Genomic DNA, 56,556 nt, shown 5'->3' on the forward strand with positions numbered 1-56,556 from the left:
GCCGTAAGCGCACCCCCGTAGAGCGTGACTTGGCGCCAGGCTCTTGTTTTACGATCGCGTCCACCATCTTCATAGTGGACGCGATCTTCATGCCGCCATCTCAACTCGGCAAGAGGGTGGTCGTCGGACTATTACCACTTGCCGCTTCACCACCAGCCATCAGCTGCAAGTAGTCCACGATGATCAGTCCCAGCTTTCCTCCGCACTCGCGCGCTTTGCGGCGAGCTCGCGCACGCAGCTCATTGGCTGACAAAGCGCCTGTCTCATCGATGAACATCTGGGCTTTGATGAGCCGTTCAGTCGTCTCGCTCAGACGGGACCATTCGTCATCGCTCAGCGTGCCTGCCCGCAGATTCGACTGGTCTATCCGAGCAGAAGACCCGATCATGCGAAGCGCGAGCTGACCACCCCCCATCTCCATCGAAAACACGGCCACGGGCAACCCGAGGTTGACTGCGACGTGTTCACCAATGTTGAGCGCCAAGGCGGTCTTCCCCATGGAAGGGCGCGCAGCCAAGACGATGAGGTCCCCGTCCTGCAAACCTGACGTTTGTTTGTCGAGGTCGGCAAGACCAGTGCTGAGCCCCGTCAACGCCACGCCCCCCTTGTCCGCGTTGGCCATGATTCCATCAATGGCCTCAGCGATCAGGCTGTCCAGAGGGCTCCAGATCTTGGCATGCCGAGACCCTTGCTCAGCAATCTTCAGAGCCTTCGATTCGAACTCATCGAGGATCTGAGTGACAGAGCGACCATCTGGCTGCAGGGCACTTGCGATCGCTTCATCGCTGACAGCAATCATCTTGCGCAGCACCGATCGCTCTCTCACGATCTCCGCGTAGCGCCGTATGTTCGCAGCACTGGGCACACTCTGGGCCAATGAGTTGAGATAGCCTAGCCCTCCGCACTCGTCCCCTGTTCCAGACGACTTCAAGCGCTCGTACACGGTGATCACATCGGCAGGCTTCGTCGCATTGATCAACTCTGCCAACGCCCCGTAGATCAGCCGGTGCTCATGTCGGTAGAAGTCGTGCTCCAGCAGCAAATCGGCGGCATGGTCCCAAGCGGTGTTGTCGAGCAGCAAACCACCAAGCACACTCTGTTCAGCCTCGATCGAATGAGGCGGCACACGCAGAGCACTCAACTGTGCATCGTCTTGTTCTATGTGTCTCTGGGGCACAGCTTTCATGTCTGACCTCGTTTACTGAGGTCCTATTTTGGTATTACTAAATAAATTCGTCAAGCACATTGATGAGTTGCTGCAGTGAAGCATCCTTGGGGGCGCCGAACTTATCCACAGAAACTGTGGATAAGCGCTGCGATCACATCGAACTCCCCGCAGGAAGCGCCACCCAGAACTCGGCATGCTCCACAAATGAGCAACAGGCCGATCACTTCGCAGCTTGAGCCAACGGGCTCACGAGCTCCACATCTTTCGCGCCGCTGGCGTCCACCAGTGTGCGAGAGGTAAACGAGGCGACGCGTACCAGAACATCACGCACGACCTCTTCCATAGGCGTGCCTTTGATAGTGGACATGCCGCCCAATGCGCCAATGCCGGCAAAGCCTGCTGCGCCCCAGCTCGTGCTCGACGTTTCGTTATTGCCAGTGAACGTCCGGGCCTGCAAAACCTTTGCGCGATTGACGTCGATCACTTTGATGTCGAGCCCGAGATCCGCCGTCTTCGTCGTCGTCGAGATCGCCCCAAGGATCGGGATATAGCCGCCAGCGAACTGCTTCTTCTCTGTCACCATGTTGATGGACGTGATGGCCCCGCTGATCATGAAGTCAGCCTGCTGAACCTCCACCTTCTTGCCGACAAGTGCAAGCTCCTTGTTGAGCTCATCCAGTGCCTCGCGCTCCTGGATCTCAAAGCACCCCGTTTCCTTGAGAACAGTCGTCAGCATGGCCGACATGCCCTCGCCTACGCCAGGAAAACTCACCGAAGAATTGCCGGAGGCCAAGGCCGCCAGCGCCATAAGGCCGCCGGCGCCGGAGTCCTTGCCTGTAGCCTGACACGAGGCCGACTTGCAGGCCAGTTGTCCCACCATCACGGAGGCGATGGGCTTGGAGCACCGCGGCAAATCGTAGTCTTTCTCTGCTGTTTCGGTCTTGTCAGCACTGGCGGCGCCAGCAGCAAACATCAAGGCCAAAGCCCAAAGTGTGCTTGTCTTCATCTTCAATCCCCAAGTTGGTTCATTTGAACTTCACGCCATCGACGTTGGCCTGCAGACGCAGCGTGGTCTGAGTGACCACCCCCGTCAACCATTCGCTTGCAGTGGCCACGAAAGGCATGCCGTGCTCGCGAGGGCCAAAGTCTTTGATGGGAAGGTTCCATCGCTTCGCAACGACGGAATCCAGCGTTCCCAGCTCGTCCACGACGCCAATTTCCTTCGCTGTCGGACCAGGCCACACCCCACCATTTCCGTAGTCTATGCCGGGCTTGAGCTTGCTCCCGCGCTTCGCACGCATCTCTTCGTTGAAGCGCTTTCCCATGCCCACCACGAGCTCCCGCGCCTCGGCATCGGCCTTGTCCGACATCGGGATATAGGGATTGAGCATGCTCTTGAGCTCACCCGACGCGTACACGCGGCGGCTGACGTCGTACTTGGCCAGGACCTGGTGCACGTCCCAGCCCTCCATCACGGCACCGATCGAACCGACGATGCTGTAGCGTCCGGCGTAGATGGTGTCCGCATGCATGGCCACCAGATAGGCGGCAGAGGTGCCCAGCGTGTTGATAACCGCGACGAAGGGCTTGGGATTATTCTTGCGCAGATCGGCAACTACATCATTTATTCGCTCGGACTCGATGGGCGCTCCGCCAGGGCTATCGATGCTCAACACCACAGCCTTGACGTTCTCCGATTCGAATGCACGCCGCAGAGCGGGAAGCACTCGATCAGCGGAGGCCGGAGCCCCTGCCTCGATTGGCCCATCAAGATGCACCACGCCCACGACCGGACCAGACGAGAAGCTCCAACCTAAAAAAGGGTTGGGCATGAACAACAAGGCCGGTGCCGTCACCATGAGCACGTACAGGGATGTGCGAATGATGCTTGCTCGCCGCTCACTCTTGCGGTCGGCAAGCAGCGCCTGCACGAGGCCTGGAACAGCGTCTTGGTCATTTGCATGGATCTGCGTTTCGCTTGTTGGCTTTCGCCACATGCGGTTCAAGAAAGACATGAGAGGTTCTCCGTTGTTGCTCAGCCATGAGCTGGCTGTGTGCTGTGGAGCTCTTCTGTCACCACCTTTTTCTTCGGATCCTGGATGGTCGCCAACGCACCGTCCACCTTCAAAGCTCATGCTGTCACCGCCACTCGCAGAGCCTCGACAACATCGTCCTCGATCTCTTCCTTGGAGTTCAGCAACGCCATCACCTGTTCGTCCAGCGTTCCAGCGATGATCGGGATCATGACAAAGACATCGCTGGTGTTCCCGCTGCGATATGCGCGATCCTCCGACTGCCGCTTTAGCGCATTGGTCCACGGCAGGCTCATGAGGAACACGTAGTTGGCACGTGTCAGCGTTAGGCCGACGCCAGCGGCCTTTGATGTGCCGATGAGCACCTGGACGTCACGGTCGTTCTGCAGCGCATCCACGGCCTTCATGCGCTGCTTGGGGCTGTGTGCACCAATGATCGAAACCGCCTTGATCCCGACATCCGCCAGGGCCTTCACCAACATGTCCACCGTCTCGGTGAACTCAACGAAGATCAAGGCCTTCTGGTCGTATGGCAGGGCCTGGATGGACTCGACGATAAAGTCGACCTTGAGATGCTCAAGGTGCTCCCGAAGCTTCATCAGCTTGGGCATCGTTTGCATCGTGGCGTCCTTGAGGATCCTCTCGTAGGAGGCCAACCCTCCAGCCAGGTTCACATACCGGACTTGCTCGATCTTCTTGCCAAGATCGGTCAGCACGTCCTTGCCACGTCGAAGCATCCAGTCGCGGATCTGGTCGGCCAGTTCACCGCGATTTGCAGAGCTGCCTGCGTACCGTTTGCGGAACTCCTTCAAGCCGAGCTCGCCGAGCGGGTGCCCAGACAAGCGCAAAAGGGTATGCATCTCGACTTCACGGTTGAGGATGGGCGTGCCCGTCAGCAGAAAGCGCCTCTTGATCCGCTCGGCAAGCAGGAAGGCATTGCGTGTGCGCCCGGCCTGGTACTCCTTGAGGTTGTGTGCCTCGTCCACCAGCATGCATGCCAGAGGCAGGTCCGTGGCCTTCACAAGGCCCGCCAGGCGCTCATAGTTCGCGACAATCCACCGTGCCTTGGCGCACTCCTCCAAGGAGTGTTCACCGATGAAGGCAACCTGCTCATCTGGGAATACCGCGTTGATCTCGCGCTGCCAGTTGATGCACAAGCTGGCAGGGCACACCACCAACACAATCTCATCTCCGGCAACAAGCCTGGCTGCAACGGCCGCTTGCCGAGACTTGCCGAGCCCCATGTCGTCACCCAGCAGCGCAGCTGACCGCTCAGCCAGGAAACGAACCCCCTCAACTTGGTAACTACGCAGGCTGCACTTCTTTGCCAAGTAGCGCAGTGCAACATCGTCCACCTGTAGCTTTGCCATGGGCGTACCGATGGCCGACAAGAAGCCATTGCCGACCAGTTCGCCGGGCTCCCGCGCCCCGCCTCCACCAAAGGGAGGTGGGGCTCCTGGGACAGTGATTGGAACCTCTGACTTTGACCTGGCGACCAACTGCTCCAGTCGCATGTGGTGCTCGTGGACGAATACAAATTCTTCGCGAATGCCAGCCACTCTCTCAAGGACCTGCAGGATCTCCTGCTTCGTTCTGGCGACCTCCCATGCGTTCGCATACTTGTGAAACTTCCCCCCCAGCTCCCGCATGGCCTGAGCTGCCAGAGCATCAAACTCGAAGGTGCACGCAAAACGCCCGTCCTCCAGGGGGATCAACTGGGCGTCCAAAAGCTCAGTGAAGAAGTCTGGCTGCTTGTTCAGCCAAGCCACTGCGCCCTTGTCACGCAGATCGTCGAGCGAGAAGCTCAGGTCGACAGGCGCGTTCTCTCGCACCTGCTCCATGGCCTCCCTGGCCTGGGCGACTGGGACCACCCACATCCGCCGAAAGCGGCTCCAGGCAAAGCCCGCTTTCTTCATGACGGTGTTCACGCCCTCGGCATACTGGAGGTTGAAGCCCAGGCGCAGGCCATCGCACACCGCTCTGACCACCAACGATGGCCTGAACGGCGTGACCGGCGTGAAGGGTGGTGCGGCCGAGCCAGGCTCAGCCGCAACCTGTAGATCGCTCATGTGCAGCGATCAATCGTGGGCCACGGTCGGAAACCGAACCTCGATGTCGACACGACGCAGCTGCGCGGTAGCTGCGTCCAGCTTCTCCGGAGCGACCCAGCACTTGTCACAGGCCTGTGCTCGAATCTTGTCCGGCTTGATGCCCAGCCGCTTCAGCTGAACGGCCACAGAGTCCGCACGCGCCTGCGCAAGACGAGCATTCATTGCCGGCTGCCCCGTTGGATCAGCGCGACCGATCAATCTGATGCTGGCGGCATCGCGCAATCGAGGGACGAGGGCTCGTAGCTCGGCCAAGCCATCAAGCCCGAGTTGCGATCTCGCGTAAGCGAAATGCACCGATGCCTCAATGAGTTCCGGCTGCACCAGCACCTGCTTCGCGGCTTCCCGAACCTCGGGTGTTCCTGCCACAGCCAATGTCGATCCGCTCATTTTTCCTGATGGAGCACCAGACGCTGCCCCAGCCTCGGCCACTGCCTCGACACGCGCCACATGGCGCGTGAAGGGCTCAGCCAGCAGCCGCGCGGGCTGAGGTCGAGCAATAGGAAGTTCCTGATGCAAACCGGGCTCAACGAAGTAGCTGTACCGCGGCGAGCTGAAGCTACCGTCATGAGAGGAGGCACAGCCAGCAACCACGGCAGCCGCTGCCACAGCCATAGGAACCGCGAAGGGCTTCAAACCGCTGCGCCCCAGGCCAAGCGAGCACTGCTGGCTCAAGGAAGGCAAGGCATAGCAAACCTGACCTTGCCATAGCCAGCTTCGGACGTTGCCTGTGGCCAGCAGCCCCAGCAACGCCCGCACCACTCGCCGCAGATGCACCGCATCTTCCAACTCACCACCTTGAGGATGACGAGCTCGGAGGTAGGACACGGATTGCTGCAGGACCTCGGCCGCACCGACCAGTGGGCCATGACGGCGAAGGCAGCTCAAGATGGCATGGATGTAGGCAGCATCACGCTCCATGCTCCAGCGCTTGATGGTGTTCATGTCGATACTCGATGAAGGTGAAGATCGGCCACCGCCTGACGGCGGTGGCACCACGCTCAGGCCGCCTGCTGATCAGAGGTCGAGGCTTCACGCTTCTGTCGAAACTCGATGCGGTCGATGCGATAGGGCACCAGGCCCACAGCCGCAGCGTTGATCTGCACTTGGTAATGGTTCTGTCCGTCCTTCTGCCAAGTCTGGATCGTTTGCGTGCCGATGATGATCAAACGGCAACCTGCCTTGAAATGACGAGCGATTTCTTCGCCCAGTTTTTCGTTCCACACCGAGACCTGCACCGGCTCGGACTTTTGCTCGTCCTGCACCAGTTGATCGTTGTCATCCCGCTTGTACACATCGGCCATGACCCGAAACTCGGTAACTGTGGTGTCCTCACCGCGAACCTTGACGATCCGACGTTCGGGATTGGTCAGCATGTTGCCAATAACGGTAGATTCGATACCCATTTTCTGCTCCAGTTTGTTTTCCTCATTGGAGCCTTGTCAAGAACACATCTGGGTCAGCCTCATTGAGCCGCCTCTTTTGAATTAACCACTACAGAATCAGATTCTTATTGCCCAATTTTCTTACTCAGAAACTTGCTGCCACCAGGATGCTCACCGCCAACCAAAACCTTTCGTTCGAGCTCGACAACATCGATCGCCTTACTCTCCAGCTTCAGCCAATCCTCAAGCACAAGAGGCTCGAATCCCCCAGCCTCTCTAACCTTTTTCTGCAAATCCACATAAGCCTGCACCAGAACTGGCTCATATTGAGCAAGCAGGGAATCTATGTAATCGAAATGGGAAGCAGGAAAGCCTGAATACCCAACAATCACCCACCCTGAAATCAACCCAGAAATCAGCCCGACGACTGCACCAGAAAGAAACGTATCAAGCACCTTCAAGTAAAGCAAGGCCCCTCCGACAATTGCCCCACCGAAGACAAAGCCAATCATGGCGGCAACCATTCTCGGTGATGGCAGACCTCTTTTGAGGTTGCCAACCGCAACCTCCAATTCGAATAGCTGCCCACGTTTCATTGCCAGCGTATCGCCCCCCATTTTGCGGCAAGCCTTCACGCCACTGGCATATCCCTCATCGCTCATCCACTTCTCTCTAATCATTGGACCACCATATTAGTTGATTTCGATAACGGTCAATTCAAAGCAGATCCAAAGCCTGCTCCAACCTCTTTGCCGTCTTTATTTCATACCTAACAGATTGCTCCCGGGCATTTAGAACTGCGGCACGGATGTTCGCCTCACGATACCACTGCGCAGATGCCGGCGCCAGGTACGCAAGCAGCGGCACGATTTTCTCCCATCGCGAATGTGCGCCACCAGTCATGCGCCAGCGCAAACTTTTGGCCCCACGCTTGGTGATGCTGTAGATGTCGAGCGACCACGGCGACTCATCCGAAATCAAGTCCTTGCTCTCTTGCCGCAGCAACTCCATCTCACTGTGCACATCCACGAGCCTCTTTTCCGCAGACGACAACCACTGGCGCACGGCATGCGCCTTACCCTTTAAGGGCCCTTTATAAGAATCCATTGTTTGACAAGTTTGCTGTTGCATTTGTTGATGACTTTGAACTTCATGCTGATTAGGAGATAGCTGCCGCAGGTCATGCCGCCCATCACTGCTGCCGCAGGTCCCTTTCATCCCACACGGCCCTTTCAGCCCACACTGCCGCACTTCAAAAGTGCTGGCCCGGCCCGGGCCACCCCTCTCTGGCATCACATCTGTCCGAATTTCTTTGGATGTGACCACATTCCAGGTGTCTGCAAAGCTGGCCCGGCCCGGGCCAGCCTGTGCGACAGGCGCATGAGCCAGCCCATCCACGGCTGCGGCAGGAACGGTGCTTTCAGCTTCAACCCGGGTGGCCCGGCCCGGGTCACCCGCGACCGAGCACCGTGCTCGGCCATAGACACACAACAAACTGAGGCCTGCTAAGCCAGAGGACGCCTGAATGGCCGTGGCAATCAAATTACTTTTGGCATTCATCGCGTTCAAACAAACAAATTGGTCGAAACTGGTCCAGACAATTAGAGCAGCGTGCTTTCCTCTGCGACAGGCATATCACCATTGAGTGGCACCTCATCCAGCAGGCGCAACTCTTGAGGCGAAAGCTGAATGCGACGACGAGAATGGCGAGGCACAATCTGACCCTTGAATACTTCGCGCGGAACCTCACCCAGCAGCTTGACGACGGCGGCAACCCGTTTCTTGCCATCATCCTGCGCGGTAGGCAGAAAATCAGAACGAGACAATTCGACCAACTGAGGGCGCATGAGAATGCGATGGAAGTTCACCACCTCTTCAAAGATGGAACGGCATTGCTTCGTGAGCTCGTAGATCTTGCTGCGCCCCTCGCTGTCGCCAATGATGGATTTCGCAGCCATTGTCTTGACCATTCGCACGTAGTAATCAAAGCGATTGATCAGCATGATGACGGAATAACCATAGGGTGACCGGAAGCCCAACTCCACACGATATGGCTTCGGATTCTTCAGCACATGGAAATTGAGCCCCTGCGACTCATACCTCTCCAAATCCCGCTGCATATTTTTGATGCGCTTATCAATTTCTCGACGCACCTCATCCATTCTTTCATCCGAAAGAATCAAAGCGTAGTCGGCGTATGGATTGTCTTTCGAAGACAAGTGCCAAATGGCACGCAAGGCGCTTGCTACGCGACGACCGCCAGTCATTGCATAGCCATTTTCACCAGGCTTGGTTTCACGGCCAAGAAACAACCGGGCGGCATGCATGGTGTGAATATCAACAGAATCACTTTCATCATTGGCAACAGCCAATTTACCCATGTCACGCAACCCCAGAGCCTCGCGATCGGTTACTTCCGTATTCGCACCTTCGCGGCTTTTGTGAGCCACACGCATTTTCGACAACGCAGCTTCACGGTTTTCAAGCTCAACGAGACGCGGGTACCGCGGATCTGTGGGATCAACCTGATCTGAATCGATCAAGTCTTTCAGAAACTCACGCTCGCCGACGATGTCATATCCATCCGGAAACGGCGAACCTGCCGCAATCGGAGACTGAATATCAACGGTTTGATTATTTTCGCTCATGGTGTTTCCCTCTCAAATAAACGGTTGTGTTTGCTACTCAGCCGACTGCACTGCTGTGTTAACCAAAGCCTTGTCGAAAGGCCCTTCGACCAATTCGAACGCCCGGTCATTGCCCTCGGCCAGGGCCACCTGACACCCTGCTAACGCTGGGCGGGATTGGGTGATCCAGGAAGGGTGGCCCGGCCCGGGCCACCCCTCACGGCGCAAGGCGTGCTCGGTCATACGCTGCGCCCCGGACCTGACGGAGACCGCGTGCGGCGGACTCGTTCAAGATGCTCGCGGATGAGATCGCGTGCTTTGAGCGAGGCTTCCGTTGCAACGGGCTGGGGCGTCTCGCCTGAGGCGAACGTCAAGGCTTCAGGCGTGGTGTCGAGACTCGCCCTGTGATCCATGCGAGCTGCGATGTCGGCTGCTGCCTTGCGTCGCCGCTGAATTTCAGGAGCACCTTCAGCGATGAAGGTGCCTTGCGCGACCAACCCCACCAGATGCCGAACGAGGCCCACAGGATTCCTGACCACGCTCTTTGCGTGCGTCCACGCCACCTCATCAAGGACGTCCTGCGCACGAGCAGCAACATGGCTCAGGTGCCACCAAACTCCTGGACGCTGCTCCTCATTGAGGAAGTCAGGCCACACAAGATGGTCCGGACTGGCGCCAACAGCAGGGGCTTGGCTGGGCGGGATTGGGGGATTCTGGGGGGGTGGCCCGGCCCGGGCCACCCCTTCCAGACCGAATTCCAATCCTCGACCTTCATCGACCACCCCCACCACTGGCGGTAAGCCATCTTGTTGTAGTGGGTCTTGTAATCCCCCTCTCTCCATATAAAGGCGGGATTGGGCGATCTGTGCAGGAGGCTTTGGGCAGGCCTTAGAGGCGGGATTGGGATGGGTGGGATTGGGAGATTCTGATGTCGGGAATCCCGCTGTACAGAATCTCCCAATCCCGCCTACTGTAGGATCCACGGGCTTTTCGGCAACGCTGGCAGATCTCGGAGGCACCCCAGACGCCTTGTCAGCTGGGCGTCGAGACATGGGTTGCGCCTTGACGAACTGCCCCTGTGCATTCTTGTTGAGAGCCCGAACCAGGGCGGCCTGGTCAACCAGCAGGTTCACTCGTCGAGGGAAGTTGCTCTGACGCTCAACCAAGACGCCCAGCGTCCGAAGGTGGCGCCTCGCGGTTTCCCACTCGTCACGCGACATGCACAACTCCCGCAGCCAGTCGCTACGGCTGCGGACCATCCAACGCCCCGCCTGGCGCTGATCGTGGATCAGGCGCGACAGGAGAAGGGCGTCGTTGATGTGGGGGGTCAACTCTGCAAGGACGCGGTGGTACGACACCGCGTTGCCCAGCAGCTGCTTGATGACGATGTCATCGGTTCGAAACAGATCCAGGGAGACGAAGTCATCCTGCAACTGGATTTGAATGAGCTCACTTGTGCGTGAGGCGAACACATTCAAATTCAGTCGATATTCCGTACGGCGCGGCATACCAGAGGTGCGCTCTTCAATGAGACCGCGTGAGATCAGTGCCTTGCGAGCACGCTGCTGCACTTTCCAGCTCATCCCTGTTTCGCGTGCCCACTGCTCAGCAGTTTTATGAATCCAGCCTTGTTGTTCAGCAACGCCGATACCTCGGCGAGTCCAATACACGAGCTGCGACAGCAAGACGCCCGCAGCAGGGCTTCCCGCAATTGCAAGAACGTGGCGGTGGACTGCGATGGGGCGACTGCGCAGCAAGTGCTGCGACAAGGCGGCGCTTGGATTGTTGGGAGCTTGGAACTGGCTCATGAGCTCTGGATGACCTGGTAGCCGGTCAATGCATCCCCTTGGCCTGACGCAACTTCTCTGCATGAGCGAGAAGCAACTGCGACAGTCGTTTGAGATCCACGCGATAGTGATTCACACGACGAAACGCGCTGGTGCCTGGTTCAGTTGCTTCACGCTTGACTTCGAGCAGCCCCAGTTGTTCAAGGCAGTCGCGTGCTGTCTGAAGCTCATCACGAGACAGGCCGATGTCGGCGTGCCACTCGTCATTGCCTTTCGCAAACCAACCTTCTGCATCGGCGACGCCAGGCTCATCGGTCACCTGGATTGCCCAAGAGAGCATCAAAGCCGCTGTCACCCGTCCTGTCAGCGGAATGAATGCTCGCTGCACCACGATGGGCAGATCGAGCATGAAGAGCGCGAACTCAGGGTTCGCATTCAGCTCTCTTGCGAGCTGATCATCAGGGCTGTGCATTTCAATGCTCCTCTCGGGCAAGGACGATTCGCTTCCAGAAGAAGAAGTACCCGGACGTGGTTGGGTAACTCACGATCTGGCCCTCGGCCTTTTTGGCGGGGACCACTGTGGCTCGCAAGGCGGGCTGCACACCCACCAATTCCCATCCCTCCGCACCCATCGCCTGCATGTGGTCCTGGTACTGGCTGGCCTGCACGAAGTCGGCAGTGAGGGGATTCGTGGGCATCGGAGGGCCCTTGAAGAAGAGCATTCCTTCCCTGACCGCCTCATAGGCCAGAGGGAAGTAGCTTGTTGAATACTCAAACCGTTGGCGCTGCATCACCAAGACCTCCTCATCGTGTGTGGCTGACAAGCTCATCGCTCATCAACAGGCTGGCTTGCTCTTGCTCCTTGCGAAGCGCTGCGAAACAAGCCGGATTGAGCCAAAGCACTTCGGTTCTGGCGCCGCCGCTGTCGGCAACGGCATCGCGCTCGAGCTGATGCCAATCGGAAAAGAGCTCTTCATACAGATCGCATGCATAGCCCGACAAGACGACGAGGCCTTGCAGGCCATGGAGAACCTGAGCGAGTTCGCGATGTTGGTCATCGCTCATCTCATGTCGGTAGCCATGGCGGCCGTTCTCGTAGCGTGTGCTTCGTACATACGGCGGATCCACGTAGTGCAACGTGGTCGGCGTGTCGTAGTCCTGCATGACCCCTGTGGCTTCTCTGCTCTCAATCGTCACGGCGGTCAGTCGCTCTGTCAGCGCTGGCACGCTGTCAGGCCAGCCCGCCCACTCGGAGCTGGGCAAGGTGGCGTTGGCGCGTTTTGCGCGAAAACCTGGACGATCGTTGCGCGTCGCGGCATCAGCACCGATACCCATGTACGACTGGATGATCGTCTTGTGCGCGGCGTCCAGGGGGTCGATCGGATCCTCGTAGCTCCACTCGAACTCAGCACGAGCGAAAGGCGTGAGCATCAGCCGACGGCGCAGTTCCTGCGCGGTGGCGGGGTTCCGCACCACGCGAAAGACGTTCACGATGCGATGATCCAAATCGTTGTAGACCTCGGCGCGGCATCGCGGCTTTGCCAGCAGGACAGAAGCCGCCCCACCGTATGGTTCAACATAGGTGTCGTGTGCCGGAAAGTGGCTGATGATCCATGGCGCCATGCGGTACTTCCCTCCGTGGTAACGCAACATCGGGCGTGGACGCCCTCCCGGCTGCCGACGAACGGGTAAGGCCAGCACCGTCATGGCTGGGTGCTCCCGACCCGACCATCACCGCTCGCGGTGCCGGCACCAGGGGCCTGACGCACCTTGAAGGAGGCGATCACGGCCTCCAATTGCGCGATCGTCAGGGTGGGATAGGCCTCGTGCAGCGCACGAAAGTGCTCACGGCCCCGGTACGGCCATGAGTCGTTACCGCGGAGCCGGTGCCAAGCCGTTGTGATTTCAAGCCTGGTGTCGTCGTCAGGCAGCGCGCGGCGACCGATCTGTGAAGTCACGCCAAGCATCAGCTGCATGCGCTTGACATCGGACGGCCGCTTGGTGAACAGGTCCATGATCAAGTTGAGGCTTGCGCCATGCCGCACGAAGTATTCGTACAAGCGCTCGTCCGCGCGCATGTGTTCGTAGCGATTCATGTCCGCCACCAACTTGGTCGGGTTGATGCTGATCTGGATGCTCGTGTCGCGAGAGTGCTGAGCCAGCCGCACCAGATCGGCCGTGGTCAGGTTGCGCAGCCGATCAATCGAAGCCGCATCGAAACCCGCCATCTGGTATTCCTGGATGCAGTCAGGATCGAGTTGATCGAACTGTTGCAGCATGTGCGCGAGCACGATCAGCCTGATGGTCGGGTCGAGGACATTGACAGAAGACACGTGAAACTCCCTGGAAAGTGATTGATTGAATTTGTGGTGGTGGTTGCTAGAAGGCTGTTGGTTTGAAGCGCCGATAGAGGCTGTTCACCAGCACATGCAGCAACAACAAGATGACGCTCAGCCCAGCATCGGTGATGAGCGCTTGGATGGCTTGACCCTGCCCCAGAGCGAGCGACATTCCTGAGCCCAACATGAAGACACCGCATACAAACACTGGCAAGACTGGTGAGCGAATTACGTTCACCAACGTGGACGCCACAAGGACCAAACTCGCGACCACGTCCACCAGGTGACTCATCTCAATGAGCAGCGGATCTTTTTCTCCCGGGAGCATGGGAACTACCCACCGAGCCAGCGCCATGAGAATGAATGCATAGCTCATGCACCGGACCTCGATGAATTGCTCTCCCGTCGCAGGGTTGTAGAAGGATGGTTTGAAGAACTCGCCGAGCTTCATGACACAGCCCCCTCGAAGCCAGAGGGGTAGCGTTCGCTGACCGCACGCATCAGGACGACAACCTGCAGCAGCTGCGTCATTGCGTCAGTTCCCGGCTTCGTTGCCAAGAGCAGGACGTCATCGATGGCGGAATCGCCGATCAGGCTGCCACTAAGTGACGCGAGAGAGAAATCGTCATTGACGAGTGATTGGTAGAAGCGCGATGTCGGCGGCAGTTGCCGGGCTAGCTCAGGCGCAAGCTGCCCTGAGAGTTTCTGCAATGTCCAGAACACTGCACCTGCCTGAGCCCGAACCAGTAGATCAGCAGCACCCTGCTGGACACTGGGCGACGAGAGCGAGCCCGGCTCTGGATACTCCATGAAGAAGCCGAACGGCATCGAATCGCAGGGCACAAAGCACTCAGCGATACCGACTCTCTCAACCAGGTAGCGCAATTCATGAGTCAAGAGCCCCCGCACGTCCTGACCATCGTGAGGAGCCAGGGTGGGATGCCTCACCATGGCTTGGGCGGCCTGCTCGAGCTGCTGCGTAGACGCCTCGTCAGCGGCTTCATGCCGCGTTTCCGGTGCGCCACCTGCGGCGGAAACGATGCTCAAAGATGCCGGAGATTGTGGTGATGCCGGGCGCAGACTCCGAAGCGCCTCCTGCGGCACTACGGCACCGCGATCTTCGTCATCGGCTGGTGCACCTGCACTGCCAGCTTGAGGTGCATTTGAAGTTCCCGACGAGTTGCCACTACCTCCCTGTCGAGCAACTGCTGGGGGCGGTACAGGCGGTGATGGCGGGGCCTTCAGGTCCGCAAGAGTGACATTGCCATCCATTGCAGACATGAGCTGCAGCATGCGCTTGATGCTTGCTGCGCTCTCGCCGACCCGCTCTGCCAAGGCCACCTCGACCGCGTCACAGATTCGATCGACATCGTAGGTCCGAGCATCTCGGAGAAAGTCTTCACTCACTTGGGCAAGCGTGCGCGACACCACGCTCGACCAGAAATCCTCTGGATCCAACTCGAACTTGCCCGCCAGCCGGCATAGTGAGTTCAGCCTTGGTTGATACTTGGAGAGGACCTGTTGTCCGGTCAGCTCAATCAATGCTTTGTCGAGGGCGCCTAGACGCTTGCGCGTGAAAAGCCATCGGCCAATGAGCGCTCGTTTGGCATGGATGCCCTCAGCGGGCAGCAATTCTTCCAGCTTGCGCTCGCTTAGCGGACCATGCTCTTTCTCGAGGTCGTCGATGATCTCGCCTGCAGCCCTCGCCACTTCCCAGAACTTCAGATCGGAGCGCGCAAGGTTCTCGGATAGCGCGCTGGCCATGACACGGCGATCACCGGGCCACTTCTTGAAAATGAAGTGGCTGTACTCGAACCGCGGATCGTTTTCGTCTCGGAAAATGTCCTGCGCAATGCCCAGGCGAGAGTTCCCGCCCCCGGCCAAGAAGTAGGGCTGTCCAGGGCCCCTGCGAGTGACTTGCAGGGCCACGTCCATGCCGTTGGCCTTCATAGATGTACGAATTTCCTCGTACGACTCGTTCACATACTGACGCGGCTGATAAGGGTTGAACCCAACGTCGGCGTTTTTCAGTCGGATCGTGGCGCCGTCGATGTCCGGATCGTTCAGGTCGACCGTCGATGCCTGAGGGTTTCTGGCGGTCACAGACGCATTGGCCATCGCCTGGCGAATGTCGTTTTCACCAGCCGGCGTGACGGAAGACAGGTTTGGCACGCGTCTTCCCCCGCCAAGGACATGGCCAAGTGTTGTAGCGACACCACCACTCGGCACAGGAAGAGGGGGCAGCGACTTGGGCACTGTCATTGAGCACCCCCTGCTGAGGCGAGCTGCTCGCCACCAGCCTCATCAGCAATCTCACCTCCTGCTGGGTCTTGTGGAGGAGCAAACACCTGATCCGGATCGCCCTTGACTCCCCCTGCAAACCAGCCATAGAGCTCGGGAAACAGTTCCCAGGCCAAACGATGCATGACCTCGAATGCCGACAAGATGCGCTGCCCGCTGACGCGGTTGTGCATGTGTACGGGCACTTGCAACGTCGCAGCCTCGTTGTAGGCCACGGCATCTGGCACGACGGTCGAGAGAAAGCGAACCTCGTCGCTTTCTTTGAACTCGCTCCGCACCGCATTCAACAGCGCCTTGGCGTTGCGCGTGTACCTGTCTTTGGAAATCAGAACATGCAGAGGCGCCAGCAACGCAGTGGGCTCTGTGTCCGAGTGCTCCAGGGCCTTGAGCACCTGCAAAGTGCCTGTGGCGAACTCTCGGATGGACTGGCTGTCAGGAGGTAACGGAGAAATCAGCGTGTGCGCGGCAAAAGCCGCCGCTGTCTGAACCGGGCCAATGGCGCCCTGGGTGTCGATGAGCACGAAGTCGTAGTTGTCATCGATGAGGGGGGCGGCAAGCGCACCCTTCAGACGGGTGCGTTGGTCTGCACGGTTGTAGAGCCAGTGCTGCAGTTGGGCCTTGCCATCGTTGGACTTGATGAGGTGCAGGCGGGGGAGCGAGGTGCGGGAGATGCATTCCTGGTCGATCCACCCTTGGGCGAAGACTTCCACAATCCCCTTCGGGGCCTCGTACTCGAGGGGATAGTGCTTGGACAGTGCGGGCTGGATGTCTGCATCGCACAACAGCACCCGGGCGCCCATGTCGGCGAGTACCGCGCCAAGGTTGGCCAGGTTGGTTGTCTTCCCCACTCCGCCCTTGCTGCTGAGGGCTGTCACTCGTCTTGCCATTTCGATCCTCCGGTTTTGCGAACCGAGAGGGAAATGACAAAAGCCCCGCGTCTCAACCGTTGTGAACGGTTAGGACGCGGGGCTAGGAATTGTTGGTGGGCCCTGTAGGATTCGAACCTACGACCAACGGATTAAGAGTCCGCTGCTCTACCAACTGAGCTAAGAGCCCGTTTGCATCGTTTTTATCGCCCGCTTGCTGCGCAAGCCAGCGATCAACGAAGACTTAGATTATAGACAATTTTTTGAGCCACTGTCCAGCGCTGTGAATGTTTTTCAACACTTCCTTCACGCTGCCGGGCTTGATGAGCCCGAAAGGCTTTTTGCGATCGGCTCTCGCCTTTCGCTTTTTTAGCTTTTGGTGGGTCGGGCGAGACTCGAACTCGCGACCAACGGATTAAAAGTCCGCTGCTCTACCGACTGAGCTACCGACCCCCAGCAAAGCCTGCGATTGTAGCCCAGGTTTTCACTGCAAGTCCAGCCGGGCCGCGAACTCAACGCTGCGGCGTTGCGATCACGACTCGCTCGATCAGCAGTGCAGCGGCCACCATGCCAAAGGTGGCTGTCACGGTGACGCTGGAGCCATAGCCTGCACAGTTCAGCGAGCCATCCACGGCCCCGGCCGCATCGACGTCGCCGAGCTCGCAGCGGTCTTGTGGGGGGCGCACAGCTTCACGCGAGAACACGCACGTCACGCCCATGCGCCCCTTGCGCGCCGCGCCGTGCCTCTGTCTCAGGCGCTGACGAAGGCTGGCCAGCAAGGGGTCATGCGTGACATCGGCCAGATCGGCCACCTCCACCTGGTGCGGCTGCACCTTGCCGCCCGCAGCCCCCACGCAGACCATGGCGCAGCGGTGAGCCAGCGCCCAGGCTGCGATGGCGGCCTTGGCGCGCACCTGATCGCAGCAGTCGATGACGCCGTCGAGCCGGTCGGCCTGCAGCAACTGAGAAACGTTGTCCTCGTCGATGAACTCCTCGACCGCGTGCACCACGCAATCTGGGTGGATCTGGGCAATGCGGTCGCGCAGGGCGTGCACCTTGGCCTGCCCCAGCGTGTCCTCCAAGGCGTGCACCTGGCGGTTGATGTTGGACTCGGCCACTTGGTCGAGGTCGATCAAGGTGAGCTCGGCCACGCCGCTGCGCGCCAGGGCCTCGGCCGTCCACGAGCCCACGCCACCGACGCCCACGACCGCGATGCGCGCACCGCGCAAGCGCTCGTAGCCTGTCGGGCCGTGCAAGCGACGCAGGCCGCCAAAGCGTCGATCCGGGTCAGGGCGACTGGCCTGGGCAAGCAGCTCTGCCTGGGTTTTGTTGCTCATGCGTCACCCAGGGCCGTTCTCGGCCGTTGCGGCATGGCGACGTCCTGCACGCCGGCAACCTGACTCCACGGCACGCTCATTTGCCCTTGCGCGCCGGAGCCTTGGCGGGCGCGAGCAGCAGCAGGCGATCGCGTGCGGCCTGCGCGGCCTCGGTCTGCGGATGCTGACGAACCAGTTGCTCGAGCGTGCGACGGGCCGCCTCGTTGTCCTTGAGCTCGGACTGGCAGTTGGCGATGGAGAGCATGGCCTCGGGGGCACGCAGGTGATCCGGGGCGCGCTCCACCAAAGCACGGAAAGCCTTGATGGCTTCCTTGTGGTCACGCAGGCCGTAGTGGGCATTGCCCAGCCAATACTGGGCCGACTCGGCGTACCCGGTCTGGGGGTAGCGCTTGAGGAATGCATTCAGGGCTGCGGCACCACCCGCAAAGTCGGCGGCACGCAAGCGCGCGATGGCGTCATCGAAGGCGCGTTTTTCGTCGGCGTCGGCCAGGAAGGTTTTGCCATCGACGGTCATCGATTGAGGCTCGAGCTTGCGCACGCGCTCGTCGAAAGCGGACTGAGCGTCTTTCTGCTTGCGTTGCAACTCGGAGGCGTCGCGCTGCAGCACCTCGACGCTGCCTCGCTGGCTGGCCACTTCGCCACGCAGCAGCTCGATCTGGGCATTCATGTCAAGCAAGCTGCGGCGCAATTGCTCCACTTGGGCGGACAAGGCCTGCAAGCGGGCGTCAGCAGACTCCGCATCCTGCTTGCGCTGCTGGCGCATTTCCAGGATGGCACGGCGAGCTTCGTCGTCATCGAAGATGCCCGCGTGCGACGTCAGGGGCGCGATCAAGGCAGCCAGGCACACAGCCTGGCACAGGGCCAGGCCGCGCCAGCGCCCCATGCGGATGGTGAGGGGCGCGAAGTTCATCAGCGGTCCTTGATTTCAGCGCGGCGGTTCTGGGCCCACGCCTCTTCGGTGCCACCTTGGGCGGCAGGACGCTCTTCGCCGAAGCTCACGGCCTCGATCTGGTCGGCCGAAACGCCCAGCAGGGTCAGGGACTTCTGCACGGCTTCGGCGCGCTTTTGGCCCAGGGCCAGGTTGTACTCGCGGCCACCGCGCTCGTCGGTGTGGCCTTCGACGATGATCTTCTTGGCCTTGTTGGCGTTCAGGCGCTTGGCGTGACCGGCGATGCCGTCGCGGAACTCGTCCTTGACGATGAAGCTGTCGAAGTCGAAGTAGACGACCCTGGGCAGGTTGCCGAAAGCAGCGTCGTTGGCAGTCGGGTCGACCACCACCGGGGTGATGTTGCTGGCGGCGGTGCCACGGCCATCGTTGAGGCCCTTGCTGGCGTCTTCGATGGGTGCTGCCTTGCCAGCGTTTTCGTCGAGCTTGACGTTGGAGCCGCAGGCGCCGAGCAAGGCTGCAGCGGCGAGAGCGGTGCCCAGCAGGGCGAAGCGAGACAGGAAGGGGCGAGCGGTGTGTTGCATGGGTTTCTCCTGGAAAGACGAGGTCAGCGTCGTTGGGTGAGGTAAGGCCCCCAGACCGGCTCGCGCACATCGGCGACCTGGGTGGTCAGCTTGGCCTTGATGCGGCCATCGAGCGTTCTGGTCATGAGGACTTCCCGGCCTTGCAGCCGGGTGGCGTAAATCAGTTGCCTGCTGTTGGGCGCGAAGCCGGGGCTTTCGTCGTCGCGGGTCTCGGTGATGGCCTTGACCTGGCCACTGGAGAGGTCCATCACGTGGACCTTGTAGCCGCGCTCGACCTGGCCCACGTAGGCCAGCCAGCGCCCATCAGGGCTGATGGCCGGGCTGATGTTGTACGCCCCCGAGAAGGTGACGCGCTGAGCGCTGCCACCGGCCACCGGCACGCGGTAGATCTGGGGGCTGCCGCCGCGGTCGCTGACGAAGTAGAGCGTGGCGCCGTCAGGTGACCAGGCGGCCTCGGTGTCGATGGCGCTGCTTTGTGTCAGGCGCCGGGTGCCGCCCCCGTCAATGTCGAGGATGTGGATCTGCGAGCCGCCATCGCGGCTGAGCGTGACGGCGAGCTGGCGGCCATCGGGCGACCAGGCCGGCGCGCTGTTGCTGCCTTTGAAGCCGGCCACCACGCGTCGGCGGCCCGAGGCCACATCGTGCACGATGACCACGGGCTTGCCTGTCTCGAACGAAACATAGGCCAGGTTGCGGCCATCGGGCGACCAGGCCGGCGAGATGATGGGTTGGCTGCTGGCCAGCGGCACCTGCGCCCCCTCGCCATCGGCGTCGGCCACGATGAGCTGATGCTGCTTGCCCACCTTGCTGACATAGGCGATGCGGGTGGCAAACGCGCCGCGGTCACCGGTGAGTTTCTCGAAGATGTCGTCGGCGATGCGGTGGGCCATCAGGCGCAGGTCACCAGGGTGCACGGCCTGCGACAGACCTCCCAGGTCCTTGCCCTTGAGGGCGTCCCAGAGCCGGTAACGCACGTCCCAGCGACCATCGGCCAACTGGGCCACGGAGCCAGCCACCAGGGCATCGACACCACGCCCCTTCCAGTCCGACAGGACTGGCTTGCTGGCGTCGTCAAGCTGGGTGGACCCAGCGTCTGTGGCCTTGAACAGCCCACTGCGCTCAAGGTCGGCCTGGATCACGGCAGACAAGGCGACCGGACAACGCCCCTCGTCGCGGAAGCGGGCGATGGCGATCGGGAGCTGGGTGGCGCCGACGCCGGAGATCTCGACGCGAAACTGAGCCAGGGCCGAGGCCACCGGTGCGCCGGCACCCATGGCCAGCAGGGCCGAGCCCCCGAGCAGACGCAGACAGGCCGAACGTCGTGAATCTGGCGAATCAGGCGAATCGGAAATGGTCATGGGGCGAATCAAAACAGCGGAGCGGATCCTGGGGATCACAGAGATGGAGCACCCTCGATTGTGCCGTGGCTTGGCGGTGTCTTCGCTTGGCTGGCCTGGTGACCGGATGCGTTTCGGGTCAACTTCTGTAAAGCCTGGCAGCCAAGGCAGACGTCAAAGCAGCACGATGTCGTACTGCTCAGGCGACATCGAGGGCTCGGTGCGCAAGGACACGGGCTTGCCGATGAAGTCGCTCAGGCCCGCCAGGTGGGCGCTTTCTTCGTCGAGCAGCATCTCCACCACGGCGGCGCTGGCCACAACGCGGAACTCCTTGGGGTTGAACTGCCGGGCCTCGCGCAGGATCTCGCGCAGGATGTTATAGCAGACGGTGCGCGCGGTCTTGACCTGGCCCCTGCCCTCGCAGGTCGGGCAAGGTTCGCACAGCATGTGGGCCAGCGACTCGCGGGTGCGCTTGCGCGTCATCTCGACCAGGCCCAGCGGCGAGAACCCGCTGACCGTGACCTTGGTGCGGTCGCGCCCGAGCTGCTTGCGGAACTCGGCCAGCACGTTGTCGCGGTGGTCCTCGCGCAGCATGTCGATGAAGTCGATGATGATGATGCCGCCCAGGTTGCGCAGGCGCAGCTGACGCGCGATCGCCTGCGCCGCTTCCAGGTTGGTCTTGAAAATGGTGTCGTCGAAGTTGCGCGCGCCCACGTAGCCACCGGTGTTGACGTCGACGGTGGTCAGCGCCTCGGTCTGGTCGACGATGAGGTAGCCGCCCGACTTGAGCTCGACGCGGCGGGCCAGCGCGCGCTCGATTTCCGTGTCGATGTTGTAGAGGTCGAAGATGGGTCGCTCGCCCTTGTAGTGGGCCAGTTTGTCGACCGCAGTGGGGGTGAACTCGGCGCCAAAGGCCTTGAGCGCATCGAACTGGATCATCGAGTCGATGCGGATGGTCTGCACCTGTTCGGTGACCAGGTCGCGCAGCACGCGCTGGGCCAGGTTGAGCTCCTGGTAAAGCAGCGTGCCTGGAGGCGCCTTCATGCCCTGCTCGCGCACGGTGCCCCAGGTCTTGCGCAGGTAGGCGATGTCGAGCGCGAGCTCTTCGTCGGTCGCGTCTTCGGCGTTGGTGCGCAGGATGAAGCCGCCCGAGCGAGTGCGGCCTTCGCGCACATTGGCTTCGGCGATCAGGCGCTGCATGCGCTCGCGCAGCTGTTCGCGCTGCTCGGGCGAGCCGATTTTTTGCGAAATGCCCAGGTGGTCGTCCTGCGGCAGGAAAACGAGCAGGCGACCGGCCACGCTGATCTGGGTGGACAGGCGCGCGCCCTTGGTGCCGATCGGGTCCTTGATGACCTGGACCATGAGGGTCTGGCCCTCGTGCACGCGCTTTTCGATGGGCACCTGCACCTCACCCGGGCGGGCGTGCTTGGGGCCGCCGTCCTCGCGGTGCAGGTCGGCCACGTGCAGGAAGGCCGCGCGTTCCAGGCCGATGTCGATGAAAGCCGACTGCATGCCCGGCAGCACGCGCACCACCTTGCCGGCGTAGATGTTGCCCACCAGGCCGCGCTCGAGCGTGCGCTCGACGTGCAACTCCTGCACGGCGCCGCTCTCGATGATGGCGACGCGGGTTTCCTGGGGGGTCCAGTTGATGAGGATGTCTTGGGAATGGGGCATGCGGGCAATTTACCGCATGGCCCGCATCTGCGCGTTGGTGAGCACCCGACGCCCTGCCCCACCCTCTCGGGCTTCGTGCAACAAGGCCCTCGCCACCTGCCTCACGTGCACGGGTCGATGACTCTCGGGGATCAGAAAGCCCAGGGCCTTGGCCAGCATCAACCCGATGCGCTCTGCCGGGCGAGATTCAAGGCGATCGCCGTCGAGCAAAGAAGGTCGCGCGATGAGCAGCTGTTCGAAGCCGATCGCCGAAACGGCATCTTCCAGCTCACCTTTGACGCGGTTGTAGAACACGCGCGACGAGGACGACGCGCCGAGCGCACTGACCAGCAGGAAGCGTTTCGCGCCTTGCGCGTGCGCCATGCGCGCGATCTGCAGCGGCGCTTCGAAATCGACCTGGCGGAAAGCCGCTTGCGAACCGGCTTGGCGGATGGTGGTGCCCAAGGCGCAGAAAACGGTGTCGACCTGGAAAGTGGCTGGCTCCCGATCAAGCCGCTGGAAGTCGGCTTGGACGGTTTGAAAGCGAGAGCGTTGCGACGGGCTGATGGCGGGCGCCTCGGCAGCCAGGCCGCCGAGCATGGCGTCCAGCGTCAGGGGGCGGCGCACCAGGGCGCGGACCCCGGTGACGCCTTCGTCCTGCAGGCAGGCTTTGACGGCTTCACGCCCGACCAGTCCGGTCGCACCTGCGATCAACACGGTGCCCAGGGCACCGATGGCGGGGGATTCGCTCATGGCAGGCTCCTTTTGCGTGGTCTTGCAGGCAGCCCGCTCAGAAGTCCCAGCCCATGGGCTTGAGCAGCTCGGCCGTCTCATACAGCGGCAGGCCCATGATGCCACTGTGGCTGCCATCGATGTGTTTCGTCCAGGCGCCCGAGCGGCCCTGGATGGCGTAGGCGCCGGCCTTGCCGAACGGCTCGCCTCCCGCCACGTAGCGCTCGATCTCGGCGTCGTCGAGCTCACGCCACGTCACGTGCGAGGTGCTGAGCATCAGGCGCCCGTGCACGCACACGGAAGTCAGCACGCGGTGTCGGCAGCCCGAAAGGCTGCGCAGCATGCGCATGGCGTCGGCGGCATCTGCGGGCTTGCCCAGGATGGTGTTGCCCAGGGCCACCGTGGTGTCGGCACACAGAACGGGGCCGAGCGGCCACGCCTGCGGGTCGCGACAGAAGCGGGCCTGCAGGCGCGCCATCGCCGCCTGCCATTTGGCGCGGGTCACGCGTTGCACGTAGTCCTCGGGGGATTCGCCCGCCTGCTCCGCCTCCAGGGCCTCTGCGTCTTCGTCGGCATCGGGCAGGAGCAAGGTGTGGCGCACGCCGAGCTGGTCCAGCAGCTGGCGTCGGCGCGGGCTTTGCGACGCCAAGTAGAGCCAGGGGCCACCTTCGCGGGCGAGTTCGGCGGCGGTTGGAGAAGATGGGCTCATGTGCGTGCTCGTTTTGCGCCCGTTGAGCTGCGACAACCGCTCGCTGGCTCGCCCAGGCAGGCAAGCCCAGCCCGGGCGCGGCATTCAGGCGCGGTGATAAGGATGGTTGTGGCGCAGCGACCAGGCGCGGTAGACCTGTTCGAGCAACAGCACACGCGCCAAAGCGTGCGGCAGGGTCATGTCGGAGAGGCGAATGGCTTCATCGGCCGTTTGCTTGAAAGCCGGGTCGATGCCGTCAGCACCGCCGATGATGAGGGCGACGTCGCGGCCGTCGTGCTCCCAGGCCTCTGTGCGCTGGGCGAGTTGCACGCTGGTCAGGCGCGTGCCGCGCTCGTCGAGGATGACGCGCCGCGTGCCTTTGGGCAGGGCCGCCTCCATGCGGGCGGCCTCGGCCTGCATGATGGCGGCCACGGGCTTGCCCTCACGTGGCTCGGCCTTGACGGCCTTGACCTCGACCCGCCAATCGGGCGGGAAGCGCTTGAGGTAGTCCTCGCAGGCCTCCTGTGCCCAGTCGGGCAGGCGCTGGCCGATGGTCAGCACGGTGCACTTCATGGGCTTGGGACCTGCTCAGGCGTCAACACTCGTCAAGGCAATGGGCTCGGTGGACCGCTCAGCGTGCGGTCTTGCGAGCGGGGGCCTTCTTGGCCGCCACCTTTTTCGCGGCGACCTTTTTGATGGCGGGCGCCTTGGTGCCTGCCACCTTGCGAGCCACGACCTTGCGGGCGGGTGCCTTGGCCGCGGGCTTCTTGGCTGTCGGGGCGTTGACCACCAGCTTGGTGGCGACCTTCTTGGCTGCCACCTTCTTGGCGACCACTTTCTTGGCTGCAACCTTGGTGGCAGCCTTCTTGGCGACGGGCTTGGATGCAGCCTTGGGGGCGGCCTTCGGAGCCGGTGCAGCCTTCTTGGCGGCGACCTTCTTGGCAGCAGGCTTCTTGGCGGGCTCCGGCTTGGTGGTGGCGGCCTTGCGCGCGGAGGTGGTCTTGCCGGAGGCCTTCTTGGGCTTGACCGGCGCCTCATCGGCTTCTTCCATCGGCTCGGAGGCCTTGACCAGGCCGGATCGGGTCGCCTTGGCCTTGAGGGCCACGGGTTTGTCGCCCCAGATCTCTTCGAGTTGGTAGTACTGGCGGATGGCCGGCTGCATGATGTGGACCACGGCCGCACCGCAGTCGACGATGATCCATTCGCCGTTCTCTTCGCCCTCGGTGCGCATCACCTGGAAGCCGGCGGCCTTGACCGCCACCCGGACGCTGGAGGCCAGCGCCTTGGTCTGGCGGTTGGACGAGCCGGAGGCGATGACCACGCGCTCGAACAGCGGCGAGAGGTGCTCGGTGTTGAAGACGGCGATGTCTTGTGCCTTGACGTCTTCGAGACCGTCGACGATGACGCGTTGCAGTTTGCGGATGTCCATTCAGCGTGGGTCGCCCGGGGCGTAGAGTTGATGGTTGGCAATATAGCGCGCCACGCCTTCGGAAAGCAGCGTGGGCACCAGCGATTCAGGTGTTTCCCCCCGGGTCAGCCGGGTGCGGATGTCGGTCGAGGACACCGCGTGCGGCGCCATCGGCAAAGGATGCATGCGGTGCGGCTGCGCGGCCAACTCGGGCGGGCAGGCGGGCTGCGAACCGAGATTCGCCCCCTCGCGCGTGGCCACGGCCAGTGTGACGCGCGCCAGCAATTCGGTCCAGCCCTGCCAGGTCGGCAGGTTCAGGTACTGGTCCAGCCCGATGATGAGGCACCACTCGGTGACATCGGGGTGAGCGGCTTGCAGGGCCCGCACGGTGTCGAGCGTGAAAGACGGCCCTTCGCGGTCCACTTCGATGCGGTCGACCGTGAAGCGCGGCTCGTGCGCCACCGCGCGCTCGACCATGGCAACACGGTGCTCCGCGGTTGCGAGCCGGCGCGCCTTCTGCCAAGGCTGCCCCACAGGGACCCAGCGCACCTCGTCGAGGCGCAATGCGATCAGGGCCGATTCGGCCAGCGCGACGTGGGCCACGTGCACGGGGTCGAAGCTGCCGCCCATGATGCCCACGCGTCGGCCAGCGAGGCCTGGTACAGCCCCGGCACCCTGCCCGGCCGCAGTCAGCGGGGCACCAGCCGGGGCAGACGCGGTCGCCGAGGGCATCGAGGAAGGGTTCGCGGCGGACAAGTCGCTCAAACCCAATCCCGCGGCGGCAGGAAGTCGGTGTACAGACGGGCCTCGGGCGTGCCGGGCTCGGGGCGCCAGTTGTAGCGCCAGTTCACCACTGGCGGCATCGACATCAGGATGCTCTCGGTGCGCCCGCCCGACTGCAGACCGAACAGGGTGCCACGGTCCCAGACCAGGTTGAACTCGACGTAACGGCCCCGGCGGTAAGCCTGGAAGTCGCGCTCGGCCTGGGTGAAGGGCTCGCTGCGGCGGCGCTGGAGGATGGGCAGGTAGGCGTGGACAAAGGCATCACCCACCGAGCGGATCAGGTCGAAACCGCCCTGCTCGCCCAGCTCGGAGACGTCATCGAAGAAGATGCCGCCCACGCCACGCGCCTCGTTGCGGTGCTTGAGGAAGAAATACTCGTCGCACCAGGCCTTGTAGCGCGGGTGCAGCTCGGGGCCGAACGGCGCCAGCGCGTCCTTGCAGGCCTGGTGGAAGTGGCGGGCGTCTTCTTCGCGGCCGTAGTACGGCGTGAGGTCCATGCCACCGCCGTACCAGGCCACCACCGTGCCGTCAGGGCGATGGGCGGCCAGCATGCGCACGTTCATGTGGACCGTCGGCACGTGCGGGTTGCGAGGGTGAAACACCAGCGACACGCCCATGGCCTCGAATGGGCAGCCGGCCAGCTCGGGCCGGTGCTGCGTGGCCGAAGGCGGCAGCTTCGGGCCCTTGACGTGCGAGAAGTTGCAGCCGCCGCGCTCGAGCACGTTGCCTTCTTCGACGAGGCGAGAACAGCCATCACCTTGCAGGCGCTCTTCGGGGCCGCGCGCCCAAGCGTCGCGGACGAAGGGCTTGCCATCCTCTGCCTCGAAGGCGGAGATGATGCGGTCCTGCAGGTCAAGCAGGTAGGCGCGAACGGCGTCGGTGTGCTGGGTGGTTTGGCTCAAGGCGGGCCTCCGGTCGGGTCAGCGCTTGATGGCGCGCCAGCCGATGTCGCTGCGAAACTGCATGCCCTCGAACTGGATGCCATGCAGGTACTCGTAGGCGCGCTGCTGGGCCAGCTTGGCCGAGTCGCCCAGGGCGGTCACGCACAGCACGCGGCCACCGCTGGTGCGCAGCACGCCGTCTTCGCCCAGGGTGGTGCCAGCGTGGAAGACCATCGCGTCTTCGGCGTCGGCTGGCAGACCGGTGATGGCCTGGCCCTTTTCCGGGTTGAGCGGGTAGCCGCCAGCCGCGATGACCACGCCGAGAGCAAAGCGACGGTCCCACTGCAGCTCGATCTGGTCGAGCGTGCCGTCCGTGGCATGCAGCATGACGTCGATGAGGTCGCTCTTGAGGCGCATCATGATCGGCTGGGTTTCGGGGTCACCCATGCGGGTGTTGAACTCCAGCGTCTTGGGGTTGCCTTGCGCGTCGATCATCAGGCCGGCGTACAGGAAGCCGGTGAAGGGGATGCCGTCCTTGGCCATGCCCGCCAGCGTCGGCTGGATGATGTCCTGCATGGCTTTGGCGTACACATTGGGCGTGACCACGGGCGCGGGCGAGTAGGCACCCATGCCACCGGTGTTCGGGCCTTCGTCGGCATCGAGCAGTCGCTTGTGGTCCTGGCTGGTGGCCATCACGGCCACGTTCTTGCCGTCGGCCATGACGATGAAGCTGGCTTCTTCGCCGGCCAGGAACTCTTCGATGACGACGCGCGCGCCGCCCTCGTTGTGCTGCACGCCCAGCTTGTTGTCCAGCAGCATGAAGTCGATCGCTTCATGCGCTTCCTGCAGGCTCATGGCCACGACCACGCCCTTGCCGGCCGCCAGGCCGTCGGCCTTGATGACGATGGGTGCGCCATGCTTGTCCACGTAAGCGTGCGCAGGGGTGGCGTCGGTGAAGGTCTCGTAGAAGGCCGTGGGGATGCCATGGCGCTTCATGAAGCCCTTGGCGAAGGCCTTGGAACTCTCGAGCTGGGCTGCCTTCTTCGTGGGGCCGAAGATGCGCAGACCACGGGCGCGGAACTCATCGACCACGCCGGCGGCCAGCGGCGCTTCGGGGCCGACCACGGTCAGGGTGATCTTGTTGGCTTCGGCGAAGTCGGCCAGGGCCTTGACGTCGGTGAGAGGCACGTTGACCAGGCGGGCGTCGCGGGCGGTGCCGCCGTTGCCCGGCGCCACGTAGACCTTCTGGGCCTTGGGCGACTGGGCCAGCTTCCAGGCGATGGCGTGTTCGCGGCCGCCGGAGCCGATGACGAGGATGTTCATGGTGGTGTCGGGTTCAGGAGATCAGTTCAGTTCGGCGTTGTGATAGACCTCCTGGACGTCGTCCAGGTCTTCCAGCACATCGAGCAGCTTCTGCATGCGGGCGGCGTCGTCGCCGCTGAGCGCCACGGGCGTGTCGGCGCGCATGGTCACCTCGGCCAGCTCGGCCTTCAGGCCCGCGCCTTCCAGGGCCTTTTGCACGGTCTCGAAGTCGGCCGGTGCGCTGAGCACCTCGATCGAGCCATCTTCGTGGGTGATCACGTCTTCGGCACCGGCTTCGAGCGCCACTTCCATGATCTTGTCTTCGCTGGCACCCGGGGCGAACAGGAACTGGCCGCAGTGCTTGAACTGGAAGGACACCGAGCCGTCGGTGCCCATGTTGCCGCCGTATTTGCTGAAGGCGTGCCGGACTTCGGCCACCGTGCGCACGCGGTTGTCGGTCATGGTGTCGATCATGATGGCCGCACCGCCGATGCCGTAGCCCTCGTAGCGGATTTCTTCGTAGGTGACGCCATCGAGGTTGCCCGTGGCCTTGTCCACGTTGCGCTTGATGTTGTCGGCCGGCATGTTCGCCGCCTTGGCCTTTTCAATGGCCAGGCGCAGGCGCGGGTTCATGTTGACGTCGGCGCCCCCGGCACGGGCCGCCACGATGATTTCACGGGTGAGACGGGTCCAGATCTTGCCGCGCTTTTCGTCCTGACGGCCTTTGCGATGCTGGATGTTGGCCCATTTGGAATGACCGGCCATGGTGCGGTGCTCCGGAATTGATGTGTGATTGGGGTGTCAACGACAAAACGCACGCCGGCGGGGTGTCCAGGCGCGCGTCTTGGTCGGTGTTTGCCCAGTTTTCCTGGGCGATACTTGGATTTTATCCTGCGAGCGCCCGTTCCCGGACGGAAGGCCAAAGGATTGCAGACTGCGCGCCCTGCCGGAGCACACATGACCGACCCCATCCTCGTCGCCGCCCATGGCGAAACCCAGTGCCACCTGCTGCCCGCCCTGGCCAACCGCCACGGCCTGATCACCGGCGCCACCGGCACCGGCAAGACCATCACGCTGCAAAAGCTTGCCGAGGGCTTCAGCGCCATCGGCGTGCCCGTGTTCATGGCCGACATCAAGGGAGACCTGACGGGCATCTCGCAAACGGGCAAGCTCAGCCCCAAGGTGGCCGGCATCCTGCAAGAGCGCGGCCTGGCCGAGCCCGAACCCACCGCCTGCCCCACCACCCTGTGGGACGTCTTCGGCGAGCAGGGCCACCCCGTGCGCGCCACCATCTCCGACATGGGCCCGCTGCTCCTGGGCCGCATGCTCGACCTCAACGATACGCAGCAGGGCGTGCTGCAACTGGTCTTCAAGATCGCCGACGACAACGGCCTGCTGTTGCTCGACCTCAAAGACCTGCGCGCCATGCTGCAGCACGTCGGGGACAACGCCAAGACCTTCACCACCGAGTACGGCAACATCAGCCCGGCCAGTGTGGGCGCCATCCAGCGCGGCCTGCTGCAGGTCGAGGAGCAAGGCGGCGACCGATTCTTCGGCGAGCCCATGCTCGACATCGCCGACTTCATGCAAACCGTTCGCGGCAAGGGCGTCATCAACATCCTGGCGGCCGACAAGCTCATGAACGCGCCGCGCCTGTACGCCACCTTCCTGCTGTGGATGCTGTCCGAGCTGTTCGAGACCTTGCCCGAGGTGGGCGACCTGGACAAACCCAAGCTCGTGTTCTTCTTCGACGAGGCCCACCTGCTGTTCAAGGACGCGCCCTCGGCGCTGATCGAGCGCATCGAGCTGGTGGTGCGCCTGGTGCGCTCCAAAGGCGTGGGCGTCTATTTCGTGACGCAGAACCCGCTGGACGTGCCCGAAACCGTGTTGGGCCAATTGGGCAACCGCGTGCAGCACGCGCTGCGCGCCTTCACCCCGCGCGACCAGAAGGCCGTCAAGAGCGCCGCCGAAACCATGCGCGCCAACCCGGGCCTGGACATCGCCACGGCCATCACCGAGCTGGGTGTGGGCGAAGCCTTGGTCAGCCTGTTGGATGACAAGGGCCGCCCAGCGGTGACCCAGCGCGTGTTCGTGCTGCCACCGGGCAGCCAGATCGGCCCGATCACGTCCGAGCAACGCACCAAGCTCCTGACCGACTCCCTGGTGGCGGGCGTCTACGAAAAGACCGAAGACCGCGAATCGGCCTACGAGCGGCTCAAGGGCCGCGCGGCTCCGTCGGCCAACGCCCCGGCGGGCAACGGAGCTGAACGAGGCGCCGCATCAGGCCGCGAACGGAGCATGGCCGAAGAAGCGGCCGATGCGGTCAAGGGTGGCACCGCAGGGGGCGCCCGCGACGCGGCCAGCTCGGCCGGCGGCGGTTGGCTGGGTGATGTGGCCGACGGCATGCTCAAAGGCAGTGGCCGCAAAGACTCCATCCTGGAGACCGTGGCCAAGTCGGCCGCCCGCACCATCGGCTCGACGGTGGGGCGCGAAATCATCCGAGGCGTTCTGGGCTCGCTGCTCGGGGGCAGCCGCCGTCGCTGAATGACGCCCCACCCAGGGGTGGGCCAGCATGCTTGCGGCCCGCTTGCGTCCGGTTCAGCGATGGCCGTACCAGCCGTCGTCGTCATCGCGACCACCGCGGCGGTCCCAACCTCGGTCGTCGTCACGTCCATCGCGGTAGCCCTCGCGGTACCCATGGTGGTAGCCACGGTGATAACGGTGTTTGCCTGCCCACCAGCCATGGTGGTCGCGGGCGTGGCGGTGCCCCGAGTGGTAGCCGGGGTACCCCACCTGGTAAACGGGCTGCGGCGCCACCACCACGGGCGGGGCAATGATCACGGGCGCAGGGCCGTACAAGCCACGGGGCGAATTGGAAATGGTCGTGCCGACCCGGCCACCACCGTGTGAAGGGGCATCCACATTGACTGCCCAGTACACGCCACCGGCCTGTGCGGCAGACACGCCCCCAGCCAGAACGGCCAGGGCGGCAACACGTTGAACGATGCGAACGAGGGAAGAGGTTTGCATGATGGTCTCCTGTGAGACCTCAACGGCCCGCGCCCTCAGGACGACGACAGCCTTTTGTAAAGCTGTGTGCGTCCTTTGTGAGCAGACGTGAGCAGTCGTGCGCGAGCCCAGTCGCAAGACGCACCCACCGCGCTCAATGGTGGTGATCTGAGCGGGCGATGGCCAACAGCCGCTCGACCTCGGCGGGATGCTGACGCAGGTTCATGCGATGCCACATGCCGATGACCAGCATCGACACCGCCACCACGACCCCGAAGGCAGAAATCGCGCCGTACGCCGACAAGCCTGAGTTGGTCAGCGCTGCGTACATGAACCCCAGCAACAGGATGCAAGCCTGCTCGTTGAAGTTCTGCACAGCGATCGAGCGCCCCGCCCCCATCAGGTTGTGCCCACGGTGCTGCAGCAACGCGTTCATCGGCACGACCAGGAAGCCGCCAAGCCCGCCCAGCAGGATCAGGAAAGGCACGGCGATCACGATGTCGGTCAAGAAATTCATGCCCAGCACCAGCACGCCCATCGCCACCCCCAGCGGGATGACGGCCGTCGCTTTATCCAGCTTCATCTTGACCGAAGCGACCACGGCGCCCACCGCCGTGCCAATGGCCACCACGCCGACCAAGGCAGAAGCCTTGGTGGTGTCGTAGTGCAGCGCGACACCCGCCCAAGCCAGCACGATGTAGCGCAAATTGCCAGAAACGCCCCAGAACAGCGTCGTCGTGGCCAGCGAGATCTGACCGAGCTTGTCCTGCCACAGGCGGCGGTTGCAGCCCCAGAAATCGCGAGCCAGCTCCAGCGGGTTGGAGGCAAAGGGCTGCAGCGGGGCATCGGTGCGCGGGATGCGCAGGTTGAACCACGCAGCGATCGCGTAGAGCAGCACCAGCGTGGAGATGGCCGCCTCGGCCGGCGTGTCGATGCCGCAGTCGAACCCAGGCAGGTCGATGGCCAGCAGGTGGGGCGCAACGTGATGACCCATGAGCTGGCCGCCCAGCACCACACCCAGGATGATGGATGTGATCGTCAGGCCCTCGATCCAGCCATTGGCCTTGACCAACTGAGAGGGGGGCAGCAGCTCGGTGAGGATGCCGTACTTGGCGGGCGAGTACGCCGCCGCGCCCAGGCCCACCACCGCGTAGGCCATGAGCGGGTGGCTGCCGAACAGCATCATCAGGCAACCCACCACCTTGACGGAGTTGGACAGGAACATGACCCGCCCCTTGGGCAGGGCGTCGGCGAAAGCGCCCACGAAGGGGGCCAGCACCACGTAAAAAAGCGCAAACATGGGCACCAGCGCCGCAGGCTGCCAGGCCGGCGCCCCGCTGGACTTCAGCAATTCCACCGCCGCGACGAACAAGGCGTTGTCGGCCAGCGAGCTGAAGAACTGCGCCGCCATGATGGTGTAGAAGCCTTTTTTCATGCGCGCAGTCAGGGGTTCACGAGGGTTCCAGTCAAACGTCGGCTGCCGGATCGGTCAGGGAGTGTTTCTCAACGCGTCCGATCAAGGCAGCGGGTTATAGCATGCCGGCCTGTTGCACAAGGCGGTCCAAACGGCAGAGCGCGCGCATCAACGGCGTCAAACAGGGATCAAAACCGGTGCCCGGCACGCACCACGAACATGGCTGGCAAAATCCCGTCCCATGCCGCGTCCGCTAGAAGCCCTGATCCACCTCGATGCCCTCAGGCACAACCTCGTCCGCACCCGCGAATGCGCCCCGGATGCGCGAATCTGGGCGGTGGTCAAGGCCAACGCCTACGGTCACGGCCTGGAGCGCGCCTTCGAAGGCCTGCGCGCAGCCGACGGCTTCGCGCTGCTGGACATCGCCGAAGCGCGCAAGTTGCGCGAGATGGACTGGCGCGGCCCCATCCTGCTGCTCGAAGGCGTGTTCGACGCACGCGACCTGGAGTGGTGTTCGCGCCTGGACCTGTGGCACGTGGTGCACTGCGAACAGCAGATCGACTGGCTGGCGCAGCACAAAACCGAGTGGCCCCAGCGCGTTTTCCTCAAGATGAACACGGGCATGAACCGCCTGGGTTTCACGCCACAGGCCTTTCGCAATGCCTGGCTGCGCCTGAGCGCCCTGCCCCAGGTCGACGAGGTCTCGTTCATCACGCATTTTTCCGATGCCGACGGTCCACGGGGCATCGCCCACCAAGCCGAGGTCTTTCACCACCACACGGCCGATCTCAGCGGCGAGCGCAGCCTGTGCAACAGCGCCGCGACCCTGCGACACGCCCACGATCCGAAAATCCGGGGCGATTGGGTTCGCCCAGGCGTGATGCTCTACGGCGCCTCGCCCGACCACCCCGAGCACGATGCCGATCACTGGGGCCTGCAGCCGGCCATGACACTGCACTCCAAGCTGATCGGGGTGCAGCACCTGCGCGCTGGTGACACCATCGGCTACGGCAGCCGCTTCACCGCGGAGCAAGACATGCGCATTGGTGTGGTCGCCTGCGGTTACGCCGACGGCTACCCCCGCCACGCGCCCGACGGCACGCCGGTGCTGGTCGACGGCGTGGTGACCGGCGTCGTCGGACGCGTGTCGATGGACATGATCACGGTGGACATCAGTCACATCCCCCAAGCCGTGATCGGCACCGAGGTGACCCTGTGGGGACGCGGTCCGCACGGCAGTTCGCTGCAGATCGACGAGGTGGCGCGGCACGCCGGCACCATCGGCTACGAGCTGATGTGCGCCCTGTCGCCACGGGTGCCGGTGCAGGCCATCGACGCCCATGGCGCGGCGTGAACCTTGCTTGCCCGGGCGCCCTATCCAACACAAGAAGAACCCCGCATGATGGACTCCGACTCCCAACGCCACCAACTGCGCATGACCGTGCTCATGACGCCGGACATGGCCAACTTCTCCGGCAACGTGCACGGTGGCACCATCCTCAAGCTGCTTGACCAGGTGGCCTACGCCTGCGCCGCACGCTGGGCTGGCTGCTACGTCGTCACCTTGTCAGTGGACCAGGTGACCTTCCGCCAGCCCATCCATGTGGGCGAACTGGTGACCTTCCTGGCCTCCGTGAACTACACCGGCAACTCGTCGATGGAGATCGGCATCAAGGTCGTGACCGAGAACATCCGCACCCAGGTGGTGCGCCATGCCCAGAGCTGCTTTTTCACCATGGTGGCGGTCGATGATCAATCGCGTCCCACGGCCGTGACCCCGCTGACGCCCAGCACCCCTGACGAGAAGCGCCGCTTCGAGGCGGCCAAGTTGCGTCGTCAGCTGCGCCAGGAACTCGACCGGCGCTTTCGTGCCATCCAGAGCAGTGGCGCCGACCCGGCCGCGTCGACCCCCCAAGCCGCTGATGGCGACACCCAGGCCTGAGGCATGGCGCGAGACAAGACCCTGTTCGTCTGCCGCGAGTGCGGCGGCACCAGCCCCAAGTGGCTGGGCAAGTGCCCGCATTGCAACGCCTGGAACACGCTGGACGAGGCCCGCGCCGAGCCCACGGGCGGCAAGAACCGCATGCAGGCCATGGCGCGCGGCCTCAACGCCGCGCAGCCCGTGACCACGCTGTCGGACATCGAAGCGGCCGAAGTCTCGCGCACACCCACCGGGCTGGAAGAGCTCGACCGTGTGTTGGGGGGTGGCATCGTGGCGGGGGGCGTCGTGCTGATCGGGGGCGACCCGGGCATCGGCAAGTCGACCCTGCTGCTGCAGGCGCTCGATGCCTTGTCACGCCAGATGAAGGTGCTCTACGTCACCGGTGAAGAAAGCGGCGCCCAGGTGGCGCTGCGCGCTCACCGCCTCGGGCTCGATGGCTCGAAGGTGCGGGTGCAGGCCGAGATCCAGCTGGAGAACATCATCGCCACGCTGGAGGCCGAACAGCCCTCGTTCTGTGTGATCGACTCCATCCAGACGCTGTTCTCGGACCAGCTGAGTTCGGCACCGGGCTCGGTCGCCCAGGTGCGCGAATGTGCCGCTCACCTCACGCGCGTGGCCAAGGCATCGGGCTGCACCGTGGTGCTGGTGGGCCACGTCACGAAAGAAGGCTCGCTGGCTGGCCCGCGCGTGCTCGAACACATCGTCGACACGGTGCTGTATTTCGAGGGCGACACGCACAGCAGCTTCCGGCTGGTGCGCGCCATCAAGAACCGCTTCGGCGCGGTCAACGAGATCGGCGTCTTCGCGATGACCGACAAGGGCCTCAAGGGCGTCACCAACCCCAGCGCCATCTTTTTGTCCACGCACAGCGAGCCGGTACCGGGCTCCTGCGTGCTGGTCACGCTCGAAGGCACGCGGCCGATGCTGGTCGAGATCCAGGCGCTGGTCGACAGCGGCGGCCCCAGCCCCCGGCGCCTGAGCGTGGGCCTGGAGCGCGACCGCCTGGCCATGCTGCTGGCCGTGCTGCACCGCCACGCAGGCATGGCCTGTTTCGATCAGGACGTGTTCGTCAACGCGGTGGGCGGCGTGCGCATCAGCGAGCCGGCGGCCGACCTGGCTGTGCTGCTGGCGATCCAGAGCAGCCTGCGCGGCAAGCCACTGCCCAAGGGCTTCATCGCTTTTGGCGAAGTGGGCCTGGCCGGTGAGGTGCGCCCCGCCCCACGCGGGCAGGAGCGCCTGAAGGAGGCCGCCAAGCTGGGCTTTTCGGTGGCCATCGTGCCCAAGGCCAACGCCCCCAAGAAACCCATCGAGGGGCTGACCATTCACGCGGTCGATCGCATTGAAGAAGCGATCGACCGGGTGCGCGAACTCTGAACCCGCCTCATGCGGGCCGAACCCGTGCAGGCCACGCCGGCTTGCACGCAGTCCTGGTTGGTCAGCCTTCTTCGTTGGCCGACTTGCACTCGGCTTCAGCCGGGTTGACCGAGCAACGCACCTTCTTGATCACCGACAGGCCGCGCTTGTCGTACACGCCCTGGCCCAGGATGGCCAGGCGCGACTCCTGCAGCATGGTGTTGTACTGGCGGGTCTGGTCGGCGCTCAGGTCGATCCAGGCGCTGCCGGGGATGCTGGCGTCGGCGTTGCCGATCAGGGCCATGGCGCGGTCGAACTGACCGGCCCAGTAGCCGCGCGACTTCTCGCCGAAGCCGGCCGGGAACTTGGCGGGGTTGAGCACCACCTGGTAGGTCAGGATCATCAGCGGGAAGCGCGCGATGCCGCCCTTGGCGCCCAGCCCCTTGTTCAGTTCAAGCGGTTTGTAGGCCAGCGTGGGCGCGGCGATCATGTCCAGGCCGCCCGAGTTGAACTGGGTGGCGAAGTTGTTGATGTCGGCCGACACGGGCTGGGCCTTGATGCGCTGGATCATCAGCGACTGGGCCTTGTCGTGGTCGAACGAAGCGATCTTCTTGCCGGCCAGGGCTTCGACGGTGTTGATGCTGCGGTCGCGCACCATCGGGTAGGCCGCGCCGAACGGGAAGATGCCGCCGACTTCCGTGCTGCCTTGGGTCATCAGGCCGGCGGCCTGGGGGGCGGCAAACGTTTGCACGACCTTGCGCACCACGTCGTAGCTGGCGGGCATGTCGATCTTGCCGTCACGGATGACGGTGGTCGCGCCCAGTGTGTCGATGGAAGCGGCCACACCGTTGAACTCACGGGTGCGGAATGCCGTGGCCATCAGCGCGTCGCACTGGCCCGAGCGGAAGTCGGCCGTGGCCGTGGCTTCGTTGTTGTAGGCCTTGAGCTCCAGGCTGGCGCCCTCCTTCTGCATGGCCAGGGCGTAGTCCTTGGCCATGTTGTAGGCGTCACCGGTGGCGCCGACGATGTCGAAGACACAGACCTTTTGGCCAGCGTGGGCAGACAGCGAGCAGGCGATCAGGGCCAGGGCAGCGCCGGTGCGCAAGGCAAAGCGTTGGGGAGCATGTTGAGCGTTCATGGGATCTTCTCTCCGGTTTGGAAACGAAGCCGCGATCCTAGGAACGCCTCCCGGGAGCCTGTAACGACTTGCTGCGATGTCTCGCCATGCGCAAGCCGCGCCTCCCTGGGAAGGCTGCCCCGGCTCGACAACTGTCACGACCGCACACACATCGCCAGCGCCTTGTGACAACAGCCCGTTCGCGCGTGGGCAGCCTCAGCCTCGGCGCACCACCGGCACCACGTCACAGGTGCCAAGTCACCGGCGCAACATCTGCTTGAGCTTCAAACCGGTGGCGGCCAACACACCGAAGTACACGACCGCCGCCGCCACCAGGCAGGCCGCCAGCAGGCCGATGCGCACGAAGGGCTGGGCACGCAGCCCGATCCAGTCGATGTGCGTGGCGGCCCACCACATGCCCACGCCCAGCAGCGCGGTGGCCAGCACCACCCGCAGGGCAAAGCCCAGCCAGCCAGGCGCCGGGTCGTAGCGCCCGGACTTCTTGAGCCCGCGCAACAGCCAGGCCGCGTTGACCAGCGAAGCCAGACCGATGGACAAGGCCAGGCCAGCTTGCTGGAACATCGGCACGAAAACCACGTTGAGCACCTGCGTGAGCACCAGCACCGCGATGCCGATGCGCACCGGCGTGCGGATGTCCTGCGCGGCGTAAAAGCCCGGCGCCAGGATCTTGATCGACACCAGGCCCATCAGGCCCACGCCATACCCCATCAACGCCCGCACCGTCTGCGCGACGTCGGCATCCTGGAAGGCCCCATAGTGGTAGAGCACCGCCACCAGCGGTGTCGGAAAGACGAGCAGCGCCACGGCGCACGGCAGCGCCAGCATCACCACCAGGCGCAGCCCCCAATCCAGCAGGGCTGAAAACTGCTTCGTGTCGCCCCCCGCCTGCGCCCGCGAGAGCTGCGGCAACAGCACCACGCCCAGGGCCACGCCCAACATCGCGGTGGGGAACTCCATCAAGCGATCGGCAAAGGTCAGCCAGGACACAGCCCCGGCCCCCAGGTGCGAGGCGATCTGCGTGTTGACCAGCAGCGACAGCTGCGCCACCGACACGCCCAGCAGCGCCGGCGCCATCTGACGCAGGATGCGGTGCACGCCGTCGTGGTGCCAGGCCTTGCGCAGGCCGCCCAGCGTCAAACCGATGCGCGGCAGCACGCCCCGGCGGCGCAGCGCCGGCACCTGGATGCCCAGCTGCAGCACCCCGCCCAGCATCACGCCGATGGCGACCGCCAGCACCGGATCGAACCCCCAGCGGCGAAACAGCGGCGCGCCCAGCACCGTCGCGGTGATGACCGACACATTGAGCAGCACGGGCGTGGCCGCCGGCACGGCGAAGTGCCCCCAGGTGTTGAGGATGCCCGCGCTCAAGGCCACCAGCGACATGAAACCGATGTAGGGAAACATCCAGCGCGTCATCAGCACGGCCATGTCGAAGCCGCCGCTTTCCTGCAGGCCAGAGGCCATGAGCCAGACCAGCACGGGCGCGCCGATCACGCCCAGCACCGACACCACCAGCAGGGCCCAGAACAGCACCGTGGCCACGGCGTCGATCAGGCCTTTGGTGGCCTCTTCACCTTGCTTGACGCGCGTTTCGCCCAAGATGGGCACGAAAGCCTGCGAAAAAGCCCCTTCGGCGAACAAGCGGCGCAGCAGGTTGGGAATGCGAAACGCCACCTGGAAGGCGTCGGTGGTGGCGCTGGCCCCGAAGTACGAGGCAAAGAGCTGCTCGCGAACCAGGCCGGTGATGCGCGACGCCAGGGTCAGCAGGGAGACGATGGAGGCGGATTTCAGCAGGCTCATGGCCCATTATAGGAAGCGCCCCCGGCACAACTTGTCGCCTGGGCACAGCCGTGGTAGACTCTGCGGTTCTTTAAACCTGCCGCTTTTGCGCGGGTGCGAATCGAGGCAGCCGAATGGTTTGGCGATCTCGGGCATCCACAAAAGTGTTGCGCGCTGGTTCACCAGCGCAATGAGCTCACCATGGCATCTGCATCCAAAGCCAAGAAGACCGTCCGCATCGCCTCCGGTCGCAAGCGCGTTCGCCAGGACGTCAAGCTGAACGCCGCCAACTCGGCCCTGCGCTCGAAGTTCCGCACCGCCATCAAGGGCGTGCTCAAGGCCGTCAAGGCCGGCGACAAGACCCAGGCCGCTGCCGCCTTCAAGACCGCTCAATCCGTGATCGACTCGATCGCCGACAAGGGCATCTTCCACAAGAACAAGGCCGCTCGCCACAAGAGCCGCCTGTCGGCCAAGATCAAGGCCATCGCTGCCTGATCTGTCGCCTGACGGCAAACGGGGCTGACGAGCCCCGGACACGACAAAGCCCGCGCAACGCCGTTGACGCGGGCTTTTTCTTGGGGGCTCGCGCCCTGCCCTCACCCACGTGGGGCGTCAGGCAACAAACAAGCTTCGAGCACCTGCAACTCGTTGTCGCGGGCGAAGTTCATGACGAAGTCCCAGGCCATGGGTTCAAGGTCGCGCAAGGCTTCGTTGACGACCACGCATTTGACGTTGTCCACGCTGGTGGGGACGCAGTAGGGCGAATAGCCGATGTGGGCCAGGGGGCCCGACATGCCACCTGGCTTGAAGCAGGACATGGCGCCGGCGAGGCGCTCTGCCCAGTCGCTGGGGCGAAAGGTGCGGCCCTGTTGGGTCAGGCCCAGGATGAAGACTTCTCGGGGTTTGGGGGTGCGTTCTGGCAATGAGGGCGTCGACACGGTGGCGCTTCCGACGTGCTGTTCAATGGGTGAATTGACAGGCGCAGGGCCAGATTGTGTCTGGCGTCTGCGGGGAACCAGCAGGGCAGACCGCGGGTAGCGGACTGCCACACTGGGTGATGGCCACCTCCCGGATCGATGGGACTCGGGTGTTGCCATGCGGACAGGTCGTGATTGTCGCGGATGCGAAGGCCTGCTGCAACTTGGATGCCAGCAATCCAAGGGCATTGCGGGGTGGGCGCCACTTCACGGGCCCGTGCGGCGCCCCATTTCGCGACCGGCGGGCACCGCCGAACCCAGGGTTCGCACCAGGGCGGACGCCCGATATTGCATAGAATGTTTGGTCCCACACCTCACCGAGCCACGCTCATGAACGCCCCAGTCAACGCCATGCCCCATGTGATGCCCACCTATGGCCGTCTGCCCGTCGCCCTGTCGCACGGCCAAGGCGCCGAAGTCTGGGACACCGAGGGCCGACGTTACCTGGACGCGCTCTCCGGCATCGCGGTCAACACGCTGGGGCACAACCACGCCAAGTTGGTGCCCGCCCTGCAGGACCAGGTCAGCAAGATGATCCACTGCTGCAACTACTACCAGGTGCCGCTGCAGGAAGAGCTGGCCCGCCTGCTGGTGGAGCGCTCGGGCCTGACCAACGTCTTTTTCTGCAACTCGGGCCTGGAAGCCAACGAGGCCGCGCTGAAGATCGCACGCAAGTTCGGCCACGACAAGGGCATCGACCGCGCCGAGGTGGTGGTCTACGAGAAGGCCTTCCACGGCCGCTCGATCGCCACGCTGTCGGCCACGGGCAACCCCAAGGTGCACGCCGGCTTCGAGCCGCTGGTCGAAGGCTTTGTGCGCGTGCCGCTCAACGACATCGAGGCACTTGAAGAAGTTGCCCGCACCCGCCCGAACGTGACGGCGGTGTTCCTGGAGGTGATCCAGGGCGAAGGCGGCATCAACCCGGCTCGCGTCGAATACCTGCAAGCCATCCGCGCCTTGTGTGACAAACAAGGCTGGCTGCTGATGCTCGACGAGGTGCAATGCGGCATCGGGCGCACCGGCAAGTGGTTCGCGCACCAGTGGGCCGGCATCCAGCCGGACGTCATGCCGCTGGCCAAGGGCCTGGGCTCGGGGGTGCCGGTGGGCGCGGTGGTGTGTGGCCCCAAGGCGGCCGATGTGCTCAAGCCGGGCAACCACGGCACCACCTTTGGCGGCAACCCGCTGGCCATGCGCGCAGGCGTCGAGACCATCACCATCATGGAAGAAGACCAACTGCTGGCCAACGCCCAGCACGTGGGCGAGCACCTGATGGGCGCCCTGCGCCGCGAGTTGGCCAACGTGGCCGGTGTCACCGAGATCCGTGGACAGGGCCTGATGATCGGCATCGAGCTGGACCGCCCCTGCGGTGTCATCCTCAACCGCGCGCTCGACGCGGGGTTGCTGCTGAGCGTGACGGCCGACAAGGTCGTGCGCCTGCTGCCGCCGCTGATCTTCACCCCGGCCCACGCCGACGAGCTCGTCGCCACCCTGGTGCCGCTCATCAAGCAGTTCCTTGCCGAGCCGAAGGCCTGAGCCGTCCGCCCCGCCCCCAGCTCCAACAGACACCCACGCGCCATGAAGCCCGGAAACAGCCTGATCAAGCACTACCTGCAGTTCAAGGACCTGCGCGCCCCGGAGTACGAGTACCTGTTCCAGCGCGCGGCCAGCATCAAGCAACGCTTCAAGAACTACGAGAAGTACCAGCCACTGTCGGACCGCACGCTGGCCATGATCTTCGAGAAGGCATCAACGCGCACGCGCGTGAGCTTCGAGGCCGGCATGTACCAGATGGGTGGCTCGGTGGTGCACCTGACCACCGACGGCAGCCAGCTGGGCCGCAGCGAGCCGATCGAGGACAGCGCCCGCGTGATCTCGCGCATGGTCGACATCGTGATGATCCGCACCTACGAGCAAGCCAAGATCGTGAAGTTCGCGGCCAACTCGCGCGTGCCGGTCATCAACGGGCTGACCAACGAGTACCACCCCTGCCAGATCCTGGCCGACATCTTCACCTACATCGAGCACCGCGGCTCGATCGCCGGCAAGGTGGTGGCCTGGGTGGGCGATGGCAACAACATGGCCAACACCTGGCTGCAGGCGGCCGAGTTGCTGGGCTTCACGGTGCACGTGAGCACGCCCAGCGGCTACGAGATCGACCCCGAGGTGGCCGGCATCTCGAACCCGGGTTGCTACAAGGTCTTCAAGGACCCGATGGACGCCTGCCGTGGCGCCCACCTGGTGACCACCGACGTGTGGACCAGCATGGGCTTCGAGGCCGAGAACGAGGAGCGCAAGAAGGCATTTGCCGACTGGTGCGTGGACGCCGAAATGATGGGCGTGGCCGCAGCCGATGCGCTGTTCATGCACTGCCTGCCAGCCCACCGTGGCGAAGAGGTCGAAGCCGAGGTGATCGACGGGCCGCAATCGGTGGTTTGGGACGAGGCCGAGAACCGACTGCACGTGCAGAAGGCCCTGATGGAGTACCTGCTGCTCGGCCGCATCGGCTGAGCAGGCTCAGAACCGGTAGGCCAGGCGCAGGCCACCCCAGTGGCGACCCTGCACCGTGATGGGAGCCGAGGCTTCCTTGAGCAGCACGAACTTGCCGCCCCCCATGTCCCGACGGTAGGTCTGCAGCAGGAAGGCTCGCGTGTTGCGGGCCGAGGCCAGGCCTGTGCGGTCATTGAAGATGCGACGCCAGCGGCTGTTGGCGGTGTTCCAGACCACGTCGCCCGGCCGTTGCGGATGGCAGTAGACCTTGTTGTGGGTGGAGATGTAGCCGTTGCGGTCTGCCGCGATGCAGAAGACCACCTCGGGCAGGGCCTTGAGGGCCGCTTCCTGCAGAGGCGGGAAAAGCTCGTCCGTCAGGGCGTTGAACAGGGCGCTGTGCTGCGCGGGGTTGCTGCCGGCCAGGGGCTGGTAGCGCTCGTCAAACAGCTGCGTCAGGCTGATGCGCCCTGAGCCCAGTGCCTGCTCCAGGCGTTCGGAGATTTGTCCGGCCACTTGCTGGGCCAGCTGGATGTAGGGGGTGTCGGCGGTTTCAACGCCGCAGGTGGCGATGACCTCCATGAGCCGCTCGGAGACGCCCAGCACGCGCTCGCTGCGCTTGGAGGCGTCGGCCAGGGCGTCTCGCACGGTCTGCACCTCCTGCCCCATGCCATCGACTTGCGCCTGGATGCCTTGGCTCAACCCCACGCTGGCGCTGGCGGCCGCGACGATGCGCTGCACGGCGCTTTCGGCCCCCATCAGGGCCAGGTGCACCTGCCGATCCTGGTCGGCCTTGGCGTCCACCGGCACGTCAACGCGCAGGTCCTGAGCCAGCGACTGGATGCGTTGGTCCAGCGAGGCCACCGTGCTCATGATGGCCTTGGAGATGGATTCGACCTGGGTGGACAGGTCTTTGACGGCGTCGGCGACGACCGAAAAGCCCAGCCCCGCCTCGCCAGCGCGCTTGGCCTCGACCGAGGCGTTGAAGGCCACCAGCCGTGTCTGCAAGGCCACCTGGGTGATCTGGCTGGCCGCCTCGGAGACCTGCTTGAGGGTGCTGACCACCCCGGAGACCTCCAGGCCCACGTGCTCGACGCTGGCGCGGGCGCGCTGCATGGCCTGCTGGCTTTGGGCGGTTTCAGACTGGATGCGTTGCTGCGCTTGCGCGATCTGGTGCGCCTGCGCCTGCAGCTGGCTCAGCGCCGTGGTCTGACCGGTGGCGATGGCGGCGCAGTCGTCGAGGGCGCCGCGCAATTGCGCCGCCTCGAGCCCCAGGCCGCTGCAGTCCCGCTGCAGCACCTGCGCGAGCGCATAAACGGATTCGGCCCCTTCCAAGCGCATGGGCTCGGCAGAGACCGCTGGCGCAACCGATGCCACGGTTTCGCGCTTTTTGAACAAGGCCAACATGGGCACCCCTCTTCAGAAGGGAGGCCATCGCCCGAGGGAGCAGAAGCTGGCGGGCTTCAGGTCACCACTCTCGGAGCTTGACGCGCAGCCGGGCGATGGATTGGCTGTGCAGCTGGCAAACACGCGATTCGGTCACGCCCAGCACGGCGGCGATTTCCTTGAGGTTCATGTCCTGCTCGTAGTACATGCTCATGACGTACTGCTCGCGCTCGGGCAGGTTCTTGATGGCTTCGACCAGAGCATGGCGCATGCGGTGGTCTTCGAGCAAGCTCAACGGGTCGTTGCCTTCGTCGGTGACGTGGCGATCAAGGTAGTCGTTGTCGCCATCTTCGCCGCTCATGTCTTCCAGGTAGATCAGCTGGGTGCCGCGCACCTTGCCGAGCATCTCCTGGTACTCGGTCAGCGCCATGCCCATTTCCTTGGCGATCTCGCTTTCCTGCGGGGCGCGGCCGAGTTTTTGCTCCAGGCTGTGCACGGCGCGTTCGATGTCGCGCTGCTGCTTGCGGGTGCCCCGGCTGAGCCAGTCGGCGCCGCGCAGTTCGTCGAGCATGGCGCCGCGGATGCGCTGGGTGGCGAAGGTCTCGAACTGCACCCCCTGCCCGGCGTCGAAGCGGGTCAAGGCGTCGGTCAGGCCGATCATGCCCACCTGGATCAGGTCGTCGATTTCGACGTTGGCTGGCAGCTTGGCGATCATCTGGTGGGCCAGGCGCCGCACCAGCGGGCTGTACTGGCGCAGCATCGAGTCGACGTCGAGACGGCCTTTGGCGGTGTACGTGCTGGACATGCTGGGCTCCATGAGCATCTTCAGTTGAGTACGGGTGACACGCGGGCAGGCAGGGCTGCACCGGGCGACAACAGGTGGTCGAAAGCGGTCTCGCCCAAGGTGTGGGGCAAGGCGCAGCGCAGCAGGCCAGCGGCCAGCTCCATGAAGCGGGCGTCGGGGTCGATCGAGGCGGGCTCGAAGGGGTCCAGGCGCAGGGCGACGCGTTGCGCAGCCCCTAGGAACTGGTCCGAGCACCGCGCGAGTCGACGGATGACTTCGTCGGCCTGCTGGCTGCGACGCGGGGCGCACATCAGCAGGTCATAGGCCATCCAACCTCCTCGCTGGCTGAGCACCTTGACGGCCGCGTAGGCGTCGGTCAGGCCTTCGGCCAGGTCGTTGGTGAAGACCAGGGGGCGCAGGTTGTGGCCTCGGCAGCGGTCGCCAAAGATGCGCACCAGCTCGCTGGCGGAGGCGTGCAGCAGGACCACGTCGCTGCGCGCGGAGGCGTCGGCCAGCTCGTCGAGCAGGGTCGAGCAGGAGCCTCGGGCGTCGGCGAACTTCAGGGGCAGGCCCCGCGCGGCCATGTAGCTGACGTGCTCCGACAGGCGCTCGATGCCTTCGGAGAGGTCGAACTCGGCGAGCTCGCTGGGCGCCCTCGCCTGCTCGCCCGCATCGACGACCAGGGTGCTCAGGCCACAAGCGGCGTAGGCCGCGCACAGGCGCTCGAGCACCAGGCCACCGGCGCTGGAGCGGGTGTTGGCCACCACCGGGATGAAGCGCAGCACGCGGGCGGCGAACATCTGGCGCAGGCCCTGGGCCTGGTCAACAGGCTGGGCTGGAGAGGCAGAACGCACGGGTCGGACCATGGAGGGCGGCTCGGTGTGGATCAGGCGGTGGCGGTGGCGGCGCGGGCAGACTGCTGCAGCATCTCGGGCATCGAGGGCGTGGCCAGGATCAGGCTGACCTCGTTGGGGTCGAGGCGGTAGGCCGGGTTCAGGCTGGCGCGCAGCGCGCGGTGCACCAGGGCTTGTGCGGACAGTCGGTGCCAATCTTCGGGCACGCGTTGGCCGTTTGCCACGCCCAGGACCTTGAGCTTGTGACGGATTAACGCATCCAGCGCCGGGCCGAGCTTCACGGCCTCGTCCAGCTTGGAGAGGATGACGCCGGAGCACTGCTGCGCGTGATAAGCGTGCATGACGTCCTCGATGGCGTCGCCTTGGGCCGATGCGTTGATGACCAGCAGCTTTTTGATGGCCGGGTGGGACAGCATTTCCAGCAGGTCCTTGGTGCGTCCGTCGCGCTGGGCCATGCCGGCGGTGTCGATCAGGATCAGCTTCTTGCCGGACAGGAGTTCGAGCAGGTCTTCCAGGGCGGCGCGGTCATGGGCCATGTGCACGGGCACGCCCAGGATGCGGCCGTAGGCGCGCAGCTGTTCGTGGGCGCCGACGCGGTAGGCATCCAGCGTGATCAGGCCCAGGTTCTGCGCGCCGTGCTTGGCAGCGAAGGTGGCGGCCAGCTTGGCGGTGGAGGTGGTCTTGCCCACGCCGGTCGAGCCGATCAGGGCGAACACACCGCCCTGGTCTTCGATGGCTCGCTCGGTGTCGGCGGTGTTGAGGTTGCGCTGCAGCACCTGGGTGGCCCACTCCAGCTCATCGTGCTGGCCGTTGTTGACGTCGGCGGGCATGGCGTCGAGCAGCTTGCGGATCAGCACCGTGGAAAAGCCGCCGTCCAGCAGGCGCTGGGCCAGGTTGGCCTGGGCGGGGGTGCGGCCCAGCTTGTCCAGGAAGGCCATGGTCTCGAAGCGCTCGGTCATCATGGCGCGCATGGCACGCAACTCGCCAAGCAAGGTCGTGTTGGCTTCTTGAGCAGAGCGCAGGGCCTCCAGGGTCGCGGTGTCGGGTTGGGCTGCCACCGGTGCGGCTGGCTTGGTCTGTGCCTGAGGCTGGGCCTTGGCAGCTGGGCGAGCAGCGGCGCGGGGGGCTTCCTGGCGGGCCACCATCTGGTCCATCGTCAGCTCGTCTGACAAGGCGGCACGGCTGGCCTGGGCACGGGGAGACTGGGCTTGTGCCACCTGGGCGCGGGCCAGGGACTCGGCCTGGTTCGGCACCGCAGCGTGGACATCGGCCTGCACGGCCTGGCGTGCGGGCTGGCGAGGCGCGAGCATGGGCTCGCTCACGGCCAGGTCCACGGCGGCGATCTGGGCGCTGGGTTGGCGACGGGGTTCGGCAAAGCGCTGGTTCAGCTGCGCTTCGGGAGCGGCCATGGCCGGCTCGGTGCGCGACTGGATGGCGGCCTGGCGGCGCTTGAGCATGCGCTCGCGCACATAGTCCTGGAACGACAGCGTGCTCATGGCCAGCTGCTTGACGTCTTCCTGCACGGTGTGAGCCAGGTTGGCGACCGACTGGCGGGCCACGGCGGCACCCTTGGCCAGCGGGCCAGCGGCCTCTTCCTCTGCGACCGGCTCCTCGCGACCCAAACCAGGTTCGGCGGCCGGGGCGCGACTGGACATCGACTCGACCATGGCCATGCCATCGGCGGCCATCGCCAGGATCTCGATGCCACCTTCGGCGGCGGGCTTGGTGGACAGCACGATGGCCTCGTCCCCGAAAGCAGCCTTGACCTTTTGCATGGCCTCGCGGCTGTTGCGTCCAATGAAGCGTTTGACGTTCATGCGTGGCCTCCGATCAGGGTACCGATGCGAATCGAATGGGTCTCAGGGATCTCGCTGTGTCCCAGCACCTTGAGACGAGGTGCGGCGCGCTTGAGGAGTCGGGCGACCGACGGACGGATCGCGTCGGGCACCAGCAGGCAGGCGGGGTGGCCCATGTTTTCCTGACGCTGGGTGGCCTCGGCGGCCTGGCGGGTCAGGTGGTCGGCGACGCCCGGGTCGAGCATGGGGCCGTTGGCGGCCGTCAGGGCCTGAGTCAGCAGGCGCTCCAGGTCGGGCTCGATGGCGATGACGTCGAGCTCGCGAACCGGGCCGTAGATCTGCTGGACGATGGCCGGGGCCAGGCCGACGCGGATGCGGCGGGCCAGCTCGGACGGGTCGTTGACCAGGTTGGGTGCCACGGCGCAGTGCTCGGCCATGGTTTCGATGATCGAGCCCATGTCGCGGATGTGCACGCCCTCTTCGAGGAGCAGCTGGAGCACTTTCTGCAGGGTTGCGATGCCGACCATCTTGGGAACCACGTCTTCGATCAGTTTGGGAGCCAGTTTCGTCACGTGCTCGATGAGCTGTTGGGTCTCGACGCGGCCCAAAAGCTTGGCGGCGTGGAGTTGCATCAAGTGTGAAAGATGGGTCGCCACCACGGTCGAGGGATCAACCACCGTGTACCCGGCCATTTGCGCGACATCGCGCTGGCGCTCTTCCACCCACACAGCGGGCAGGCCAAAAGCGGGGTCCACGGCCTGCGTGCCGGCGATCGGGTTGGTGACGTGGCCGGGGTTGATGGCCATCAGCATGTTGGGGAAGACCTCGCCCTCGCCCACCACGGCGCCGCGCAGGGTGATGCGGTAGAAGCTGGGCTTGAGCTCCAGGTTGTCCTTGATGTGAACAGATGGCGGCAAGAAGCCGACTTCTTGCGCGAACTTGCGGCGAACGCCCTTGATGCGGTTGAGCAGGTCGCCGCCGCGCTCCTTGTCGACCAGCTGGATCAGGCGGTAGCCCACTTCCAGGCCCAGGGTGTCGACCGGCTGCAGGTCTTCCCACGAGGCTTCGCCATTGGGGTTGGGGGCGGACTGGGGCTTTTCCGGCGCGGGCGGCGCCTGGCGCTCGGCTTCCTTCTTGACGTGGATCCGCCAGGACGCGTAGCCCAGGCCACCGGCCATCGGCAGGAAGATCAGCGAAGGCATGCCCGGGATCACGCCCAGCAGGCCGATGATGCCGGCGGCCACGCCGATGACCTTGGGGTTCTCCAGCATCTGGGTGGTGATCTGGGTGCCCACGTCCTGGTCCTTGCCGACCCGCGAGACCACCATGGCGGCAGCGACAGAGATCAGCAGCGCCGGGATCTGGGCCACCAGCGCGTCACCGATGGCCAGCAGGATGTAGGACTCGGCCGCCTGCCCGGCCGACAAGCCGTGCTGGACCATGCCGATGATGAAGCCGCCAATGATGTTGATGAACAGGATCAGGATGCCGGCCACGGCGTCGCCGCGCACGAACTTCGAGGCACCGTCCATGGAGCCGTGGAACTCGGCCTCTTCGCCCACCTCGCGGCGGCGCTTGCGGGCCTCGGCCTCGTCGATCAGGCCAGCGCCCAGGTCGGCGTCGATGGCCATCTGCTTGCCGGGCATGGCGTCCAGGGTGAAGCGGGCTGCCACCTCGGCGATGCGCTCGGAGCCCTTGGTGATCACGGTGAAGTTGATCACCACCAGGATGGCGAACACGATGATCCCGACCGCGAAGTTGCCGCCGATCAGGAAGTGACCGAAGGACTCGATCACCGCACCAGCGGCGCCCGTGCCGGTGTGCCCTTCGAGCAGCACCACCCGGGTCGAAGCCACGTTCAGCGACAGGCGCAGCAGCGTGGTCAGCAGCAGCACCGCCGGGAAGGCCGCGAAGTCCAGCGGGCGCAGCATGGTGGCCGCCACCATCATCACCATCAGCGACATGGCGATGTTGAAGGTGAAGAAGATGTCCAGCACCAGGGGTGGCAGCGGCAGCACCATCAGCACCAGCACGGTCACCACGATGAGCGGGGCAACCATCATCTGGAACCGTTTGGCGTCGCTCGGCGACATCGCCAGCAGCTTCTGCATCCAGGGGTTCATGGGGGGCACATCCTTGAAGGGGGTTGCAAGGATTGTTGGCCGCCGCCCCCCCGAGCTTTAGCGAGATAAGCGGGGGTGGCGCGCGCCTATTCGGACCACGTTGCGTGGGGTGAAAGTCACGGTTTGTTCCTGCGCGAAAGGCCGCCCCAGCGGATGGGGGATCGCCCTGTGATGGATGTCACATTCAAGTCGGCACAATGGATTCACAGCTGCCACTCGCACGTGCGCGGCGCCACCAACAACCGGGGAAGAAACATGAAACTTCGCGCGATCACCCTCGCTGCGGCAGGCCTGCTGGCCGCCGCATCCGCTCAAGCCGAGCTGCAGACCTGGCGATTTTCGGGCCTGGCCTACCCCGGAACCACCGCATTGTTTGGCGAGTACGCACAGTTCGACCTCACCTTTGACCTGGGCGTCGACGCCACAGATGGCGTGTTCGCCTCAGCCTTGATCGCCATGTCGCTCAATGGCGCAGCCCTCTCAGTAGGGGCCAATCAGCTCGCTTGGGATGGCCAGGAGCGTTGGAGCAGCACGCTGACCGCTGACCTGACCTCTCCCCAGAACCCTCAGGGGGCAACCTTGCGCATGACCGGCCCCGCTGGCACCGGCGCATTTGATGAGGACGGCGTCTGGCGTTCGACCCCCGTCAGCAGCGTTGGCGACTTTCTGACCAAGGCTGACGCGATGATCGACGACGTCGCCGCAAACCTCGTCTTCGCCGAGGGCTACACATGGCAAGAGGCAGTCAAGCAAGAGTTCATTGCGGCCGCACTCCCCTCGATCGGGCTGTTTGCACCCGCCGGTGCCGCACAGTCCTACGTGCTCATTGGCGCCCACAACATCACCCCCGGGGTGCCCGAACCCAGCGCCTGGACGCTGGTCCTTGTGGGCTGCGTCGGCGCCCTGGCCATGGTCCGCCGCCGTCAGGCGTCCACTGCTCAGGTCGCCTGAGCCTTCGCCTTGGCGGCTTCCGAGCGCAGCGGGTCCATGTCATCCGGCACCTGCAGATCCGGCAGGTTGCCCGGCATGGGCGCCCGCCCGCTGAGCGCCTGCTTGAGCTGATACACATAAGCCAGCACCTGCGCCACCGCGCTGTAGAGCTTGACCGGCACCTCCTGGTCGAGCTCGGTGTGGGCGTACAGCGCCCGCGCCAGCGGTGGCGCTTCCAGCACCGGCACCTTGTTCTCGGTGGCGATGTCGCGGATCTTGAACGCCAGCAGGTCCAGCCCCTTGGCCACCACGCGCGGCGCGCCCATCGAGCCCTCTTCGTACTTCAGCGCCACGGCATAGTGGGTCGGGTTCATGACCACCAGGTCGGCGGTGGGCACGGCGGCCAGCATGCGCTTGCGGGTGCGCTCGCGCATGATCTGCTTCATGCGGCCCTTGACCTCCTGGTTGCCCTCCTGCTGCTTGTACTCTTCCTTGACGTCCTGGTGCGACATCTTCATGCGCTCGGCAAACAGGAACTTCTGCAGCGGCCAATCGAGCAAGGCGAATCCCGCGATCACCAGCAGCATCGTGCCCATGACCTGACCCATGGTCACGCCCAGGTCGCGGATGGCTGCTGGCAAGGGCTGAGCCAGCAGGTCGGACATGCTGGGCCAGACCTTCATCAGCGTCATCACGCCCACCGCGCCCAGCACCAGCGCCATGGCGCAGGCCTTGAGCGCATCGATGAGCTGCTGCTTCTTGAACAGGTTGCCCAGACCGCTGATCGGGTTGAGCTTGCCGAAATTGGGCGCCAGCACCTTGAAGGACATCACCCAGCCGCCCGAGATCACCGAGGCAGCGGTCGAGGCCAGGGCCACGCCCACGCCCACCGGCACGACCATGATCAGCGCCTGCATGCTCCAGTCGGTCAGGCGCTGCAGCATGAAATCGGGTGAGGCCACCGTGCGCACATCAAAGCGCAGACCGCCCGACATGAGCTTTTGCAGCTGGTCCAGCCACAGCGGCGTCAGACCCATGAGCACGCCCGTGGCCGCCAACATGACCAGGAAGTGCCCCAGGTCCTTGGAGCGCACGACCTGACCGTCCTTGCGGGCCTGGTCCAGTTTCCGCTGCGAGGCGGGTAACTGCTTGTCTTGTGAGCCTTCGTCGGACATTGGGGGGCGTGGCCTTCGCAGACCGGAGAATCGATGGCTGAGAGTGTGTCCAGCAAACCCTCGGCTCATGCCCCGGAAAAAACACCTTCGAACCCGCCTGATCCCTCAGACACCGTCGGGTGAAAAAACCACCCTTTGCGCCCCAAATGATGTACACATCGCGACACGAGGGTGAACGCACTGGCGCCCGACAAAGCCAGCCCAAAAACCACGGACTGGGCGGGTGCGGCCCCTCAGATTCGCGCTTGCCGCCCGCCACGCCCGGCTTAGGATGACCCCATGGCCGAATCCGTCCGCTTCAACGATCACGTGCAAGAGCAGCTGGGGCGAGCACCCGAGCTGGCACAACGCATCGTCGCCCGCACCCAGGCCGCGCTGCGCGACAGCGGCACCGACCTGTCCCTGGCACAGGACCGCAACCTGCTGTTCGGCGTGGCCGAAGCCGTGCAGGCGCGGCGCGCCGACTTCGAATCCGCCCTGACCCAGCACATCCAGGACGAAGTCCGCGCCACACAGGGCGACGGCCCCAGCGGACGCAAGCTGCACGAGATGACCATCGATCAGCTCACCCTGGTCGACGAGAACCAGGCAGAGCAGGACATCGAGATCTCGCGCACCGTGCAACTCATCGACCTGGTGGCCGAGTGGGAGTTGCGCGAACTCCAGGCCTGCACATCGGCGCTGCAAGGCGACACGACCCCACGCCCGCACACCAACCCCCTGCGCCCGGCTGTGTTCGCACGGGCGCTCGGCGCCGCTACGCGGGTGCTGCCGCTGTCCGCCGGCGAGCGCAACATGCTGCTGCGCCTGACCGGTCGAGTGCTGGCGGACTGCCTGCGCGAGCACTACCGCGAGGTGTCGGCCACGCTGAGGTCCCTGGGCTGCGACCCGGTGCCTTTCAAGGCCGTCACCCACCCGCGACGCAGCGCCCCGCCCTCGTCCCTGATCGTCACCCAGCCTGGCGCCCTGCAGAGCCTGCTCGATCGCATGCCGCTGCCCCCGCCTCCCGCGGCCCCCGTTGCGGCGGTGGCTGCCCAGGCTGGCGACCTCACTTTCGGTGTGCTCTCGCGCAAGCTCGACGAGCTCAACGATCCGCAAGGCTTGGCTGCGCGTCGAAGCCAGGCGCAAGTTTCACGGCTGCTGAGCACCCTGTTCCAGCAGATGCAGGCCGATGCCGAGGTGCCCGCGCCGGTGCGCCAGCTGATCGGCCAGATGGAGCCGGTGCTGCAACGCGCCGCACAGCAAGACACCTGGGTGCTGCGCAGCGACCAGCACCCTGCCTGGCGCCTCATCAACCAGATGGCGGCCTACGCAGCCGGCTACAGCGAGAACGACGCGGTTGCGCTGCGCGGTTTCCTGGCTTTCATGCAGCCACGCGTGGCGCGCATGCTGCCTGAGCCCGGCCCCGGCAGCGTCGAGCTCGAAACCACGCTCAAGGAGATGCAGCAGTTCATCGTCTCCCAAAGCCAGGCAGCCGTTCAGCAAGCCCCCCAGGCCGTGGCCCGACTGCGCGAGGCCGACCAACGCCTGACCCTTCACCCCTTGCTGCAACAGCAAGTCGCCAACCAGGTGGAACTGGTCAAGCTGCCTCAGGTCATCAAGGACTTCCTCTGCGGCCCCTGGGTCGAGGTGCTCACGCACACCATGGCCACCACCTCGCCCGAGGACGACGAGTCGCAAGCCATGCTGTGCGTGGTCGACGACCTGGTGCAAAGCCTGCAAAGGCCCGAGAGCCTCGACGCACGCGAGGCCCTGCGCCGCAAGCTGCCAGACCTGAGCAACCGGCTGCAGCGAGGCATGGCCAGCATCAACATGCCGAGAAGCGAGCAGGACACCCTGCTCGAAGCCCTCATGCGCATGCACACCCGCGTGCTCATGGCCACACCCAAGCCACCCAAGATCGAACGCGAGCGCACCGGTTTCGAGTCCAGCACCCTGGCCAACCTCGACGCCCTGCTCGACGACTTGCGCTTTGCGCAGGCCGATGGCCGCCCGCTCGACACCAACCTGGGCTCCTTGCCCACGGTGCCCATGGCCTTTGGCGAGAACGCCGACGACGCGGCCATCCTGGCGCGCCGCCGTCAGTGGGCCGATGCCCTCACCCCGGGCACCTGGTGCAAGCTCTTCATGCAAGGCCAATGGACCACGGCCCGCCTGCTGTGGGTCAGCGAAAACCGCCAGTTCTACATGTTCGGCAGCGACCTGGCCGGCCGCCTGCACTCCCTGAGCCGCCGCGCCCTCGAGCGCCTGCGCGCCGAAGGCCTGGCCACCAGCCTGGAAGACCGCAGCCTGATGCAGCGCGCCGTCGACAGCATGGTGCAGGAGCTCGACAGCTGATTGCCACGACTCGCCGGGTCGATCGGTCTGCGGCATCATTGCCATGAGCACATCGCAGCGAGCACCCACGCCCATCGCGATGATGAAAACGCCTGGGATGAGGAACCAACACCATGTACACGCTGCACATCGCCAACAAGAACTACTCTTCGTGGTCGCTGCGGCCCTGGTTATTGATGACCGAGCTGGGACTGACCTTCGAAGAAAGGCTCGAGCCTTTCGGCGAGGTCGAGTTCACCCGCTTCTCGCCCACCGGCAAGGTGCCTTGCCTGCACGACGGCGGACGCGTCATCTGGGACTCGCTGGCCATCACCGAGTACCTGGCAGAACGCCACCCCGGCGTGTGGCCCACCGATGCCACCGCTCGGGCCTGGGCCCGCTGCGCCAGCGCCGAGATGCACTCAGGTTTTTTTGCCCTGCGCGAGACCTGCACCATGAACTGTGGCCTGCGCATCCGCCTGCCGGCATGGCCTGCGGCGGTGAAGGCCGACTGGCAACGCGCCGAGGCGATATGGCAAGAGGGCCTGCAGCGCTTTGGGGGCCCCTTCCTGGCAGGAGATCGGTTCACGGCGGTGGATGCCTTCTTCGCGCCCCTGGCTTTTCGGGCCCAGACCTACTCGCCCGAGCTGGGCCAGGTCGGGCAAGGCTACGTTCAAAGGCTGCTCGCCCTGCCCAGCATGCAGCGCTGGTACCAGCAGGCCCTGGCCGAGACCTGGCGCGACGAGCCCCACGAGGCCGATGCGCGGGGCAAAGGCCAGTGGCTGCAGGACCTTCGCCAGCCCGGCTGAAGCCTCACTCCATGTTCGCTGGCACCACCGTCCAGTGCTGACGGGTGTCGCCGTGCGAATTGACGCTTTCCATGTGAACCGGGAAGCCCCACAGCCGCGCCACGTGTTTGAGCACCTCGCGCGTGCTGTCGTGCAGCGGGCGGTCGTTGTGCTGCGTGTGACGCAGCGTCAGCGACCGATCACCTCGCAGGTTCACGCTCCAGACCTGGATGTTGGGCTCGCGCGAGCCCAGGTCGTACTGGCGTGACAAGGTCTCGCGCAGCGCACGGTAGCCCGTGTCATCGTGGATGGCGCTGACCTCGTACTCGCTGGCCTTCTCGTCGTCTCGGATGGCGAAGAGTCGGAAGTCGCGCATCACCTTCGGCGAAAGGAACTGGCCGATGAAGCTCTCGTCCTTGAAGTTGCGCATGGCGTAGTCCAGCGTCTTGAGCCAGGCGTGTTCTTCCTTGGGCGTGTTTTCAGCCGAGCCCGCGAAATCGGGGAACCAATGCCGGTCTTCCGGCGTGGGCTTCTCGCAGATGCGCTTGAGGTCGGTGTACATCGCAAAGCCCAGCGCGTAGGGGTTCAGGCCGCTGTAGGCGCGGTGGCCCACCGGCGGCTGGAACACCACGTTGGTGTGCGACTGCAGCCACTCCATCATGATGCCGTCGGTCAGGTAGCCGTCGTCGTACATGGTGTTGAGCAGCGTGTAATGCCAGAACGTGGCCCAGCCTTCGTTCATGACCTGGGTCTGGCGCTGCGGGTAGAAGTACTGCGCCACCTTGCGGACGATGCGCACGATCTCGCGCTGCCAGGGCTCGAGCAGCGGCGCGTGCTTCTCGATGAAGTACAGCAGGTTCTCTTGCGGCTCGGCCGGGAAGCGCCTGACGGCTTCTTCTTCCTGCCGGTCAGCGCGCCGGGGCAGCGTGCGCCACAGGTCGTTGACCTGCTGCTGCAGGTAGGCCTCGCGCTCTTCGCGGCGGGCCAGTTCCTTGTCCAGGGACAGCTTGCCCGGTCGGCGGTAGCGGTCCACGCCGTGGTTCATCAGCGCGTGGCAGCTGTCGAGCAACTCTTCAACAGCGTCGATGCCATGGCGCTCTTCACAGCGCGCCACGTAGTTCTTGGCGTAGACCAGGTAGTCGATGATCGACCCCGCGTCCGTCCACATGCGGAAGAGGTAGTTGCCCTTGAAGAAGCTGTTGTGCCCGTAGGCCGCGTGCGCGATCACCAGGGCCTGCATGGCCATGGTGTTCTCCTCCATCAGGTAGCTGATGCACGGGTTGGAGTTGATGACGATCTCGTAGGCCAGGCCCATGTGGCCGCGGCGGTAGTTCTTCTCGGTGGCGATGAACTCCTTGCCGTACGACCAGTGGCGGTAGTTAACCGGCATGCCCACGCTGGCGTAGGCGTCCATCATCTGCTCGGCGGTGATGATCTCGAGCTGATTGGGGTAGGTGTCGAGCCCGAAGCGCTGCGCCGTGGCGCGGATGACGTCGTGGTACTCCTCGATCAGGTCGAAGGACCAGTCCGACAGCCCCGGCAAGGGTTTCTCGGCTCGATGGGGCGTCAGCAAGGCACTCATGCGTCCACTCCTTCCTTCTTGAACAGTTCGCGAAAGACCGGGTAGATCTGCGAGGCCTCCAGCACCTTGCGCATCGCAAAGTGCTTGTGGGTTTCGGCCAGGCTCAGGTACTCGTCCCAGAGGTTTTGCTCGGTCTGGGCCACCTGCACGTAGGCGTAGTAGCGCACCAGGGGCAAGATCTTTTCTTCCAGGATCTCCTTGCAGCGGCTGGAGTCGTGGTGCCAGTTGTCGCCGTCGGAGGCCTGGGCCACGTACAGGTTCCACTCGCTGGTGGGGTAACGGGCGCGGATGACCTCGTCGAGCAGCACCAGCGCGCTGGAGACCACGGTGCCGCCGGTTTCGGTGGCGTGGAAGAAGTCGTCTTCGTTGACCTCTTGCGCTTGCGTGTGATGGCGGATGAAGACGAGCTCGATCTTGTCGTAGTGCCTTGTCAGGAACAGGTACAGCAGGATGAAGAAGCGCTTGGACAGCTCCTTGCGCTGCTCGTCCATCGAGCCGGAGACGTCCATCACGCAGAACAT

At 64.3% G+C, this 56,556-nt stretch carries 53 protein-coding genes and 2 tRNA genes (1 of these 55 only partly in view); 10 read left to right on the forward strand and 45 right to left on the reverse strand.

Annotated elements, in window-relative coordinates; translation table 11 throughout:
* Positions 1–100: 100 nt before the first annotated feature.
* The 32 genes from ABG80_RS16685 to ABG80_RS16850 form a co-directional block, all read right to left on the reverse strand.
* On the reverse strand, positions 101–1,186 hold the full coding sequence (locus ABG80_RS16685; protein ID WP_083506211.1) for a DnaB-like helicase C-terminal domain-containing protein: 1,086 nt from the start codon (positions 1,184–1,186) through the stop codon (positions 101–103).
* Positions 1,187–1,388: 202 nt separating this feature from the next.
* The gene (locus tag ABG80_RS16690) at positions 1,389–2,174 is read right to left on the reverse strand and encodes a CsgG/HfaB family protein (RefSeq protein WP_058088758.1); all 786 of its coding nucleotides are present in this window, start codon (positions 2,172–2,174) and stop codon (positions 1,389–1,391) included.
* A gap of 19 nt (positions 2,175–2,193) precedes the next feature.
* Complete coding sequence (locus ABG80_RS16695; protein WP_160322575.1) at positions 2,194–3,183, reverse strand: S49 family peptidase; 990 nt, start codon at positions 3,181–3,183, stop codon at positions 2,194–2,196.
* Between the two features lie 116 nt (positions 3,184–3,299).
* Positions 3,300–5,270: a DEAD/DEAH box helicase gene (locus tag ABG80_RS16700; protein WP_083506213.1), complete on the reverse strand. Its 1,971-nt coding sequence runs from the start codon at positions 5,268–5,270 to the stop codon at positions 3,300–3,302.
* A gap of 9 nt (positions 5,271–5,279) precedes the next feature.
* Entirely contained in the window at positions 5,280–6,254 is a 975-nt protein-coding gene (locus ABG80_RS16705; RefSeq protein ID WP_058088759.1) for an OmpA family protein, read from the reverse strand.
* A gap of 56 nt (positions 6,255–6,310) precedes the next feature.
* Positions 6,311–6,715, reverse strand: a complete 405-nt coding sequence (locus tag ABG80_RS16710; RefSeq protein WP_083506214.1) for a single-stranded DNA-binding protein — start codon at positions 6,713–6,715, stop codon at positions 6,311–6,313.
* Positions 6,716–6,819: 104 nt separating this feature from the next.
* A complete protein-coding gene (locus ABG80_RS16715) occupies positions 6,820–7,356 on the reverse strand; it encodes a hypothetical protein (protein ID WP_133611357.1) in 537 nt (178 codons plus the stop codon).
* A 55-nt stretch (positions 7,357–7,411) separates the two neighbouring features.
* Entirely contained in the window at positions 7,412–8,254 is an 843-nt protein-coding gene (locus ABG80_RS22080; protein ID WP_160322576.1) for a hypothetical protein, read from the reverse strand.
* A gap of 41 nt (positions 8,255–8,295) precedes the next feature.
* The gene (locus ABG80_RS21625) at positions 8,296–9,342 is read right to left on the reverse strand and encodes a PFL_4669 family integrating conjugative element protein (protein WP_083506215.1); all 1,047 of its coding nucleotides are present in this window, start codon (positions 9,340–9,342) and stop codon (positions 8,296–8,298) included.
* A gap of 218 nt (positions 9,343–9,560) precedes the next feature.
* Positions 9,561–11,129, reverse strand: coding sequence for a hypothetical protein (locus tag ABG80_RS22085; RefSeq protein ID WP_152987691.1), 1,569 nt, complete (start codon positions 11,127–11,129; stop codon positions 9,561–9,563).
* Positions 11,130–11,154: 25 nt separating this feature from the next.
* Positions 11,155–11,580 carry a hypothetical protein gene (locus tag ABG80_RS16745; RefSeq protein WP_058088767.1) on the reverse strand — a complete coding sequence of 142 codons (426 nt, stop codon included), beginning with the start codon at positions 11,578–11,580 and terminating at the stop codon, positions 11,155–11,157.
* Position 11,581: 1 nt separating this feature from the next.
* On the reverse strand, positions 11,582–11,806 hold the full coding sequence (locus ABG80_RS16750; protein ID WP_160322577.1) for a hypothetical protein: 225 nt from the start codon (positions 11,804–11,806) through the stop codon (positions 11,582–11,584).
* 106 nt (positions 11,807–11,912) lie between these two features.
* Complete coding sequence (locus ABG80_RS16755; protein WP_058088769.1) at positions 11,913–12,815, reverse strand: DNA adenine methylase; 903 nt, start codon at positions 12,813–12,815, stop codon at positions 11,913–11,915.
* The gene (locus ABG80_RS16760; RefSeq protein ID WP_152987693.1) at positions 12,812–13,387 is read right to left on the reverse strand and encodes an STY4526/YPO1902 family pathogenicity island replication protein; all 576 of its coding nucleotides are present in this window, start codon (positions 13,385–13,387) and stop codon (positions 12,812–12,814) included. Before ABG80_RS16760 ends, ABG80_RS16755 begins: the two co-directional genes overlap by 4 nt.
* Positions 13,388–13,487: 100 nt before the next feature.
* On the reverse strand, positions 13,488–13,898 hold the full coding sequence (locus ABG80_RS16765) for a hypothetical protein (protein ID WP_058088771.1): 411 nt from the start codon (positions 13,896–13,898) through the stop codon (positions 13,488–13,490).
* On the reverse strand, positions 13,895–15,619 hold the full coding sequence (locus ABG80_RS16770) for a hypothetical protein (protein WP_133606534.1): 1,725 nt from the start codon (positions 15,617–15,619) through the stop codon (positions 13,895–13,897). Before ABG80_RS16770 ends, ABG80_RS16765 begins: the two co-directional genes overlap by 4 nt.
* A gap of 86 nt (positions 15,620–15,705) precedes the next feature.
* Complete coding sequence (locus ABG80_RS16775; RefSeq protein WP_083506216.1) at positions 15,706–16,635, reverse strand: ParA family protein; 930 nt, start codon at positions 16,633–16,635, stop codon at positions 15,706–15,708.
* 93 nt (positions 16,636–16,728) lie between these two features.
* A tRNA-Lys gene (locus ABG80_RS16780) sits at positions 16,729–16,804 on the reverse strand.
* A gap of 187 nt (positions 16,805–16,991) precedes the next feature.
* Positions 16,992–17,067 (reverse strand) — tRNA-Lys (locus ABG80_RS16785).
* Between the two features lie 59 nt (positions 17,068–17,126).
* A complete protein-coding gene (locus tag ABG80_RS16790; RefSeq protein WP_058088774.1) occupies positions 17,127–17,951 on the reverse strand; it encodes a tRNA threonylcarbamoyladenosine dehydratase in 825 nt (274 codons plus the stop codon).
* Between the two features lie 76 nt (positions 17,952–18,027).
* Positions 18,028–18,861, reverse strand: a complete 834-nt coding sequence (gene ybgF / locus ABG80_RS16795) for a tol-pal system protein YbgF (protein ID WP_152987694.1) — start codon at positions 18,859–18,861, stop codon at positions 18,028–18,030.
* Entirely contained in the window at positions 18,861–19,421 is a 561-nt protein-coding gene (gene pal / locus ABG80_RS16800; RefSeq protein WP_058088775.1) for a peptidoglycan-associated lipoprotein Pal, read from the reverse strand. Before pal ends, ybgF begins: the two co-directional genes overlap by 1 nt.
* 23 nt (positions 19,422–19,444) lie before the next feature.
* Positions 19,445–20,779: a Tol-Pal system beta propeller repeat protein TolB gene (gene tolB, locus ABG80_RS16805; protein ID WP_058088776.1), complete on the reverse strand. Its 1,335-nt coding sequence runs from the start codon at positions 20,777–20,779 to the stop codon at positions 19,445–19,447.
* A 153-nt stretch (positions 20,780–20,932) separates the two neighbouring features.
* Positions 20,933–22,432: a ribonuclease G gene (gene rng, locus ABG80_RS16810; RefSeq protein ID WP_058088777.1), complete on the reverse strand. Its 1,500-nt coding sequence runs from the start codon at positions 22,430–22,432 to the stop codon at positions 20,933–20,935.
* 9 nt (positions 22,433–22,441) lie between these two features.
* On the reverse strand, positions 22,442–23,164 hold the full coding sequence (locus tag ABG80_RS16815) for an NAD(P)H-binding protein (protein ID WP_058088778.1): 723 nt from the start codon (positions 23,162–23,164) through the stop codon (positions 22,442–22,444).
* Positions 23,165–23,201: 37 nt separating this feature from the next.
* Complete coding sequence (locus ABG80_RS16820; RefSeq protein ID WP_058088868.1) at positions 23,202–23,852, reverse strand: Maf family protein; 651 nt, start codon at positions 23,850–23,852, stop codon at positions 23,202–23,204.
* Positions 23,853–23,936: 84 nt separating this feature from the next.
* Entirely contained in the window at positions 23,937–24,404 is a 468-nt protein-coding gene (rlmH, locus tag ABG80_RS16825) for a 23S rRNA (pseudouridine(1915)-N(3))-methyltransferase RlmH (protein ID WP_058088779.1), read from the reverse strand.
* A 58-nt stretch (positions 24,405–24,462) separates the two neighbouring features.
* Positions 24,463–25,260, reverse strand: a complete 798-nt coding sequence (gene rsfS, locus ABG80_RS16830; RefSeq protein WP_058088780.1) for a ribosome silencing factor — start codon at positions 25,258–25,260, stop codon at positions 24,463–24,465.
* Complete coding sequence (gene nadD, locus ABG80_RS16835) at positions 25,261–25,971, reverse strand: nicotinate-nucleotide adenylyltransferase (RefSeq protein ID WP_083506217.1); 711 nt, start codon at positions 25,969–25,971, stop codon at positions 25,261–25,263.
* 29 nt (positions 25,972–26,000) lie between these two features.
* Entirely contained in the window at positions 26,001–26,924 is a 924-nt protein-coding gene (gene hemF, locus ABG80_RS16840; RefSeq protein ID WP_058088781.1) for an oxygen-dependent coproporphyrinogen oxidase, read from the reverse strand.
* Between the two features lie 18 nt (positions 26,925–26,942).
* A complete protein-coding gene (gene purD / locus ABG80_RS16845) occupies positions 26,943–28,226 on the reverse strand; it encodes a phosphoribosylamine--glycine ligase (RefSeq protein ID WP_058088782.1) in 1,284 nt (427 codons plus the stop codon).
* Between the two features lie 21 nt (positions 28,227–28,247).
* Positions 28,248–28,970: a YebC/PmpR family DNA-binding transcriptional regulator gene (locus ABG80_RS16850; protein ID WP_058088783.1), complete on the reverse strand. Its 723-nt coding sequence runs from the start codon at positions 28,968–28,970 to the stop codon at positions 28,248–28,250.
* 192 nt (positions 28,971–29,162) lie between these two features.
* On the opposite strand from ABG80_RS16850, the gene ABG80_RS16855 reads away from it, so the two are divergent.
* Positions 29,163–30,749 (forward strand): helicase HerA-like domain-containing protein, encoded by a 1,587-nt coding sequence (locus tag ABG80_RS16855; RefSeq protein ID WP_058088784.1) that lies wholly within the window; start codon positions 29,163–29,165, stop codon positions 30,747–30,749.
* 54 nt (positions 30,750–30,803) lie between these two features.
* Here the strand turns inward: ABG80_RS16855 and ABG80_RS16860 are convergent, their stop codons facing one another.
* Positions 30,804–31,235, reverse strand: a complete 432-nt coding sequence (locus ABG80_RS16860) for a hypothetical protein (protein WP_058088785.1) — start codon at positions 31,233–31,235, stop codon at positions 30,804–30,806.
* A 133-nt stretch (positions 31,236–31,368) separates the two neighbouring features.
* Entirely contained in the window at positions 31,369–32,649 is a 1,281-nt protein-coding gene (gene lplT / locus ABG80_RS16865) for a lysophospholipid transporter LplT (RefSeq protein WP_058088786.1), read from the reverse strand.
* Between the two features lie 220 nt (positions 32,650–32,869).
* Between lplT and alr the strand changes: the two genes are divergently transcribed.
* From alr to radA, 3 genes are read left to right on the forward strand one after another with little or no spacing between them, the layout of a single operon-like run.
* Positions 32,870–33,982, forward strand: a complete 1,113-nt coding sequence (gene alr / locus ABG80_RS16870) for an alanine racemase (RefSeq protein ID WP_058088787.1) — start codon at positions 32,870–32,872, stop codon at positions 33,980–33,982.
* A 45-nt stretch (positions 33,983–34,027) separates the two neighbouring features.
* The gene (locus ABG80_RS16875; RefSeq protein ID WP_058088788.1) at positions 34,028–34,570 is read left to right on the forward strand and encodes an acyl-CoA thioesterase; all 543 of its coding nucleotides are present in this window, start codon (positions 34,028–34,030) and stop codon (positions 34,568–34,570) included.
* Positions 34,571–34,573: 3 nt separating this feature from the next.
* A complete protein-coding gene (gene radA / locus ABG80_RS16880) occupies positions 34,574–35,944 on the forward strand; it encodes a DNA repair protein RadA (protein ID WP_058088789.1) in 1,371 nt (456 codons plus the stop codon).
* Positions 35,945–36,005: 61 nt separating this feature from the next.
* Here radA and ABG80_RS16885 read toward each other — a convergent pair whose 3' ends face one another.
* Entirely contained in the window at positions 36,006–37,061 is a 1,056-nt protein-coding gene (locus ABG80_RS16885) for a putative solute-binding protein (RefSeq protein WP_235513913.1), read from the reverse strand.
* 237 nt (positions 37,062–37,298) lie between these two features.
* Positions 37,299–38,861 (reverse strand): murein biosynthesis integral membrane protein MurJ, encoded by a 1,563-nt coding sequence (gene murJ, locus ABG80_RS16890; protein ID WP_058088790.1) that lies wholly within the window; start codon positions 38,859–38,861, stop codon positions 37,299–37,301.
* A 180-nt stretch (positions 38,862–39,041) separates the two neighbouring features.
* Between murJ and rpsT the strand changes: the two genes are divergently transcribed.
* Complete coding sequence (rpsT, locus tag ABG80_RS16895) at positions 39,042–39,335, forward strand: 30S ribosomal protein S20 (RefSeq protein WP_058088791.1); 294 nt, start codon at positions 39,042–39,044, stop codon at positions 39,333–39,335.
* A 101-nt stretch (positions 39,336–39,436) separates the two neighbouring features.
* Here the strand turns inward: rpsT and ABG80_RS16900 are convergent, their stop codons facing one another.
* Entirely contained in the window at positions 39,437–39,778 is a 342-nt protein-coding gene (locus ABG80_RS16900; protein ID WP_235513914.1) for a DUF3579 domain-containing protein, read from the reverse strand.
* Between the two features lie 369 nt (positions 39,779–40,147).
* Between ABG80_RS16900 and ABG80_RS16905 the strand changes: the two genes are divergently transcribed.
* Together ABG80_RS16905 and argF are read left to right on the forward strand one after the other, a co-directional pair.
* The gene (locus ABG80_RS16905; RefSeq protein WP_058088792.1) at positions 40,148–41,350 is read left to right on the forward strand and encodes an aspartate aminotransferase family protein; all 1,203 of its coding nucleotides are present in this window, start codon (positions 40,148–40,150) and stop codon (positions 41,348–41,350) included.
* A 42-nt stretch (positions 41,351–41,392) separates the two neighbouring features.
* Entirely contained in the window at positions 41,393–42,325 is a 933-nt protein-coding gene (argF, locus tag ABG80_RS16910) for an ornithine carbamoyltransferase (RefSeq protein ID WP_058088793.1), read from the forward strand.
* A gap of 6 nt (positions 42,326–42,331) precedes the next feature.
* On the opposite strand, the gene ABG80_RS16915 is transcribed toward argF, so the two are convergent.
* From ABG80_RS16915 to flhA, 5 genes are all read right to left on the reverse strand, one after another.
* A complete protein-coding gene (locus ABG80_RS16915) occupies positions 42,332–43,708 on the reverse strand; it encodes a methyl-accepting chemotaxis protein (RefSeq protein ID WP_058088794.1) in 1,377 nt (458 codons plus the stop codon).
* 61 nt (positions 43,709–43,769) lie between these two features.
* Complete coding sequence (locus ABG80_RS16920; protein ID WP_058088872.1) at positions 43,770–44,492, reverse strand: RNA polymerase sigma factor FliA; 723 nt, start codon at positions 44,490–44,492, stop codon at positions 43,770–43,772.
* Between the two features lie 20 nt (positions 44,493–44,512).
* Positions 44,513–45,337: a P-loop NTPase family protein gene (locus tag ABG80_RS16925; protein WP_160322578.1), complete on the reverse strand. Its 825-nt coding sequence runs from the start codon at positions 45,335–45,337 to the stop codon at positions 44,513–44,515.
* 20 nt (positions 45,338–45,357) lie between these two features.
* Positions 45,358–47,142: a flagellar biosynthesis protein FlhF gene (gene flhF, locus ABG80_RS16930; protein WP_058088796.1), complete on the reverse strand. Its 1,785-nt coding sequence runs from the start codon at positions 47,140–47,142 to the stop codon at positions 45,358–45,360.
* Positions 47,139–49,244 carry a flagellar biosynthesis protein FlhA gene (gene flhA / locus ABG80_RS16935; protein WP_058088797.1) on the reverse strand — a complete coding sequence of 702 codons (2,106 nt, stop codon included), beginning with the start codon at positions 49,242–49,244 and terminating at the stop codon, positions 47,139–47,141. Before flhA ends, flhF begins: the two co-directional genes overlap by 4 nt.
* Before the next feature lie 255 nt (positions 49,245–49,499).
* Here flhA and ABG80_RS16940 point away from each other — a divergent pair, with 255 nt between their 5' ends.
* Positions 49,500–50,195 (forward strand): PEP-CTERM sorting domain-containing protein, encoded by a 696-nt coding sequence (locus ABG80_RS16940; protein ID WP_160322579.1) that lies wholly within the window; start codon positions 49,500–49,502, stop codon positions 50,193–50,195.
* On the opposite strand, the gene flhB is transcribed toward ABG80_RS16940, so the two are convergent.
* Positions 50,183–51,349, reverse strand: coding sequence for a flagellar biosynthesis protein FlhB (flhB, locus tag ABG80_RS16945; RefSeq protein ID WP_058088799.1), 1,167 nt, complete (start codon positions 51,347–51,349; stop codon positions 50,183–50,185). The genes ABG80_RS16940 and flhB overlap by 13 nt on opposite strands.
* Before the next feature lie 279 nt (positions 51,350–51,628).
* Here flhB and ABG80_RS16950 point away from each other — a divergent pair, with 279 nt between their 5' ends.
* Together ABG80_RS16950 and ABG80_RS16955 are read left to right on the forward strand one after the other, a co-directional pair.
* The gene (locus ABG80_RS16950; RefSeq protein WP_058088800.1) at positions 51,629–53,686 is read left to right on the forward strand and encodes a DUF1631 family protein; all 2,058 of its coding nucleotides are present in this window, start codon (positions 51,629–51,631) and stop codon (positions 53,684–53,686) included.
* A gap of 113 nt (positions 53,687–53,799) precedes the next feature.
* On the forward strand, positions 53,800–54,474 hold the full coding sequence (locus ABG80_RS16955) for a glutathione S-transferase family protein (RefSeq protein WP_058088801.1): 675 nt from the start codon (positions 53,800–53,802) through the stop codon (positions 54,472–54,474).
* Positions 54,475–54,478: 4 nt separating this feature from the next.
* Here ABG80_RS16955 and ABG80_RS16960 read toward each other — a convergent pair whose 3' ends face one another.
* Both ABG80_RS16960 and ABG80_RS16965 read right to left on the reverse strand, forming a co-directional pair.
* A complete protein-coding gene (locus ABG80_RS16960) occupies positions 54,479–56,035 on the reverse strand; it encodes a SpoVR family protein (RefSeq protein WP_058088802.1) in 1,557 nt (518 codons plus the stop codon).
* A protein-coding gene (locus ABG80_RS16965) for a YeaH/YhbH family protein (RefSeq protein WP_058088803.1) crosses the window boundary here: on the reverse strand, positions 56,032–56,556 show its final stretch. Its footprint extends 777 nt past the window's final position; 525 of the gene's 1,302 nt are visible here — the last part of the coding sequence; the start codon falls outside the window, past its right edge; it ends in the stop codon at positions 56,032–56,034. The genes ABG80_RS16960 and ABG80_RS16965 overlap by 4 nt, the downstream gene beginning before the upstream one ends.

The sequence above is a fragment of the Aquabacterium parvum genome, assembly GCF_001447195.1.
Taxonomy (GTDB): domain Bacteria; phylum Pseudomonadota; class Gammaproteobacteria; order Burkholderiales; family Burkholderiaceae_C; genus Aquabacterium; species Aquabacterium parvum.

Bases quoted from the DNA above. Each gene is read 5' to 3' on its own strand.
- ABG80_RS16685 (WP_083506211.1), bottom strand. From the start codon at position 1,186: ATGAAAGCTGTGCCCCAGAGACACATAGAACAAGACGATGCACAGTTG.
- ABG80_RS16690 (WP_058088758.1), bottom strand. From the start codon at position 2,174: ATGAAGACAAGCACACTTTGGGCTTTGGCCTTGATGTTTGCTGCTGGC.
- ABG80_RS16695 (WP_160322575.1), bottom strand. From the start codon at position 3,183: ATGTCTTTCTTGAACCGCATGTGGCGAAAGCCAACAAGCGAAACGCAG.
- ABG80_RS16700 (WP_083506213.1), bottom strand. From the start codon at position 5,270: ATGAGCGATCTACAGGTTGCGGCTGAGCCTGGCTCGGCCGCACCACCC.
- ABG80_RS16705 (WP_058088759.1), bottom strand. From the start codon at position 6,254: ATGAACACCATCAAGCGCTGGAGCATGGAGCGTGATGCTGCCTACATC.
- ABG80_RS16710 (WP_083506214.1), bottom strand. From the start codon at position 6,715: ATGGGTATCGAATCTACCGTTATTGGCAACATGCTGACCAATCCCGAA.
- ABG80_RS16715 (WP_133611357.1), bottom strand. From the start codon at position 7,356: ATGAGCGATGAGGGATATGCCAGTGGCGTGAAGGCTTGCCGCAAAATG.
- ABG80_RS22080 (WP_160322576.1), bottom strand. From the start codon at position 8,254: ATGAATGCCAAAAGTAATTTGATTGCCACGGCCATTCAGGCGTCCTCT.
- ABG80_RS21625 (WP_083506215.1), bottom strand. From the start codon at position 9,342: ATGAGCGAAAATAATCAAACCGTTGATATTCAGTCTCCGATTGCGGCA.
- ABG80_RS22085 (WP_152987691.1), bottom strand. From the start codon at position 11,129: ATGAGCCAGTTCCAAGCTCCCAACAATCCAAGCGCCGCCTTGTCGCAG.
- ABG80_RS16745 (WP_058088767.1), bottom strand. From the start codon at position 11,580: ATGCACAGCCCTGATGATCAGCTCGCAAGAGAGCTGAATGCGAACCCT.
- ABG80_RS16750 (WP_160322577.1), bottom strand. From the start codon at position 11,806: ATGCCCACGAATCCCCTCACTGCCGACTTCGTGCAGGCCAGCCAGTAC.
- ABG80_RS16755 (WP_058088769.1), bottom strand. From the start codon at position 12,815: ATGACGGTGCTGGCCTTACCCGTTCGTCGGCAGCCGGGAGGGCGTCCA.
- ABG80_RS16760 (WP_152987693.1), bottom strand. From the start codon at position 13,387: ATGCTGCAACAGTTCGATCAACTCGATCCTGACTGCATCCAGGAATAC.
- ABG80_RS16765 (WP_058088771.1), bottom strand. From the start codon at position 13,898: ATGAAGCTCGGCGAGTTCTTCAAACCATCCTTCTACAACCCTGCGACG.
- ABG80_RS16775 (WP_083506216.1), bottom strand. From the start codon at position 16,635: ATGGCAAGACGAGTGACAGCCCTCAGCAGCAAGGGCGGAGTGGGGAAG.
- ABG80_RS16790 (WP_058088774.1), bottom strand. From the start codon at position 17,951: ATGAGCAACAAAACCCAGGCAGAGCTGCTTGCCCAGGCCAGTCGCCCT.
- ybgF (WP_152987694.1), bottom strand. From the start codon at position 18,861: ATGAACTTCGCGCCCCTCACCATCCGCATGGGGCGCTGGCGCGGCCTG.
- pal (WP_058088775.1), bottom strand. From the start codon at position 19,421: ATGCAACACACCGCTCGCCCCTTCCTGTCTCGCTTCGCCCTGCTGGGC.
- tolB (WP_058088776.1), bottom strand. From the start codon at position 20,779: ATGACCATTTCCGATTCGCCTGATTCGCCAGATTCACGACGTTCGGCC.
- rng (WP_058088777.1), bottom strand. From the start codon at position 22,432: ATGCCCCATTCCCAAGACATCCTCATCAACTGGACCCCCCAGGAAACC.
- ABG80_RS16815 (WP_058088778.1), bottom strand. From the start codon at position 23,164: ATGAGCGAATCCCCCGCCATCGGTGCCCTGGGCACCGTGTTGATCGCA.
- ABG80_RS16820 (WP_058088868.1), bottom strand. From the start codon at position 23,852: ATGAGCCCATCTTCTCCAACCGCCGCCGAACTCGCCCGCGAAGGTGGC.
- rlmH (WP_058088779.1), bottom strand. From the start codon at position 24,404: ATGAAGTGCACCGTGCTGACCATCGGCCAGCGCCTGCCCGACTGGGCA.
- rsfS (WP_058088780.1), bottom strand. From the start codon at position 25,260: ATGGACATCCGCAAACTGCAACGCGTCATCGTCGACGGTCTCGAAGAC.
- nadD (WP_083506217.1), bottom strand. From the start codon at position 25,971: ATGCCCTCGGCGACCGCGTCTGCCCCGGCTGGTGCCCCGCTGACTGCG.
- purD (WP_058088782.1), bottom strand. From the start codon at position 28,226: ATGAACATCCTCGTCATCGGCTCCGGCGGCCGCGAACACGCCATCGCC.
- ABG80_RS16850 (WP_058088783.1), bottom strand. From the start codon at position 28,970: ATGGCCGGTCATTCCAAATGGGCCAACATCCAGCATCGCAAAGGCCGT.
- ABG80_RS16855 (WP_058088784.1), top strand. From the start codon at position 29,163: ATGACCGACCCCATCCTCGTCGCCGCCCATGGCGAAACCCAGTGCCAC.
- ABG80_RS16860 (WP_058088785.1), bottom strand. From the start codon at position 31,235: ATGCAAACCTCTTCCCTCGTTCGCATCGTTCAACGTGTTGCCGCCCTG.
- lplT (WP_058088786.1), bottom strand. From the start codon at position 32,649: ATGAAAAAAGGCTTCTACACCATCATGGCGGCGCAGTTCTTCAGCTCG.
- alr (WP_058088787.1), top strand. From the start codon at position 32,870: ATGCCGCGTCCGCTAGAAGCCCTGATCCACCTCGATGCCCTCAGGCAC.
- ABG80_RS16875 (WP_058088788.1), top strand. From the start codon at position 34,028: ATGATGGACTCCGACTCCCAACGCCACCAACTGCGCATGACCGTGCTC.
- radA (WP_058088789.1), top strand. From the start codon at position 34,574: ATGGCGCGAGACAAGACCCTGTTCGTCTGCCGCGAGTGCGGCGGCACC.
- ABG80_RS16885 (WP_235513913.1), bottom strand. From the start codon at position 37,061: ATGAACGCTCAACATGCTCCCCAACGCTTTGCCTTGCGCACCGGCGCT.
- murJ (WP_058088790.1), bottom strand. From the start codon at position 38,861: ATGAGCCTGCTGAAATCCGCCTCCATCGTCTCCCTGCTGACCCTGGCG.
- rpsT (WP_058088791.1), top strand. From the start codon at position 39,042: ATGGCATCTGCATCCAAAGCCAAGAAGACCGTCCGCATCGCCTCCGGT.
- ABG80_RS16905 (WP_058088792.1), top strand. From the start codon at position 40,148: ATGAACGCCCCAGTCAACGCCATGCCCCATGTGATGCCCACCTATGGC.
- argF (WP_058088793.1), top strand. From the start codon at position 41,393: ATGAAGCCCGGAAACAGCCTGATCAAGCACTACCTGCAGTTCAAGGAC.
- ABG80_RS16915 (WP_058088794.1), bottom strand. From the start codon at position 43,708: ATGTTGGCCTTGTTCAAAAAGCGCGAAACCGTGGCATCGGTTGCGCCA.
- ABG80_RS16920 (WP_058088872.1), bottom strand. From the start codon at position 44,492: ATGTCCAGCACGTACACCGCCAAAGGCCGTCTCGACGTCGACTCGATG.
- ABG80_RS16925 (WP_160322578.1), bottom strand. From the start codon at position 45,337: ATGGTCCGACCCGTGCGTTCTGCCTCTCCAGCCCAGCCTGTTGACCAG.
- flhF (WP_058088796.1), bottom strand. From the start codon at position 47,142: ATGAACGTCAAACGCTTCATTGGACGCAACAGCCGCGAGGCCATGCAA.
- flhA (WP_058088797.1), bottom strand. From the start codon at position 49,244: ATGAACCCCTGGATGCAGAAGCTGCTGGCGATGTCGCCGAGCGACGCC.
- ABG80_RS16940 (WP_160322579.1), top strand. From the start codon at position 49,500: ATGAAACTTCGCGCGATCACCCTCGCTGCGGCAGGCCTGCTGGCCGCC.
- flhB (WP_058088799.1), bottom strand. From the start codon at position 51,349: ATGTCCGACGAAGGCTCACAAGACAAGCAGTTACCCGCCTCGCAGCGG.
- ABG80_RS16950 (WP_058088800.1), top strand. From the start codon at position 51,629: ATGGCCGAATCCGTCCGCTTCAACGATCACGTGCAAGAGCAGCTGGGG.
- ABG80_RS16955 (WP_058088801.1), top strand. From the start codon at position 53,800: ATGTACACGCTGCACATCGCCAACAAGAACTACTCTTCGTGGTCGCTG.
- ABG80_RS16960 (WP_058088802.1), bottom strand. From the start codon at position 56,035: ATGAGTGCCTTGCTGACGCCCCATCGAGCCGAGAAACCCTTGCCGGGG.